The sequence below is a fragment of the Alsobacter soli genome (assembly GCF_003004785.1).
Taxonomy (GTDB): domain Bacteria; phylum Pseudomonadota; class Alphaproteobacteria; order Rhizobiales; family Beijerinckiaceae; genus Alsobacter; species Alsobacter soli.
In genome coordinates this window covers 1-40,709 of the sequence record NZ_PVZS01000038.1, presented here as the reverse complement: position 1 = coordinate 40,709, position 40,709 = coordinate 1, and the positions used below count along the sequence as shown (strand labels likewise).

The following is a 40,709-nucleotide window of genomic DNA, read 5'->3' as shown; positions in this document are numbered from 1 at the left end:
TGCTTCGTCGCTGCGCTCCTCGCAAGGACAGAGGGGAGGCGCCCTGCCCGCATAAGGAGGAGGCGCACCTCGCCCCCTCGCCTCACACGGACATCTGTGAGCCGACCTCGATCGTCCGGCCGCTCGGGATGCAGAAGTGCTCGCTGGCGTCGCTGGCGTTGAGGGCCAGGCGCAGGAAAAGCTTCTCCTGCCAGCGAGGCATGCGGGAGTGGCTGGCGGGGCGCAGCGCCCGGCGGGAGATGAAGAAGGAGGTGCTCATGACGTCGAACTTCCAGGGCAGCCCCTTGCAGGCGGGCAGCGCCTTGGGCACGTCCGGGCTCTCCATGAAGCCGAAGCGCAGGGTGATGCGCCAGAAGTCGGGCGAGAGCGCCTCGCAGGTGGCGCGGTCGGCCGGATCCCAGCGGGGCGCGTCCATCGTGACCACGCGCAGGATGACGTTCTTCTCGTGAAGGACCTTGTTGTGCTTGAGGTTGTGCAGCAGCGCGGCCGGCGCGTGCTCCGGGTCGCCGGTGAGGAACACGGCGACGCCGCGGGCCCGCTCCAGGCTCTTCTGGCGCGCCAGCGTCTCGATGAAGCTGACGAGCGGCACCTCCTGCCGGCGGGCCTTCTCGGCCAGCAGCCCCGCGCCGCGCCGCCAAGTGAGCATCACCGCCATCAGGGCGAAGCCCACCGTCACCGGCAGCCAGCCGCCCTCCGCGAGCTTGAGCAGGTTGGCGCCCAGGAACACGCAGTCGATGAGGAGGAAGGGCAGAATCACGGCCGCCGCGCGGGCGACCGACCAGCCCCACACCCGGGTCATCACGAAGAAGGCGAGGATAGCGGTCACCACCATGGTGCCGGTGACGGCGATGCCATAGGCGGAGGCCAGCGCGCTGGACGACTTGAAGGCGTAGACGAGGAACAGCACCGCCACCAGCAGCATGCCGTTGATGCGCGGCACGAAGATCTGGCCCTTCTCGGTCGCCGAGGTGCGGCGGATCTCCATGCGGGGCAGCAATCCGAGCTGGATGGCCTGCTGGGTGATGGAGAAGGCGCCCNTCCGAGCTGGATGGCCTGCTGGGTGATGGAGAAGGCGCCCGTGATCACCGCCTGGCTGGCGATGATGGTGGCCGCCGTGGCGAGGATCACCATGGGGAGCAGCGCCCAGGCGGGATAGAGCCGATAGAACGGGTTCTCCAGCGCCTCCGGGCGGGCGATGAGCAGAGCGCCCTGGCCCAGGTAGTTGATGAACAGGGCCGGAAGGACGAGCCCCAGCCAGGCGGCCCGGATCGGGTTGCGGCCAAAATGGCCCATGTCGGCGTAGAGCGCCTCCGCGCCGGTGACGGCGAGGAACACCGCGCCCAGCGCGAACAGGCCGGCGACGCCGTGGTGGAGCAGGAAATCCACCCCATGCACCGGGCTCAGGGCCAGCAGGATGCGCGGCTCCGCCAGGATGTGCGGCAGCCCGCCCAGCGCGATGGCGACGAACCAGATGGCCGTGATCGGCCCGAACACGAAGGCCACCGAGGCGGTGCCCCGGCTCTGGACGGCGAACAGCAGCACCAGAATCGTCAGGCTCGCCGGCACGATCCAGCCGCCCATGTTCGGCGCGACCAGGTCGAGCCCTTCCACGGCCGAGAGCACGGAAATCGCCGGAGTGATGACCGCGTCGCCGTAGAACAGCGCCGCGCCGGCCATGCCGAGCAGGGTGACGGCGACCGCCTTGTGGCCCATCACGCGCTGCACCAGCGCCATCAGGGTCAGGGTGCCACCCTCCCCGTCGTTGTCCATGCTCATGATGAGCACGACGTATTTCAGGGTGACGATGACGATCAGGGTCCACAGGATCAGGGATACGACCCCCATGATCATGGGGGCCGTGAGCTCGCCGCCGGCGGAGGCGGCCGTGAGGCTCTCCTTGAGGGCGTAGAGAGGGCTCGTGCCGATGTCCCCGTAGACCACGCCGACGCTGCCGAGCGCGAGGGTCCAGAACCCAGCGCCAGGGGCGTGCGTCGGCTCGGCGGAGGCCGGGCGGAGGGATCCGGCGGAAACGGTGGGGGCGCTCATGGGCGTCAGAGGGGCTCGCCGCGGCACGGTCAGCCGCCCCCTCGAGATAAAGGCCGGCGCGAGGCCCGCCAGTGACACCGCTCATCTTCGCGGCTTTCATATATGACATTCCTATGCGGGGCCCCTCCGGGCCGCCCCAGGAGGAGCCGCGGACGCGAGGAGCGCGCATGGCCCAGGCATCGCGGGACGAGGACATCAGCGCGGGAGGGTACGGGGTCGCAGTGCTGGGGACCGTGCTGGCGCTCGGCCTCGCGCTGCTCGCCCAGCCCTTCGTGGGGCTGGAGAACGTCGACCTGATCTTCCTTGTCGCGGTGATCGCGGTGGCGGCCCGCGCCGGGACGGGGCCAGCGGTGCTGGCGAGCGTAGCGAGCCTGCTGGCCTACAACTTCTTCTTCCTGCCCCCGCTCTACACCCTCGTCATCGCCGATCCGAAGCACGTCACCGCGCTCGTGCTGTTTCTCGTGGCGGCGCTCATCACCGGCAACCTGGCCGGGCTCGTGCGGGCCCGCTCGCTCCAGGCGCGCCGGCGGGCCGAGACCACGGAGAAGCTCTACGCCTTCAGCAACAGGCTCGCCCGGCTGATGACGCGCGGCGAGGTGGCCCAGGCGGCAGCGGACACGGCGGCCGCCCTCACCGCCGGCGCGGGCTCGGTGCTGCTGCCGGATGCGGCTGGCGTCTTGCGGACGGAGGAGCCCTCCGTGGCGCATCGCGCCTTCGAACCCTTCGAGCTGGGCACGCTGCGCACGGCGTGGTCCGGCCCGGGCGCCGCGGCGGGAGGGGTCATGCGGCTCGGAGACTGCTGGTTCGCCCCCATGCTGACGCCGGCGGGCTTCCAGGGCGCGCTCGGCGTCGCTCCTGCCCGCCCGGTCAGCGCCCTCGCGCCTTCCGAGGAGCGGATGTTGCGGGCGCTGGCCGACCAGGCCGCCGTGGCGCTGGAGCGCATCCGCGTGACCGAAGAGCGGGACTCCGCCCAGCTCGCCGCCGAGTCGGAGCGGCTGCGGTCGGCCCTTCTCAACTCGCTTTCGCATGACCTGAAGACGCCGCTCGCTGCGATCATGGGCGCGGTGACGGCCCTGCGGGACTACGGCCCGCTGTATGACGCCGCGGGCCGGGACGCGCTGGTCGAGACCATCCAGGACGAGACCGAGCGTATGAGCCGCTTCGTCACCAACCTGCTCGACATGGCCCGGCTGGAGGCCGGCGCGCTCGCGCCCCGCCGGGAGCCGACGGATGTCGGCGAGATCGTCGGGGCGGCGCTGAGGCGCACCGCCTCGCTGACGCGCGACCACGAGGTGGAGGTCGCCTTCGAGCCTGGGGTCCCCCTGCTCGCCCTGGATCCGGTCCTGCTGGAGCAGTGCCTGGTGAACCTCCTCGACAACGCAGCCAAGTTCTCCCCGGCGGGCTCCCTGATCCGGGTCGAGACCCGCCGGGCAGGCGACACGGTCGCGATCTTCGTGCGGGACCAGGGGCCCGGCGTTCCGCCCGAGGACCGCGAGCGCGTGTTCGACCTCTTCCATCAGGTGCGCCGGGAGGACCACCAGCCGGCAGGCTCCGGCGTGGGGCTCTCCATCTCGCGCGGCTTCGTCGGCGCCATGGGCGGGACCATCCGGGTGGAAGACAATCCGGAAGGGCGCGGCGCCGCCTTCGTGATCGCCTTCCCAATCTCGCTCACGACCCGCGAACCGGAGGCGGCGGAATGAGCGGCGTCCCCGTGCTGGTGGTCGAGGATGACGGGCCGCTGCGGCGGCTGCTGCGCGCCAGCCTGGCGACGCAGGACTACAGCGTCTCGGAAGCCGCGTCCGGCAAGGCGGCGCTGGCCGCCCAGGCGGAGAACCCGGCCGACATCGTGCTGCTGGATCTCGGCCTCCCCGACATGGACGGCACGGCCCTGATCCGCCGCTGGCGCGAGAACGGCGGCAAGGTCCCCATCATCGTGCTGTCCAGCCGCGGCGACGAGCGCGGCAAGGTGGAGGCGCTCGAGCTCGGGGCGGATGACTACGTCACCAAGCCGTTCGGCATGTCCGAGCTCGTCGCCCGCATCCGCACGGCCCTGCGCCATCGCGTCCAGCAGCAGGGCGCCGAGCCGGTCTACCGGCATGGCCCGCTGGGCGTCGACCTCGTGAAGCGGATCGTGACCCGGGACGGCGCCGAGGTGAAGCTGTCCAACAAGGAGTGGGAGATCCTGCGGCAGCTTGCGCTGCACGCCGGCATGGTGATGACCCACCGGGCGCTGATGCAGGAGGTCTGGGGTCCCAACGTGGATGTCCAGTACCTCCGGATCTACGTCCGCCAGCTGCGCCAGAAGCTCGAGGCGGATCCGGAGCGGCCGGAGCACATCCTGACCGAAACCGGCATCGGCTACCGGCTCGCGCAGCCGGATTAGTTCTGCCCCACTCGGCCCCACCGTCCTTGCGAGGAGCGCGGCGACGAAGCAATCCAGGGGCGATGCGCGCCCCTTTTCCGTCATGGCCGGGCTCGTCCCGGCCATCCACGCGTCGCGCAGGGGCGTGGATCCCCGGGACAGGCCCGGGGATGACGGCCGGGAGCCCCCCGCTTGACGTCCAGTGCAGCCTGAGGGCTTCGGCCCGCGTACTTGCTCCATGGCTTGGCCTCGGCTCGCACGGCTGCAACCAAGCCCCGTCATGGCCGGGCTCGTCCCGGCCATCCACGCTCGCGCAGGGGCGTGGATCCCCGGGACAAGCCCGGGGATGACGGCCGGGAGAAGCGGCCGGCTTGAGTTCCCGATCAGTTTTTTGCCCCTGCCCTTCTGGATTGCTTCGCCTTCGGCTCGCAATGACGGCTGCGTCGGCGAGGCGGGCTCGCTTAGGCCCGCGCCCTCGTCCCGGCGCGGCGGGCCAGGAAGTCGGAGACGCGGGCGAGGCCTGCCTTCAGCACGTCGGGGGCGTTGGCGTAGCCGATGCGAACGTAGCCCTCCATGTCCATTGCGGAGCCCGGGGTGAACATCACGCCCGTCTCCTGTAGCAGGGCCAGGCAGAGGTCACGGGAGGGCATGTCGAGGGCGATCTTCAGCAGAGCGGTCGTGCCGGAGCGCGGGCGCACCCAGGAGACCAGGGGCTCGCCGTCCACCCAGTCGGCAAGGATCGCGAGGTTGCCGCGGGTGATCGACTGGCTGCGGGCCAGGATCTTGTCGCGGCTCTCCAGCGCCAGGGCGGCGAAGTGGTCGTCGATCATCCCCACCGAGATGGTGTTGTAGTCGCGGTGGCGGACCACCTCCTCGATGACCTCCCGCGGTCCAGCCACCCAGCCGAGCCGCAAGCCCGCGAGGGAAAAGGCCTTGGACATGCCGGCGGTGCTGACGCCCTTCTCGTAGATATCGGCCATGGAGGCCGTCATGCCCGAACCCTGCTGGTCCGTGCCGCGGTAAACCTCGTCGCAGAGCACCCAGGCGCCAGCGGCGCGGGCGATCGCGGCGATCTCCTCCAGCATGGGCCGGTCCATCAGGGCGCCCGTCGGATTGTTGGGGTTGTTGATGGCGATCAGCCGCACGCCGCCGGCGGCGAGGTCGCGCAGCTCCTTCAGGTCCGGGAGGAAGCCGTCCTCCTCGCGCAGGCGCAGCGGCAGGACCTCGGCCCCGATGCTGGCCGGGATGGAGTAGTGCTGCTGGTAGGTGGGAACGACGGCGATGACCCGGTCGCCGCGCGACACCAGGGCCTGGTGCACGAGCGAGTTCGCCCCGATCGTGCCGTGGGTGACCACGACGTTGTCGCGCGCCTGCTTCTCGTAAAGGGACGCGATGGCGTCGCGCAGGCGGTCCGAGCCCTCGATGGCCCCATAGGTCATCTTCATGGACAGCAGCTCGGAAAGGTCCGTGTCGTTGCGGCCGGCCATCGCGAGGAGCTGGGCGATGGTGATGCTCTCGACGCAGGTCTCGGCGAGGTTGAGTTCGCACTTCGTCTCGAACTCGTTCATCCAGATTTCGACGCCGAAGGGTTCGATGTGCATGGGCGGTCCTGCAAAGCGCGACCGCCGGCGTGTAGCCGGCGGTCTGAAGAGTTGAGAAGGAAGGTAGCAGCCCGGTTCGTCAGAAGGCGAGTTGAACCTTCATGGCGCGGGAGCGGTCGTTGGCCAGCTCGAAAGCCTGGACGGCTTCGGCGAACGGCACGGTGGCGGTGATCAGGGGCTTCACGTCGATGAGGCCCTGCCCCATCAGCCGGACCGCGAGTTCAAATTCGGCGTCGAACCGGAAGGTCCCGCGCAGCTGCAGCTCCTTGGCGACGATCGTGTTGATCGGCAGGGTCGCCTCGCCGCCGAGCCCGACCTGGACGATCACGCCGCCCGGGCGGAGCACGTCGAGGGCGGACACGAGCGCGGCCTGGTTGCCGGAGCACTCGAACAGGACGTCGAAGGTCCCCTTCCCGGCCTTGTACGCGTCCAGGGCCGAGGCCTCGCGCGCCACGTTGACGGTGCGGGTCGCGCCGACGGAGCGGGAGGCCGCGAGAGGCTGGTCGGAGACGTCCGTCACCACGATCTCGGCCGCGCCGCCCAGCCGGGCGGCCACCACGCACAGCGCGCCGATCGGGCCGGAGCCCGTGACCAGCACGCGCCGGCCCAGCAGCGGGCCGGCCTGGTTGGCCGCGTGAAGGCACACGGCCATGGGCTCGGCCATGGCGGCCTCGCCGAGGGTCACGTTGTCGGCGACCGGAACGGCCTGGAAGGCGTCAACGGTCATCAGTTCGCGGAAACCGCCCTGGACGTGGGGGAAGCGCATGGCGCTGCCCAGGAAACGCATGTCCAGGCAATGGTTGCGCATGCCGCGCAGGCAGTATTCGCACTGGTTGCAGGGCCGGCTCGGGTTCACCGCGACGCGGGCGCCCACGGCGAGGTGGGACACCTCGCTCCCCACGGCCGAGACCACGCCGGCGATCTCGTGGCCCAGCGCCATGGGCTCCTTGACGCGCACGACGCCGAAGCCGCCATGGTTGTAGTAGTGCAGGTCCGACCCGCAGATGCCGCCGGCCTTGATGGCGACCTGGACCTCGTTCGGCCCCGGCGCGGGCGCGTCCGCGAGCGTATCGATCCGCAGGTCCTTGGGCGCATGGATGACGACGGCGCGCATGGCGGCTTCTCCCCCTGATCTGTGGCCGCATCTGTCGACCGGCGGGGGGCTGCCGTCAACCGCTCCGCGTACGGTTCTGGCCTACTCGGATTGCGCGCCGCAGTCCTGCACCTTGCCCTGGTCGCTCGTCTTCTGTTTCGCAAGCGTGTCCTTGCAGTCCGCCGGGAGGCCGGACTTGGGCGAGGCCGGGTCGTTCTTGAGGGCGCCGGTGGTCTCGCCGGACATCTTCTCGCTGTGCTGAACCTCCCCCTGCGCCGCCTGGGGCGACTGGGTCGAGGGTTGTGGCATTTGCCTGTCCTGCGCCAAGGCGGACCCGCCGGCGAGGGCCAGCAGCGCGGCTGAGGCGAGGGTTGAACGGAACGCGAGCGTGGTCATGGCGGCTCTCCCAACCTGACTGCTCCCCAGCGCCCCCTCAACGCGGACCCGGGCGAAACGCTCCCGGGAATCCGCGAGCCCCGCTCAGCGCCGCTTCGCGAGCTCGGCGCGCAGCCGGGCGTTCTCGCGGCGCAGGGCGTCCACGCGGGCGACGAGCTGGCGCTCGCGCCGGCGGTCCTGCTCGTAGCGCTCGGCGGCGGCCTTGGCCTCGCCATAGGCGGCGGCGATCAGGGTCTCGTCGACGGCGTAGAGTTCGTCGATCGTGACGGGAGCGGGCTGGCGGGGGAACCGGACGAGCTCACCCATCAGGCGCGCCCTCCGCAAACAACAACGAAGCGATCCATCTCAGCCTTCCCGTACGCGATACGCGAACCGCCGCGCCTTGCTCGAATCACGACGCGTCCGGGACCGACCTTCGGGGGCGGCGGGTTACGGCGCGGTCAACGCCAAGCCCGCGCCGGGCGCCTCAAAATGGGACCGCCGCAGAGCTGACGTTTGCACCCGGGAGGCCCGGCCCCCATCTGGGGGCGCGAGGAGGCCCTCAGCCCATGACAACCACCACGTTCTCGACCGGACGGACCGCTTCTGCGGCCGCCCGCCTCGCCCGCCTGCGCCGTCTCGCCTGGACGGTGGACGCCGCGTTCCGGGTGCCCGGCACGCGCTTCCGGTTCGGGCTCAACGGCCTGATCGGCCTGACGCCCGCCGCAGGCGACGCCCTGCTGGCGCTCGTCTCCCTCTACATCGTGTACGAGGGCTATCGCCTGGGCGCGTCGCGCCAGGACGTCGGACGCATGCTGGCCAATGTGGCGGTCGAGGCCGCCGCCGGCTCAGTGCCCGTGCTCGGCGACCTGTTCGACATGGGCTTCAAGGCCAACCTGCGCAATCTCGCCATCATCGAGCAGTCGATCGGGGCGACGCCGTTCTGAGCGCCGCAGCGCTCACCGCATGGCCTGGACGTGCATGGCCTTGATGTCCTGCCGGTCCAGCCAGGCGATGTTCGGGGCCGTGGTGGCGATCATCTTCGCCACCACGAGCGGCGGGACGCCATATCGCAGGGCGTAGGACGCCATGACGGAGGTCCCCCGGTCGCTGGAGCCGGCGCCCGTATAGGCGGTGTGGACCCCGATGCGGGCGCTCTTGGCGGCCAGGCGCTTCGTGCCCGCCGCGAAGATCATGAAGCAGCCGCTGGCGCAGGTGCCGGACGCGTAGGTCGCGATCCCGCGCCGACGGACGGTTTCGGCGATAGCCAGGCTTTCGCCAAGATAGCCGCCCGGCGAATCCAGGGCCACCATGGCTGGCCGCAGCTTGGCCTCGTCCAGGGCGAGGAGCAGCTGGGCGAAGCGGATGCTGTCGCCGGTGTCGATCTTGCCCTGGATGACCAGGGCGACCGGGCCGCGCTTGGGCTTGAGGACGGCCAAAGTGGCCGCCTGGGACGGGCTCGAGGCAGCCAGGACAGCCCCGGCGAGGGCGACAGCGACTGCGGCGCGGGCGCGCATGGCGTGATCCTCCCAACCTTGGGAGGCAAGAGTCGCCCCGCCGGCAGCCGGCGTCAATGTTCCGCCTCTGCGGCGGATCGGCCTGAGCGCGACCGCCCTCAGAACCAGCCACGCCGCTTGAACCAGACCAGCGGAACGACCGCGCTCAGGACGATCACTGCGAGGGCGACCGGGTAGGCCCAGGTCCAGTCGAGCTCGGGCATGTGCTTGAAGTTCATGCCCCACACGCCAACCATGACCGTGGGCGGAATGCCGACCACCGAGGCGATGGTCAGCACCTTGAACACCTCGTTCTGCTCGATGGTGATGTAGCCGAGCACGGCGTCCAGCAGGAACTGCGCCTTGTTGGCGAGGTGGGCCTCGTAGTCGTTGAGAGAGGCGATGTCGCGGGACACCGCGACCAGGCGGGCGCGGATCTCCGGCGTCACCCAGGACTGGCCGACCTCCTGCGCGAAGGCGGCGATGCGACCCACGCCGAGCAGCACGTCGCGCGCCATGGACACCCGGTCGCCGATGCCTCCCACCCGGCTGAGCGCCACGCGCAGCCGGCGGGTCGAGCGCACCGCGTGGCGCGGGTTGGAGGGGTCGCCTCGGAAGGCCTGGCGCGAGAGCTTGTCGAGGTCGGAGCCGAGCTTCTCCAGCACGTCCGCGCCGCGATCCACGATGCCTTCCAGCAGGGCCACGAAGACGCCGACGCCGCTCGCCAGGGTGCGGTCGCGCTTCACCGTCTCGACCACGGCGTTGAAGGCGTCGAGCTCCGCATACCGGATGGTGACGAGCAGCCTTGGGGAGAGCACGAAGCCCGCGGGCGTCAGGGCCGGGCCGAGCCCGTCGCCGCCCTTCCCCACCACCGGCGTGCTCAGGTAGAGCACGTCCCCGTCCAGGATGAGGCGGCTCGTCGCCTCGATCTCGCTCAGGGCCTCGCGGCTCGGAACGCGGACCTTGGCGCGGCGCTCCACAAACGCCCGCTCTTCCTCGGTTGGATTGAGGAGGTCCAGCCAGATGACCTCGCCCGGGAGGCCAGGCTCCTCGCTGGCCCGGACGGTTCCGGCCTCGTCACGATAGATGGTCAGCACGGGCGGCTCACAACGGCGATTCTGGACGGACAATGCCCCCGGCCCGAAGCGGTTCGGGCGCGGGCATCAGGCGAAGCGGACGGCGGCGCGGCCATGGTCCTCGCGGAGCTTCCGGAGGTCGAGGCCCACGGGCTCTCCGTCCACCACGCGCCACGTCCCGCCCACCATGACGCGGTCAGCCCGGTGCGCGCCGCACAGGACCAGCGCCGCGATGGGGTCATGGGCCCCGGAGAAGCGCAGCTCGTCGAGGGTGAACAGGGCGAGGTCGGCCTGCTTGCCGGGCGCGACCACGCCGATGTCGTCGCGGCCCAGGCAGCGCGCCGAGCCCTCGGTCGCCCAGCGCAAGGCGTCCAGGTGGGTGACGCGGCTCGCCGATTCGTAGCGCCAGCGCCCGGCCATGAGGGCGTGGCGCACGGCCTCCATCATGTTCGACGAGTCGTTGGAGGCGGAGCCGTCCACGCCCAAGCCGACCGGGACGCCGGCGGCCTCCAGGTCCAGGGTGCGGCAGAAGCCGGACGCCAGCACGGCGTTGGACGTGGCGCAATGGCAGACGCCGACGCCGTGCAGGCCCAGACGGCCGATCTCCGCGTCGTTGAAATGGACGCCGTGGGCCAGCCACGCGCGCGAGGTGAGCCAGCCCGTCTCCTCCAGCAGGTCCACAGGGCGGCAGCCGTAGACGGAGAGACAGTAGGCGTCCTCGTCGCGCGTCTCCCCCAGATGCGTGTGCAGGCGGCAATCGAAACGCTCGGCCAGGCGGGCGCTCTCGGCCATGAGGCGCCTGGTGACGGAGAAGGGGGAGCACGGAGCAAGGGCGACCTGGGTCCAGGAGCCGGCGCTGCCGTCGTGGAACAGGGACAGCACGCGCTCGCTGTCGGCGAGGATCTCGTCCTCGTCCTGGACCACCGAATCGGGCGGCAGCCCGCCGTCCTTCTGCGACAGGTTCATGGACCCGCGGGTCACGGTGATGCGGACGCCAAGCGCCCGCGCTTCCTCCACCTCGATGTCGATGGCGCGCTCGAGGCCGCGCGGGAAGAGGTAATGATGGTCCGCCGCGGTGGTGCAGCCCGAGAGCAGCAGTTCCGTGAGCGCGAGGCGGACCGCCACCCGGAAGCTGTCCGGATCCAGGCGCGCCCAGATGGGATAGAGCGCCTGCAGCCAGGGAAAGAGCTCCCGGTTGATGGCGGCCGGCTGGGCGCGGGTCAGGGTCTGGTAGAAATGGTGGTGCGTGTTGACGAGGCCCGGCAGCACGACATGCCGGCTGGCGTCGAATGTCTCGTCGACGTCCTGCGGAGCCGGCGCGCCGGCCGGCACCAGTTCGGCGATGCGCCCATCCTGGACGATTACGCCGCGCTCCGCGCCTTCAGCCAGGATGGCCAGCGGATCCTTGATCCACAGCCGCATGGGCGGCTCCCGCTTGGCGGCGGCGCGCTCCTGCGAACGCGCCGCGTCGCGCATCAGGGGCAGACGAAGCCCTGGACGCCGTCGGAGGCGCAATGGGCGCCGTTCGGCAGCACGACGCCGCCCTTGCCGTCCGGCGCGACCTTGGCGCCGTTGGGCAGGGTGAAGCCGCCGCCAGCGTCGCCCGGGACGCGCGTGCCGTCCGGCAGGATGTAGCCGCCGGCGCCGTCATAGGCGATCTTCTTGGGACCGGCGATGGGGCCTGTGGCCGGTGGCGGCGCGGGCGCCACGGGCGGGGCGGCCGGAGGCGCGACGGCCACACGCGTGCTCGAGGGAACGCAGGCGGCGAGGCTCGCCGCGACCAGACCCAACATCACAATCCGCATGGAAACCTCTTCCTCTTGGCCCCGAGGCGGGCCCACCAGCCGTCGAGGAACTTCGCCCTCGTTCTTCCCTTTTTGTCCTTGCCCGAGTCGTGGCGCGGATCAACATGATTTCACATAGCGGACAAAACTTGGACAGACATCATCGAAGCGCGCACTCGGCGCGAAGAAGCGGCCGGGCGCGGCGCGAAAACCACAGGAGGCCCGCTTGGGGCGAACCGTGCGCATCATCGTGAGAGGCCGCGTCCAGGGCGTGGGCTACCGCGCCTGGACGGAGCGGGAGGCGCTCGCGCGCGGCCTTCAGGGCTGGGTGCGCAATCGCCTGGACGGCAGCGTCGAGGCGCTGATCAGCGGGGACGAGCGCCAGGTGGAGGACATGCTGCGCGCCTGCCGCCATGGACCGCGGCTGGCCGCCGTCGACGACGTCACCGTGCAGGAGAGCGCCGAGCCAGCCGGCGACGCCTTCCGGACCGCGCCAACGATCTGAATCGCTTATCCGCGTTCCTTGAGGATCAGCATCATGTTGCGGACGTAGATGAACACCGAGAGCGCCTGGCCCATGATGATCACGGGCTCTCTCCGGACCAGGCCGTAGACGAGCGTCATCACGCCGCCGGCCACGGAAAAGAACCAGAAGGCCATCGGCATCACGCTCTTGCCGGCCCGCTCGCTGGCGATCCACTGGACCAGGAAGCGGGCCGTGAACAGCAGCTGCGCCATGACTCCGAAAGCCAGCCAGAAGTCGAAGCGGGCGATGAAGACGTCCCAGAGATAATCGGCGAGGCCGTGGGAGAAGGCGACGAGCATCAGGCGGTCTCCCGGGCGGCTTGAGTCCCGGCGACCTCGGCGGCCTGGGGTACGCGCCGGCGGCGACGGATCAGCCACCAGACTCCGGCGAGGTCGAGAATCCCCACCCATAGGCGGTCGAAGAAGCCGTAATTGGAGACGCCCGTCAGGCGGGGCCGATCCACCACATCCACGAGCACGACCGCATAGCCCTCCCGCCGCACCAGCGCCGGCATGAAGCGATGCAGGGCGTCGAAATAGGGCAGCGCCAGGTAGACGTCCCGGCGCAGGGCCTTGAGGCCGCAGCCGGTGTCGCGCGTCCCGTCGTTGAGAACGCGCGAACGCACGCCGTTGGCGATGCGGGACTGGATCTTCTTGAATCCCGTGTCCTTCCGGCCGAGGCGCTGGCCGGCGGCAAGGCCCGCCAGGGCCCCGGCGCCTTCCAGAGCGGCCACGAGACGCGGGATATAGGCCGGATCGTTCTGGCCGTCGCCGTCGATGGTGACCACGATGGGGGCGCGAGCGGCGCGCACCCCGGTGCGCACCGCCGCGCTCTGGCCGCAGCTCTCCGCATGTCGGACCTGGCGCAGCCACGGACGCGTGGCCATGAGGTCAAGCAGGGCCTGCTCCGTCCCGTCGGTCGAGCCGTCGTTGACGTAGACCACCTCGAACGGCGCGAGCGTGGCGCAGGCGGCCTCGATCTCGGCGACGAGCGGGCCGACATTGCCGGCCTCGTTGCGCACGGGAACGATGACGCTGACGCGAGGCGATGCGGTTTCGGTCATGGGCATCCGGCTGCGCGGAGCGCCTCCTCAGGGATTGGGGGCAGACGGCGCCGGCGCCGCCGGCTCGGCCGCGTCCGGCTTGGGGGGCTCCGGCGCAGGCGCGGCGGCCTTCGGAGCAGGCGCTTCTTGGCGCCAATAGACTCCAATGTCGAGCTTGCGGCCGCCGTTCAGGTTCAGGCCCTGGACGCGGGAGGAGAGCCGGGGCGATATGCCCGCCGCGCGGGCCGCCTCGATGAACTGCGGCTCCATGGCGCCGACCACGAAGGCGGCGCGGCAGCCGGCCTCGGCCAGGAACTGCGCCGCCCCTGCCCCATCGGTCATGACGAGGTTCGTGCCGGCCAGGAAGACGAGGCTCGGCTCGCGGTAACCCGCGGTGGCGAGCGCAGGAGACGCGCAGCCGCCCGGAGCCGCCTCCCCGGCGCGAACCGCCTCCATCAGGCGCGGGCTGATCGCAACGGTGCGAAACCGCGGAACCGCGAAGGCGTAGGCGCCCCAGGCGACCACGGCCGAGGTCAGGACGGCATAGATCGCCCCGGTCCCGAAGAGCCCGTCCACGGTCGCCCGCCATGCGTAGACCGCGAGAATCAGGCCCAGGACCAGGAGGACCAGCGCGACGACCGGAACCGTGTGCTCGTAGATGGCGAACCCGACCGCGACCGCGGCGATGAGGGCCACCACCAGGATTGGCAGGAGCGCGGCGACGATCTTCGGCCCCCAGCCCCGGAACGCCAGGGCGCCCTCCTCCGCCGCGAGCCCTGCCAGGATGGCCAGCGCCGGGTAGAGCGGCAGAACGTAATGAGGCAGCTTGGTGGGCACCAGCTCGAACACGATCCACATGGGCACGGCCCATGCCAGCGCGAACAGCACCGTGGGCGTGCGACGCGAGCGCCACACGAAGGGCAGCGCCAGCAGAACGAAGGGGGCGAGCGGCCAGCCGGTGGCGAAGAAAGCGGCCAGGTAGGTTCCGGGCGGCGCACCGTGGGACTCCTTGCCGGACCCCACCTTGGCGAGCATGTCCTGGCCCACGGATTCCTGGAAAAAGGCCCCGTGCGTCTTCAGCGTGATCGCGACCAGCCAGGGGGCCACGATGAGCAGGAACAGGACGAGGCCAAGCGCGGGCCGCAGCCGCTTCAGCCAATCGACCCGGCGGTCGGCGAAGGAGAGGACAAGCGCAGCCAGGCCCACCACGGCGGGCGTGATCGGGCCCTTCACGAGGGTCCCTACGCCGAGCGCGATCCAAAAGGCGCCGAACCAGGCCCAGGAGAGCCGCCAACCGCGGTCATCCTGGTTCATGTAGACGCGGGCGAGCGCGGCCATGCAGATCGTGACGGTGGCGGCGATCACCGCATCGGTCTTGGCGAGGCGCGCCTCGACGCCGAGGAGAATCACGCCGGCGAACAGCAGGGCGGCCACGAAGGCCGCGCGCCGGGTGGTCAGCGACACGGCTGCAGCGTAGGTGAACAGCACCGCGAGGATCGCCCCGAGCGTGGACGGAAGCCGGTAGAGCCAGATCGTCGTGCGGGCCGCCGGCACGCCGAGCGCCTCGCCGGCGGACACGGCGGCGGCCTGCATCCAGTAGATCCCGACGGGCTTCTTGTGCCGGGCCTCGCCCTGGAAGCGGATGTCGACGGGATCGCGCGTCTCCAGCATCTGCTTGGACGCCTGGGCGAAGCGGGGCTCGTCCCGATCCATCGGGGGGAGCCCGCGCAGGCCGGGCGCGAAGAGCACCAGGCAGGCGAGCAGCAAGGCGAGAACCGCCCGCGCGTGGCTGGCCTCGACGAAACCGAACAGACGCTCGACGAGCGGCTTGGACATGGCGACCCCGGCAGAGCCTCGCGAGTGGGAGCCTGCTCCCGCCGAGGCGGCGAGCGAGCCATAGATGCTTTCTCGCCGTTTTCCAACCCGGCCCAGCCGGTTGCGCACTCCTTGCCTGCAGCCGCCGAGAATTTGCGAAATCGCGAAACCGTGACCGCCTCAAGTGCGTTGACGCACAACACGAGCAGACAGCTGGTCCGACACTGGGATTAGTCCGTTCTAACCATGAACGGGAGGGCAGCATGTCTAAGATCGAGAGCCTCGCTCGAGAGATCGCTCGCCAGCTCCGTAACTGCGACGAAGCGCTCGCGGTGGGCGACCGCGAGGTCATGGCCATCATCCGGGCCGTCAGGCTGGCCCTCAGCGAACCAAGCCATCAGATGTTGCGAGCCGGCTGGGGCTGCCATCTGAATGTGGACAGTGATCTGGGCCAGGATTTCGCCCGGGATGACTACTGCCGGTTGATCGAAGCGGCCTTTGATCGCAACGAAAACGACAAATCGGGGCTTGAGGATCCGGACAAGCCGAGCCTTCACGAGACGGCGGAAACGAATTGATCAAATCAATTCCGGGTTGTGGCCTTTTTGATACTCGCCGAACAGTGGATCGGTGGTAGTCTTCTCTTCGTGACGACTTCCTCCCTGAGAACTCAGCCCCGCTTCGGCGGGGCTCCTCTTGTAGGGGGCCTGGGTTTCGCCTGGTTTTGACCGAGGTCAAGGAAGCTTCAGCCGAGCAGGAGTGAACTTCCGAGTGTGAACTCGGAGGCCTCCATGACCGACACGCTCGAAGAGAAAGCCCCCCAGCCCGGCGCGGAGGTCAAGGTCGCCACCGTTGCGCCTGAACCGGCTTCCCCGACCGCCGTGAGCGGCGACGCTCCGGCCGCAAAGCCTCGCCGCGCGCCGCTGTCCCGCGACCCGGACGCCATCCGCCGCAGCTTCGAAACGGGCGAATACCCGTACACCACGCGCATGAGCAACGGCTCCTACATGGAGCACGTGATGCCGCTCCAGGTGGAGCTGCTCAAGATGCAGAACTGGGTGAAGGAGAGCGGCGAGAAGATCGTCGTGCTCTTTGAGGGCCGGGACGCCGCCGGCAAGGGCGGCACCATCAAGCGTTTCATGGAGCACCTGAACCCGCGCGGCGCCAGGGTGGTGGCGCTGGAGAAGCCCAACGAGCGCGAGCGGACCCAGTGGTACTTCCAGCGCTACGTCGAGCAGCTGCCTGCGGCGGGCGAGATCGTGTTCTTCGACCGCTCCTGGTACAATCGCGCGGGCGTCGAGCGGGTGATGGGCTTCTGCACCCCGCAGGAGTACCTGGAGTTCATGCGCCAGACGCCCGAGCTCGAGCGCATGCTGGTGCGCTCCGGCATCCGGCTTTTCAAGTTCTGGTTCTCCGTTACCCGCGACGAGCAGCTGCGCCGCTTCAAGGCGCGCGAGACGGATCCGCTCAAGCAGTGGAAGCTGTCGCCCATCGACCGCGCCTCGCTCGACAAGTGGGACGAGTACACGGAGGCCAAGGAGGCGATGTTCTTCTACACGGACACCGCCGATGCGCCCTGGACGATCATCAAGTCGGACGACAAGAAGCGGGCGCGGCTCAACGCCATGCAGCACTTCCTGGCCCAGGTTCCCTACCCCGACAGGGACGGGCATGTGGTGAAGGGCCCGGACCCGCTGATCGTGGGCAGCACCGCCTGGGTCCTGGCCCAGCACACGACGCTGCTGGACCGGGCGCAGCATCCCAACCTGAAGCGGGGCGCCTGACGGCCTCAGGCGCGATCGATGCGGCCCGAATAGCATCCGCGCCGGGCGTTGTGGGCGTGGATGTAGGATGCGTCGGGATTGGCGAACAGCCGCTCGATGAGGCCTTCGACGCTCGCTCCCTCGACGACGTCGGCATCCACCATCATGCCCCGGGCGTCAAAAGCCCGCAGCGACAGAAGGCGGGTGCGCATCACGGGGGGCACCTCGTCCACGCGGTCGAAGCGGAGTTCGGCGCCTTCGCGCACGAAGATGGCGTGCGCCGTGCGATACGGGGTCGCGGCGGGCTGGCACACGTGATTGAGCAGCAGCACGGTTTCGCCGGGCCGGGCCTCGCGCATTTCGACGCGGTCTGGGAAGTGCGAAGCGGCGTCGGCGCGATAGCGGAGGACGCCTTGGGCGGCGAGTTCCTCGTCCGAGCGGCCGAAGAGCGGGCGGAACGGCGCCGGGTCGAGGCCGGTGATGCGGAAATTCATGGCGGGTCTCCTGTCTGCGGAGCCCCATCAGAGCGGGACCGGATGGCGCCAGCCACCCGCTTGCTGCACCCGTTTCCTGCGATGCCACCCACATGAAAAAGCGGGCGGCGCCCGACGCGCCGCCCGCCTACGACCGACCAGACCTCGTGTCTCGCGGGCGCTGGTCGACTTTCCGGAATCCCGTGCCGGGATCAGTTGGACGCGAGGTGCGGCATCGGGTCGACCGGGGTCGAGCCCTTGCGCAGCTCGAAGTGGAGCTGGGGCGAGGAGACGTTGCCGCTCTGGCCCGACAGCGCCAGCACCTGGCCGCGGGAGATCTTGTCGCCGCGCTTCACCTTCAGCTCGCCGTTATGGGCGTAGGCCGAGACCCAGCCGTCCGGATGGCGGATGAGCACCAGGTTGCCGTAGCCCTTCAGCTCGTTGCCCGCATAGGCGACCTCACCGGCCTCGGCCGCCTTCACGGGCGTGCCCTCCGGGAGCGCGATGTTGATGCCGTCATTGCCGCCCTGCTTGTTGAAGCCGGTGATGACGCGGCCGCGGGCCGGCCAGCGGAACTCGGAGCCGCCGGAGCGGCCAGCCGGCTGGATGCTCGCCGTTTCGGCCGGCTCGGCGGCCGGAGCGGGCGTGGCCGCCGGGGCGTAGGCGGTCGCCTTGACGGGGGCGGCGGCCGGCGGCGGCTCGACCGCCTTGGCGGGCTTCGCGGTCTCGACCGGCTTCACGGCGGCGACCTTCACGGGCGCGGGCGCCGGGGCGGCGACGACGGGCTTCGCGGGAGCCGCGGCCACCTTGGCCTGGGCGACCGGCGCGGGCGCGACTTTCGGCATGCCGCGGGCGGCGACCTGGTGGGCCGGCGCGGCCATCGCTTGCTGATGGGGCTGAGGCTTCGCCGCGGCCACGACCGGCGCCGCGGCGCGGACCGGCTCGGCGCGGGCCTGGACGGCGGGCGCCGCTTCCGCGGCAGGGCGCGCGCCCTGGACGAGCTGCATGCGGGCCTTGCCGACCTGACGGCTGGCCTGCTGCGGCGCGTGGGAGATCGGCGCCGACGCCGCGGGAGCGGCGGCCATCGCGGCATGGGCGGCAGGAGCCGACGCCCCCGCGGCGTTGTAGACCGGGATGATCAGCTGGGCCCCGGGGCCGGGACGCGCGCCGGGCGCCAGCCCGTTCACGGACCGGATGGCCTGCTCCGGCACGCCGTAGCGGTTCGACAGGGCGGCGACGGTCTCGCCCTGGCCGAGCGTCACGGTGGAGCCGCCCTGGGCGGTCCAGCCCTTCATGACGGGGCTCGCGGGCATGTTCGGAGAGAGCGGCGCAGGCGCGACCGGCGCCACGGCGGCGACGCGCGGCTGGTGGTAGACGGGGCCGGACGGCGGGGGCAGCGGGGCGGAGGCGACAGGAGCGGGCGCGGCGAGCGGCGCGGAGGTCACCGCGCCTGCGGGGGCAGCCCCATAGGATTGCGCCTGGCGCTGCGGCGCCGGCTGCACGCTGCCCGTGCTCCCAGGCTCGAAGCGGGCGGAATTCTGGAACGGATTCTGGAAGGGATTGTCCCCGAAGCGCATTGCGTCGGAGCTGCAGGCCGCCGCGGAGCCGCCCACGAGCGCGACAACCAGGAGGCGAGGAACCGACCGCACAACGGCGGAGCCAGGACGCACACGCATGACACTACCCACTCGAACCACGACGCTGAACCGTGAGTGGGATTAAAGCCGCGTTGGGGTTAAGGAATGGTTGGCGCCGCGCGCTTTGGGCGAATTCGATTCACTATACGGGCGTGAGCTGCCCTTCCCGCGAACAGTTGGGCCGCACGCGCCGGAAAACCCGTCAGAGGCTCTCCGCCACGCCCTCCATCAGGAGCGGCAGGCTCAGCGGCGCGAGGGTGACGCGCACCATGTCGCTGAGGCCGGTCCCGTGGGTGAAGCGGGACAGCGACGACCGCCCCCCTCCCCGCTCCACGGCGATGATCCGGCCCGTGGGCGCCAGCTGCGAGACGAGCGCCGGCGGCAGCTTCTCAACGGCGGCGTGGATCAGGATGCGGTCATAGGGCGCGCCTTCCGGCCAGCCCAGGCGGCCGTCCGCGAGATGCACGACGGCGTTCTCGACGCCCTGGGCCCTGAGCCGCGCCTGCGCCTCGATGGCCAGCGAGCGATAGCGCTCGAGGGAGACGACCTCCTTCGCCAGCCTGGCCAGGATGGCGGCGCCGTAGCCCGAGCCGGCCCCGATCTCCAGGACGCGGTGCTCGGGCTTGAGCTCGAGGGCCGTGATCATCTCGGCCATCACGGAGGGCGCGAGGGTCGTCTGGCCGCAGGCGAGCGGCAGCGAGACATCGGTCAGCGCGAGATCGACATAGCGCTGCGGCACGAAGCGGGCCCGCGGCACCGTCTCGAAGGCGCCCAGCACGCGCGTGTCGCGCAGGCCCTTGGACCGGAGCGTCAGCAGGAAGGCGATGCGCGCCTCGGCCGCTCCCGGATCGAGGCCGACGCTCACGGCCCCCTCAGCCGCCGAACAGCTGCGCGTAGCGCGTCAGCGTCGGCTCGTCGGTGAGGTCGATGCGCAGGGGCGTCACGGAGATGCGGCCATTGGCCAGCGCGTGCAGGTCGGAGCCCTGCTCCAGGTCGTAGCGCCCGCGCACGAAGCCGATCCAGTAATAGGGCAGCCCGCGCCCGTCGGCGCGCTCCTCGATGCGCAGCAGCTCCTGGGAGCGCCAGCCCTGCGTTCCCACGACGGCCTTGAGCTCCGCGCCGGGGGCGCAGTTCGGGAAGTTGACGTTGACCAGCACGCCGGCGGGGACGCCCGCCTCCAGCACCTTGCGGATGATGTCAGGCGCGTGGCGCTCGGCCGCTTCCCAGTTGATGTGATCGCGCCCCTGCGGCCCGTAGGCCTGGGACAGGGCGACCGCCGGGATGCCCAGGATCGTCGCCTCGATGGCGCCGGCGACGGTGCCCGAATAGGTGACGTCCTCGGCGACGTTCTGGCCCTTGTTGACGCCGGAGAGCACGAGGTCCGGCTTCTTGTCCTTGAGGATGTGCCGCACGCCCATGATGACGCAATCGGTGGGCGTGCCCTTCACGGCGAAGCGGCGCTCGTCCACCTGGCGCAGGCGCAGCGGATCGCTCAACGAGAGCGAATGGGCCACGCCCGACTGGTCCGTTTCGGGCGCGACCGTCCAGACGTCGTCGGACAGGGCGCGGGCGATCGCCTCGCACACCGCGAGGCCTGGGCCGTGGATGCCGTCGTCGTTGGTGACCAGGATGCGCATGGGTCAGGCCGCCTTCTCGATGCGGGTGAGGCCGCCCATGTAGGGCTGCAGCGCCGACGGGACCGTGACGGAGCCGTCGGCATTCTGATAGGTCTCGAGCACGGCCACCAGCGCGCGGCCAACCGCCACGCCGGAGCCGTTCAGGGTGTGGACGAAGCGGGTATTCTTGCCCTCCGCCGGGCGGAAGCGGGCGTTCATGCGCCGGGCCTGGAACTCGCCGCAGACGGAGCAGGACGAGATCTCGCGGTAGGCGTCCTGGCCGGGCAGCCAGACCTCGATGTCGTAGGTCTTCTGGGCGCCGAAGCCCATGTCGCCGGTGCAGAGCGTGACGACGCGATAGGCCAGGTCGAGGCGCTTCAGCACCTCCTCGGCGCAGGCGGTCATGCGCTCATGCTCGTCCCTGGAGGTCTCGGGCGTGGTGACGGAGACCAACTCGACCTTGGTGAACTGGTGCTGGCGGATCATGCCGCGCGTGTCGCGCCCGGCCGCGCCCGCCTCCGCGCGGAAGCAGGGCGTGCAGGCGGTGAAGCGCAGCGGCAGCTCGCGCTCGTCCAGGATGGACTCGCGGACGAGGTTGGTGAGCGGGACCTCGGCGGTGGGGATGAGGCCGAGACGAGATTCACCGAGAGTCCGTTCTAGCTTGGCCCGAATGAGCTCAACTTCAAGCCTTCGGGCCTCCGCACGAGCAGCGGGATTCCACTCCTCATCCTTTCGAACTTCAGCAAGCTTTTCGGCCAACTCATAGATTTTGGGGAGCCCGAATTTATTCGCTAGCGCGATATCTGCATCAGCACCTTGTTTCCCCAATAACTCCGCGAGATGATACAATTGTGCATCATTAATACGGGGAACGAAGAACAAGTCGTCTTCAAACTTTGGCAACTGGTTTGTTCCGAAAAATGCTTCGTCTTTCACTAGCAGCGGCGGGTTCACCTCCGTGTAGCCATGCTCCTGGGTGTGCAGGTCGAGCATGAACTGGCCGAGGGCGCGCTCCAGCCGGGCGAGGCCGCCCTTGTTGACGACGAAGCGGGCGCCCGAGAGCTTGGCGGCGGCTTCGAAGTCCATGAGGCCGAGCCCTTCGCCCACCTCGAAGTGCTGCCTGGGGGCGAAGCCCAGCGCGGCCGCCGTGCGCGGGGCGCCGACCTTGCGCATCTCGACATTGTCGTGCTCGTCGCGCCCCAGGGGCACCTCGGGCAGCGGCGTGTTCGGGATCGCGGCCAGGGCCTTGTCGAGTTCGGCGACGGTGGCCTTCTCCTCGGCCTCGGCGGCCGCGAGCGCGTCCTTGAGGCCGGCGACCTCGGCCTTCAGGGCATCCGCCCGGGCCTGGTCCTTGGCGGCCATGGCCTGGCCGATCTCCTTGGAGAGCGCGTTGCGGCGCTCCTGGGACGCCTGGGCGCGGGCGATGGCGGCGCGGCGACGATCATCAATGGCCAGCAGCTGCGCGGACAGGGGCGCCGCGCCACGGCTTTCCAGCCCAGCGTCGAAGGCGCTCGCGTTCTCGCGGATCCACTTGATGTCGTACATGGCGCGCTGCCCAATCCCAGTCCGCACGGCAAGAGTCGCCGCGCATGCTGTTTGGCGCACCGTGGCCGCGGTGGCAACAGGGCAAAGCGGCTGGCGCCCTCTGGCCTCGTCATTGCGAGCGCAGCGAAGCAATCCAGGGGCGCGGGCCGTCCCGACGGAGAGGCACGCGCCGAGCCCTCCTGGATTGCTTCGCTGCGCTCCTCGCAAGGACGGACGTCCCTCTCCGTCATCGCGAGCGCAGCGAAGCAATCCAGGGGCGCGGGCCGTCCCGACGGAGAGGCACGCGCCGAGCCCTCTGGATTGCTTCGTCGCTGCGCTCCTCGCAAGGACGGACGTCCCTCTCCGTCATTGCGAGCGCAGCGAAGCAAACCAGGGGCGCGGGCCGTCCCGACGAAGAGGCACGCGCCCAGCCCTCTGGATTGCTTCGTCGCTGCGCTCCTCGCAAGGACGGACGTGCCTCTCCGTCATCGCGAGCGAAGCGAAGCAATCCAGGGGCGCGGGCCGTCCCGACGGAGAGGAACGCGCCGAGCCCTCCTGGATTGCTTCGTCGCTGCGCTCCTCGCAAGGACGGACGTCCCTCTCCGTCATCGCGAGCGAAGCGAAGCAAACCAGGGGTGCGGGCCGTCCCGACGAAGAGGCACGCGCCCAGCCCTCTGGATTGCTTCGTCGCTGCGCTCCTCGCAAGGACGGACGTGCCTCTCCGTCATCGCGAGCGAAGCGAAGCAATCCAGGGGCGCGGGCCGTCCCGACGGAGAGGAACGCGCCGAGCCCTCCTGGATTGCTTCGTCGCTGCGCTCCTCGCAAGGACGGACGTCCCTCTCCGTCATCGCGAGCGAAGCGAAGCAAACCAGGGGTGCGGGCCGTCCCGACGAAGAGGCACGCGCCCAGCCCTCTGGATTGCTTCGTCGCTACGCTCCTCGCAAGGACGGACGTGCCTCTCCGTCATTGCGAGCGCAGGGAAACAATCCAGGCGTCTGGGCGCAACCTCAGGTTCGTTTCCGACCAGCCGAAAACAGGCCACCCTTGTCAAGCATGCGAGAGCCCGCCGTCTACATCATGGCCAACAAACGCAATGGCACGCTGTATACCGGCGTGACGTCCAATCTCTCCATGCGAGTGCACCAGCACCGGGAAGGCCTTCTTCCCGGTTTCACGCTTCGATACGGCTGCAAGCTTCTCGTTTGGTACGAGCGCCTCCCAACCATGCCGGACGCGATCTTCCGTGAAAAGCAGATCAAGGGAGGATCACGCACGGACAAACTGCGCCTGATCGAAGGCTTCAACCCGAATTGGCGGAACCTTTATCCCGATCTGGCCTGAACTCAGGCGGCGCGAGGCCCAGCCTCCTGGATTGCTTCGTCGCTGCGCTCCTCGCAAGGACGGACGTCCCTCTCCGTCATTGCGAGCGCAGCGGAGCAATCCAGAGGCCCTTAGCCTCGACGGGGAGAGAGGCGGCAACCCCTCCTGGATTGCTTCGTCGCTACGCTCCTCGCAAGGACGGACGTCCCTCTCCGCCATTGCGAGCGAAGCGAAGCAATCCAGAGGCCCTTAGCCTCGACGGGGAGAGAGGCGGCAACCCCTCCTGGATTGCTTCGTCGCTACGCTCCTCGCAAGGACGGACGTCCCTCTCCGCCATTGCGAGCGAAGCGAAGCAATCCAGAGGCCCTTAGCCTCGACGGGGAGAGAGGCGGCAACCCCTCCTGGATTGCTTCGTCGCTACGCTCCTCGCAAGGACGGACGTCCCTCTCCGCCATTGCGAGCGAAGCGAAGCAATCCAGAGGCCCTTAGCCTCGACGGGGAGAGAGGCGGCAACCCCTCCTGGATTGCTTCGTCGCTACGCTCCTCGCAAGGACGGACGTCCCTCTCCGCCATTGCGAGCGAAGCGAAGCAATCCAGAGGCCCTTAGCCTCGACGGGGAGAGAGGCGGCAACCCCTCCTGGATTGCTTCGTCGCTACGCTCCTCGCAAGGACGGACGTCCCTCTCCGCCATTGCGAGCGAAGCGAAGCAATCCAGAGGCCCTTAGCCTCGACGGGGAGAGAGGCGGCAACCCTTCTTGGATTGCTTCGTCGCTACGCTCCTCGCAAGGACGGGACCTATCCGCCGGCGTCAGCCGCGGCCTGGTCGCGCTTCTTTTCGGCCATGCGGACGGCGATCACGGAGGCCTCGTAGAGGAGCAGGGTCGGGATCGCGAGCGAGAGCTGGCTGATGACGTCCGGGGGCGTCAGGATCGCGGCGGCGACGAAGACCAGCACGATGGCGTAGCGGCGCTTGTCCTTGAGGAACTGGGAGTCGATGAAGCCGGCCTTGGCGAGCAGGGTCAGGATCACCGGCAGCTGGAAGCTGATGCCGAAGGCGAAGATCAGGGTCATGATCAGCGACAGGTATTCGCTGACCTTCGGAAGCAGCTGGATGGAGGCCTCGCCTTCGATCAGCTGCTGCTGGCCGATGGAGAAGCGCATCACCAGCGGCATGGCGATGAAGAACACCACGGCCGCGCCGACCAGGAACAGGATGGGCGTGGCCACCAGGAAGGGGCGGAACGCGTCCTTCTCGTTCTTGTAGAGGCCGGGCGCCACGAATTTGTAAATCTGCGTCGCCACCACCGGAAAGGAGAAGAAGGCCGCCCCGAACGCCGCGAGCTTGATGTGGGTGAACAGGATCTCGAGCGGCGCCGTGTAGATCAGCTTCACCTGGTTGATGTCGCCGGCAGCCAGCCGATAAGGCACCAGCAGCACGTTGTAGATCTGCTGGGAAAAGCCATAGCAGACCAGGAACATGACGACGAAAGCGGCGAGCGCCTTGATGAGGCGGGCGCGCAGCTCGATCAGGTGCTCGATCAGCGGCGCCTTCGTGGCCTCGATGTCCTCGTGGGTCATCCGGCGCTACCTTCGTCCTCGGTGGTCGTCTTCTTGCGGGCGGTCCGGCGCTTGGGCTTGGCCGCGGGCGCCTCGGCGGCCTCGACAGCCTCGGGCGCCACGGGGGCGGTCGCGACGGCCGCTACGGGCGCGAACAGGTCGCGGTCGGCGGCCGACGGCTCCTCGGGAGGCGGCTCGGCGGCGGCGGCCTTCTTGCGAACCCGCTTGGGCTTCGGCTTGACCTCAGCCTCGGGCGCCGCTTCCGGCGCCGCGGCTTCAATGGGCTCGGCCGTTCCGGAGGGCTCCGGATCGGGAACCACGGGGGCGAAGGCCGCCTGGATCTGCTCCGGCGTGAGGTCCGGGACAGGCGGCGGCTCAGGGATGTCGATCTTGGTCTCGGGCAGCGGCTCGGCGGCGGTGGCCGGGGTCTCGGTCGCGCTCTTGATCTCGTCCCGGATGGTCTGGATCGGGTTGAAACCGGTGTTCAGCGTGGAGGAGACCTCGTTGTTGAGGCCTTCGACCGTCTTGCGGGCCTCCTCCAGCTCCATCTCGCGCATGGCGTCCTGGAACTGGCCCTGGAACTCGCCCGCGAGCCGCTTCACCTTGCCGACCGTCCGACCCACCGTGCGCAGGACGCCGGGGAGTTCCTTGGGCCCGATGACGACAAGCGCCACCACGCCTATGACGACGAACTCTCCCCACCCGATATCCAACATGGCGGTCTGGTCATCCGGACGAAACGAAGCGCCACCTCGGCGGAGGCGGCGCCATGCTCATAAAGCAGGGAAGCCGGGATTTCGAGCCTGAAGCGGGGCTGATCGTGCCCTCTCGCCCTCGTGCCCGAGTTCGGCCGGGACGCCCAGGCGGGCGCCCGCGTTCAGCCGTGGATGGCCGGGCCGGGCCCGGCCACGACGCCGAAAGGCCTCAGCTCGCCTTGCGCTCGCCAAGCGGCGCCTGGGCGGCGACGGGACGCTGGTCCTCGATGGGACGCACCGGCTCGGCCGGGCGGGACGCCGCCTGGGCCTCGACCTCATCGTCCTGCATGCCCTTCTTGAACGACTTGATGCCCTTGGCCACGTCGCCCATCAGATCAGACACCTTGCCGCGACCGAACAGCAGCATCACGACGATGCCAACCACGATCCAGTGCCAAATGCTCACGCCACCCATGGTGAACTCCCTCTCGGGTTCATCCGGCTGGCCGGATCCCGAATTTATGACCTCGCCCGGAACCTAGGCGCTCGGTGCGGCGAAAACAAGAACCTCGTCCGGATCGATGTCCACGCCGACCTCCGCGCCCTCAACGGCCTGTGGGTTGCCGCGCAGCCTGGCGCGGACCGGGGCGTCGAGGCCCTGCACGGCGATCTCGAGCAGATCGAGCTCGCCCAGGAAGCGACGGGCCAGCACGCGGCCCGGCAGGCAGAAGCCGGCGGCGCGCAGCCGGATGGCCTGCGGGCGGATGCAGACCACGGCGGGGCCGTCCGGCGCGCCGGGGGCGGGGAACAGGCCGAGCGGGGTGTCCGCCCTGCCCGCCTTCACGGTCCCGTCCACCTCGTTGAAGTCGCAGAAGAAGCGCGCGGCCGCGAGATCGACGGGGCGCTCGTAGAGCTCGCGGGCCGGCCCGGCCTGGACGATGGCCCCCTTGCGCATCAGCACCACCCGGTCGGCGATGCGCATGGCCTCCTCGGGGTCATGGGTCACCACCACCGCGGTGGCGCCCATCTCGCGCAAGAGCGCCAGGGTCTCCTCGCGCACGAGGTCGCGCATGCGCCTGTCCAGGTTGGAGAAGGGCTCGTCCATGAGGAGGACGCCCGGGCGGGGGGCGACGGCGCGCGCGAGCGCGACGCGCTGCTGCTCGCCCCCGGACAGGCGGTCCGGGTACACGCGGGCGTAGGCCTCCATGCCCACGCGCGCGAGCGCGCGACGCGCGGCCGTCTGCGCGTCCGCGGCCGCCAGGGCGCGCAGGCCGAAGAGCACGTTCTCCATCACGGTGAGGTGGGGGAAGAGGGCGTAGTCCTGGAACATGAGGCCGACGCCGCGGTCCTCGGGTTCGACGAAGACGCCGGGGCCGGCGACCTCGCGGTCGTCCAGGCGGATGCGGCCCCGGGTGGGGCGCTCCACGCCAGCGGCGAGCCGCAGCAGCGTCGTCTTGCCGCAGCCGGACGGGCCGAGCAGGCAGACGACCTCCCCCGCCTCGATCGCCAGGTCCACGTCCTTCAGGACGGGCGCGCCCCCGAAGGCGTGGGTCAGGCCCTCGAAGGACAGGCCCGCCGGAATGGCGGCGCCGGCCGTGCCGCGCGGGCCCCAGCGCCGGGCCCGGGCGCCCGTGTCGATCGCTTCGCTCACCGGTCGTCTTCACTCTTAAGGGGCTCGGGCGCCTCGTTGATGCGCTCCTCCTCCAGGGCGGTGAACAGATCCTCGCCGAGCGGCTCCTCGTCGTCGCGCAACGCCGGATCGTCGGAAGGCGTGGGTACGCCGAAGCCCGGCGGCAGCCGGCCATCGAGGAAGCCGGAGCCCTTGAGTTCGTCCAAGCCCGGCAGATCGTCGATCCTGTTCAGGCCGAAATGCACCAGGAACGCCTCGCTCGTGCCGTAGGTGACCGGGCGTCCGGGCGCCTTGCGACGGCCACGGATGCGGACCCATCCGGTCTCGAGCAGCACGTCGAGGGTGCCCTTGCTGGTGGAGACGCCACGGATGTCCTCGATCTCGGAGCGGGTCACCGGCTGGTGATAGGCGATAATGGAGAGGGTCTCCAGCGCCGCCCGCGAGAGCTTTCGCGGCTCGATCGCCTCGCGCGAGAGCAGGTAGCCGAGGTCGTCGGCGGTGCGGAAGGCCCACTTGCCGGCCAGTTGCACCAGATTGACGCCCCGCGCGGCGTATTCCTGCTCCAGGCTGCGCAGCACCGCCGCGACGGGCACGGTTCCAGGAAGGCGGCTGGCGATGGCGTCGGCCGCCAGCGGCTCGGACGAGGCGAACAGCAGCGCCTCGGCGATGCGGCACGCCTCGGCGAAGCTGCGCGCCTCCTCGACCGCGTCGAAGGCGGTCTCGATCGCCGCATCCAGGGCGTCCGTGGCGGCGCCGCCGCGCTGTTCGGCCAGGTTCAGCTTTCGCATATGCTTCCGTCGCCTCGGTTCTCGGCCGTGAGGCCCAGGCTTGTCCCGCGCGCCCGTGACCCGGCCCGCCGCCGTGGATGGCCGTGACGAGCCCGGCCATGACGGTGGGGAGCTTTGCGTCAGGCCCCCACCGCCTCCGCCGCGGCGGAGCGCGCCTTGAGCCAGATGGGCGCGAAGGCGCGGTCCTGCTGCAGGTCCAGGAGGCCTTCACGCACCATCTCCAGGGCCGCCACGAAGGTGGAGGCCCGGACCGTGGCCCGCATGGAGGGCTCGACCATATAGGCGGAGAGGTACTCGTCCAGCACCGTCCAGTCCAGCGCCACGCCGACGAGCCGCTGCAGCGTCTCGCGCGCCTCGGCCAGGGACCAGACCTGCCGCCGCACCACGGTGTGGTGCGACAGCGCGTGCTTCTGGCGTTCGCGGGCGTAGGCCGAGAGCAGGTCGAACAGGCTCGCCTCCCACTCGGGCGTGGTGGTGACCACCACCGGCTCCGGCATGCCGCGGGCGAAGACGTCGCGCCCCAGGCGGTTGCGCTCGACGAGCTTCTGGGCGGCCGCGCGGATCGCCTCCAGGCGGACCAGCCGCTTGGCGAGATCCTCGGCCAGTTCCTCGGCCGTGGGCTCGTCCGGCTTCGGCGGCGCGGGAAGCAGGAGGCGCGACTTGAGGTAGGCCAGCCAGGCGGCCATCACGAGGTAGTCGGCGGCGAGCTCCAGGCGGAAGGTGCGGGCCTGCTCGACGAAGACGAGATACTGCTCGGCCAGCGCCAGCACGGAGATCTTCTGCAGGTCCACCTTCTGGCGGCGGGCAAGCTCCAGCAGCAGGTCGAGCGGGCCGGCGAAGCCGTCCACGTCCACCATCATCGCAGGCTCCGCCTCGCCGCGATCCACGCGGACGGCGTCCTCGAATTCGAGCTGCTGGTCGATCTTGCCCACTGAATCCCGGTGATTCGCGCCCTGAATGTGCGCGCGAATCGTGGGCCCGTCAGGCCACCGCCGCAAGCGCGGCCTCGAGCCGCGCCCAACCTTCCACAGGATCCAGCGGCTCAGGCCGGTGCCGGATGCGCGCCAGTGCGGCCTCGGCGCGCCGGAGGGCGTCGCCCGAGAGGTCGTGCACCGCGGCGGCGACCTCCTCCATCTCGGCCATGACGCCGTGGCAGTAGAGCGCGACGTCGCAGCCGGCGCGCAGCGCCGCTGTGGCGCGTTCGCCGAGCGAGCCCGTGAGGGCCTTCATGGAGATGTCGTCGCTCATGACCAGGCCGTCGAAGCCGATCACCCCGCGGATGACCTCGGCGAAAACCTTGGGCGAGGTCGTGGCGGGGGCCGACGGGTCGATGGCCGCGTAGACGACGTGGGCCGTCATGGCCATGGGCATGTCGGCCAGGGTCTCAAAGGGGGCGAAGTCCCGGGCCGCGAGTTCGGCGAGGGGCGTCTCGACGGTCGGCAGGGCCTCGTGGCTGTCCGCCCTGGCGCGGCCGTGGCCGGGCATGTGCTTGATCACCGGCAGAACGCCGCCGGCCATGAGGCCTTCGCCGGCGGCGCGACCCAGGACGGCGATGGTTTCGGGATCGTCCGCGTAGGCGCGGTCGCCGATGATGGTGTGGGCGCCGGGGACGGGCACGTCGAGCACCGGCAGGCAATCCACCGTGATCCCCACCGTGAGCAGGTCGTGGGCGATGAGGCGGGCCCCGAGCCGGGTCAACTCGCGGCGGACGAGCGGGTCGTTGGCGGCGAGTTCGCCGAGGCGGCGCGCGGGCGGATAGGCGCGCCAGTGGGGCGCGGCCATGCGCTGGACCCTGCCCCCTTCCTGGTCGATCAGGACTGGCGCGTCGGCGCGGCCGACGGCGTGGCGGAACTCCGACGTCAGCTTCAAGAGCTGCTCGGGGCTCTCCACGTTGCGGCGGAACAGGATGAGGCCCCAGGGGTTCGCGTCACGAAAGAACGCGATCTCATCCGGAGTGAGCACCGGGCCGGAGCAGCCGGCGATGAAGGCGCGAATGGGCATGTCTGAGGCATCCTCCCTCTCCCGGATCGCGGGACAGGGGACGGGGCTAAGGGCCAGCGCCATCGAGCGCGGTTTTCGGGAAGGCGACTTCAGGAGGCGAGAAGGCCGCGTGTCGAGCACCACGCCCGGCGGCCCTCGCCCCTGCCCCTCTCCCGCCGGGCGGGAGAGGGAGGAGCGGAGGTCAGTTCTTGGCCACGAAGCACTGGCCGCCGGCGCCCTGCAGCTTGGTGCAGAGGGCCGTGGCGTCCTCGCGGGAGAGGCCGCCGACGCGGACGCGGTAGATCGTCTTGCCGTTGACGTCGGCCTTGCGCACGCCAGGGGTGTGACCGTCGAGCTGGCTGGCGAAGCGCTTCTGCAGCTTGCCGATCACGTCGCGCGCCTCGGACTCGCTCTGGGGCGCTGCGAGCTGCACGGCGAATCCGCCGGACGCGGCCTCGGCCACAGGCGCGCTCGGCTGGGTCGAGGCAACCTGCTGCCTGGCCGGCGCGGGCTTCGGCGCAGCCGCTGCGGCCGGCGTGGCCGGAGCAGCCTCGGGCTTCGGCTTCGGCGCGATCGCGGCGGTCGTGGGCGGCGCCGAGGGGGTCGGCTTGGGCCGGGCCACTGGAGCCGGCGTCGCGCCGGTCGAAGACGGGGTCGCGGAAGCGGACGGCGCCGGCCCGGAAGGCGCGACGGCGGCGAGCGAGGCCACGCGGGTCGGAGCGGGCTCGTTGTCGATCACCGTGCCATCCGGGCGGACCGACACGGTCTTCACCCGGCGAGGCTCGCCCAGTTGCGGCAGCCCGGACGGGGGCGCGGCAGGCCGCGCAGCCGCGGGCCCGCCCGTGGACGTGGCGTCGCCCGGATTGGGAGCGGCGTCAGCCGGCAGGTCGCGGCGCGTCAGCTGCTCCACGTCCACCGGCTGCTCGGTGCGGCCGGACAGCTTCACGTTCTTCAGGTCCTCGGACGCGCCGGGACGATTGTAGATGGCGCTATCCTGGTTCGGGACCTCGGCGCCGCCCGGGTTCTGGGGCTGGACCTTCGAGGGACCGGTGTCGGCCTTGATCAGCGGCGGCGCGCCTGCGACGCGCACCACGTTGCTGGAACCCCGGAAGGCGTAAGCGCCGGCGCCGACGAGAGCGACGCAAGCCGCGACGCCCGCCAGCAGGGCCCACTTGCGGCTGCGACGCGGAGGCTCGTCGAATGATTCGTCGTGGGGCGGCAGCTGGCCCTGCGGCTCGTAGACGGGCTCGGCCTCGGCCTGGGCGTAGCGATCGTCGTAGCCACGGGGGTCGTCCTGAGCCTCGCCGCGGAGGGCCCAATTCTGCTGCTCGAAATCGGGAGCGGACGGCTGGCGAAGCTGGTAGGGCAACGCGCCGTGTTGCGCATCGCCCTCGTAGGCCGCGAGTTGATCCTCGAAGGACGAAGCCGACGGGTAGGCGGCCTGCTGGCCGCCTTCATGCGTCATGCGGGGCTCGACGCGGCCGCCGGCCGCCTCGTCCCGCCACATGACCTTGAAAGGGTCGTCCTGGCCCACGATTCGGGCCAGCTCGGCGAGCGGGTCGTTGTGATGATCACGCGTGGGCGCGGGCCTCGCAGACGCGCGAGGTCCGGCGGCCTCCCGCAGCTGGCGCTCGAGCTCATCGAGATCGATCTCCGGCCGCTGCCTGTTCAACTCGTTCATGAAACACCCGCTGTCACAGCCCGACGACAACCCGACCGGGCTCCCCGCGCGTGCGCAGGGGGCAGCGAATGGTGTGACCCATTCTGGCACAAAGCAAGTCCGTCCGTGAACGGATGCCCAGCTGCGACAACCCCGCGCCGTTAGCGCATTTCGTCCGGCGCGGTCACCCCGAGGATGCCCAGCCCGGCTGCAAGGACGGACATCACGGCGTCAACCAGCGCCAACCTTGCATAGGACGAATTTCGATCAGTCTCGATAACAAACCGTAAATGCGGCGCTTCTTTGCCCCTGTTCCACAATCCGTGAAAGTCGCTAGCCAAATCGTAGAGATAAAAGGCTACGCGATGCGGCTCGTGCGCTGAAGCTGAAGCTTCCACGATGCGCGGAAACTGCGAAAGACGGCGAATGACGTCCAATTCGGCCGAATCGGAAAGAAGCTTGAGGTCGGCCGCAAGCAACGCCGCGCGATCGTTCGCCGCGCCGGCGAAGGCCTGCTCGGCCTGGCGAAACACCGACTTGCAGCGCGCATGGGCGTATTGGACGTAGAAGACCGGGTTCTCCTTGGACTGCTCGATGACCTTGGCGAGGTCGAAATCAAGCGTCGCGTCGTTTTTGCGGAACAGCATCATGAAGCGGACCGGATCGCGGCCCACCTCGTCGACCACGTCGCGGAGCGTGACGAAGTCGCCGGCGCGCTTCGACATCTTCACCGGCTCGCCGTTGCGCAGCAGGCGCACGAGCTGGCAGAGCTTCACGTCGAGTTCGCCCTGCCCGGCCGTGACCGCCTTCACGGCGGCGGCCATGCGCTTCACGTAGCCGCCGTGGTCGGCGCCCCAGACGTCGATCATGGTCTTGAAGCCGCGCCGGAACTTGGAAGCGTGGTAGGCGATGTCCGACGCGAAGTAGGTGTAGGAGCCGTCCGACTTCAGCAGCGGACGGTCCACGTCGTCGCCGAAGGCCGTGGCGCGGAACAGCGTCTGCTCGCGGTCCTCCCAGTCCTCCACGGGCTGCCCCTTGGGCGGCGGCAGGCGGCCTTCGTAGACGAGGTCGCGGGAGCGCAGCTCGTCGATGGTCGCCTTGATCTCGTCGACCGCGCCCTTGGACAGGGAGCGCTCGGAGAAGAACACCTCGTGGCTGATGTTCAGCAGCGCGAGGTCGGCCCGGATCATGTCCATCATCATATCGATGGCGACCTGGCGGACGAGCGGCAGCCACTCGGCCTCGGGCTTGTCGAGAAGGCTGCGGCCGTGCTCGGCGGCGAGCTTCTGGCCGACTGGGACGAGATAGTCGCCCGGGTAGAGCCCTTCCGGGATTGACCCCACGTTCTCGCCCAGCGCCTCGCGATAGCGGAGGAAGGCCGACCGAGCCAGAACGTCGACCTGAGCCCCGGCGTCATTGATGTAGTACTCGCGCGTGACGTCCTGGCCGGCGAAGGCCAGGAGGTTGGCGAGCGCATCGCCGAACACCGCGCCGCGCCCGTGGCCCACATGCATGGGCCCGGTCGGGTTGGCGGAGACGTACTCCACGTTCACCTTCTCAAGCGACGTGCGAGCGATGCGGCCGAAGTCCTTGCTGGAACTCACGATCGCGCGCACGACATCCTGGAACATGGAGACGTCGAGACGGATGTTGATGAAGCCCGGTCCGGCGATCTCGGCGGAGACGACGCCCGGCTCCCTGGCGAGCTCGGCCTGGATGAGGCCGGCCAGGGCGCGCGGGTTGGACTTGGCCTCCTTGGCCAGCACCATGGCGGCGTTGGTGGCGAGATCGCCATGGGACGGATCGCGCGGGGGCTCGACGACTACCTTCGAGGCATCGAGGCCGGCGGGGAGCGCCCCCTCGGATCCGAGCCGCGCGATGATCGCGGCGAGCCGGCGCTGGAAGTCGTCGAAGATGTTCATGGCGGGTCCGAAGGGCTGCGGGCCGCCTTCGCGGCCGTGAAACGCGTTGGCGCGCCTCCTATCACAGGCGGGCGCGGATTGACCACAGGACGCCTGCAACCGGGCTCGATGCGGCCATCCGCACGGCCTCGCTTCGCGCCGTCATCCCGGCGGCCTGCGCATGCAGGCCGGGAAGGGGATCCAGGGGATCGGACGCTTATTCCGCGACGGTCAGCCGGCGCAGCGTGGCGCGGACTGCGCCTGGATCCCCTTCCCCTCCGCCGCTGCGCGGCTCCGGCCGGGGATGACGGCGGGTCTGTTCCGGCAGCAAGCATTTCACCGCAGCTCGGGCGTGGCGTCGAACAGGCGCCTGTGCTCGGTCAGCGCGTAGCCGTCCGTCATGCCGGCGATGTAGTCGGCCACCCGGCGGGCGCGGCGGGCCTCGTCGGCGGCGTCCAGGCCCTCGTGCCACTCGCCGGGCATGAGGGCGGGATCCGCGAAGAAGCGGCCGAAGAGGTCGCGCACGACCTGGTCGGCCTGTGTGCGCACGGCCACCACGCTGGGGGCGCGGTACATGTTGGGGAACAGAAAGCCCTTGATGGCGCGGTCAGCGTCGGCCATCGCCGGCGTGAAGCACACGGTGGCCTCCGGGGCCCGGCGGATCGCGTCGGCGTCGGCCGGCGCCAGGGCGGCGAGCCGGCGCTCGCCCTCGCGGATGCCGTCCTCGACGAAGCGGGTGATGATGCGGCGGCCGAGCTCGTGGATCACGCGGCTGCGCTCCAGGCCCGGCCAGCGGGCGTCGATCTCGTCCAGCAGCTCGGCCAGGAAGGGCACGGCGCGCAGGGCCTCCAGCTCGAACAGACCGGCGCGCAGGCCGTCGTCGATGTCATGGGCGTCATACGCGATGTCGTCCGCGATGGCGGCGCACTGGGCCTCGCCGCCGGCGTGGGTGTCGAGCCCGAGATCCTGGCGGGCGTTGTATTCCAGGATGGGGCCGGGCACTCCCCGCTTGCGGTAGCGTTCCGTCGGCTGGCCTGCGGCGTCCACAAGGGGGCCGTTGTGCTTCACCAGGCCTTCCAGCGTCTCCCAGGTCAGGTTCAGGCCGTCGAAGTCGGCGTAGCGCTTCTCCAGGCGGGTGACCACGCGCAGCGCCTGGGCGTTGTGGTCGAAGCCGCCATAGGGCGCCATGCACTCATCGAGCGCGTCCTCGCCCGTGTGGCCGAAGGGCGTGTGGCCGAGGTCGTGCGAGAGCGCGAGCGCTTCGGCGAGGTCCTCGTCGAGCCCCAGCGCCCGGGCCAGGGCGCGGGCGATCTGGGACACCTCGATCGTGTGCGTCAGCCGGGTGCGGTAGTGGTCGCCCTCGTGGAACACGAAGACCTGGGTCTTGTGCTTCAGGCGCCGAAAGGCGGTGGCGTGGATGATGCGGTCGCGGTCGCGCTGGAACTCGCTGCGCGTCGGCGAGGTCGGCTCCGGATAGAGGCGGCCGCGGCTGGCGGCGGGATCGGCCGCGTAGGGAGCGCGCCAGCGGTCGAAGCGGCCTTGCGTCACGGGACGGTCCCTCCCCTGCGGGGCCGGGGCCCCGCGCCGTTGAATTGCGGGCTCCCCGCCCTTACCTTCGCAGATGCGATATACAGCAGCGCGGAGTTTCCGCCAGACGTCCCCCGGAGGCCTTTCATGAGCATGGTCGATGCGGAGGCCCAGCCTCTCTCGGTCACCGAGCGCGCGGCGCGGCGCATCCAGAAGGTGCTCGCCACCGAGCCGCCGGGCTCCATGCTGCGCCTGGCCGTGAACGGCGGCGGGTGCTCGGGATTCCAGTACGACTTCTCCTTCGACACGGCCCGGGCGCCGGACGACCTCGCGGTCGAGCGGGACGGGGTGACGGTGCTGGTCGATTCGGTGTCGCTGCCCTTCCTCCAGGGCGCCACGCTGGACTTCGTGGACGACCTCATGGGCCAGTCGTTCCGGGTGGAAAACCCGAACGCCACGGCCGCCTGCGGGTGCGGGACGAGCTTTTCGATCTGAACGGGTGGACGGGCCCCCAAGCATGGGGGCTAGCCCGAACTTGCTCGACGAAGGTCGAATGCAGATGATGCGCGCTCTTGGAGGAGATGCCCCATGGAAGCGCTGTTCATCGGCCAGACCTATATTGACGTCACCTTCCTGGCGGACCACATCCCCACGGGCGACGACAAGACGGTGGCGCAGGACTACGCGGTCTCCTTCGGCGGGAACGCGGTCACGGCGGCGTTCTGCTGCGCCAAGCTGGGCGTCGTCCCGGACTTGCTGACGTCCCTGGCGGACGACTGGCTCGGCCGCATGTTCCTCGACATGGCGGCCAAGTACGCCATTCCGGTGCACGGCCGGAAGGTGCGGGAGAGCTCCCTCTCCTTCGTGCTGCCCAACGACGGCAAGCGCGCCATCATCCGCTGCCGCGACGACCACTATCTCCACCCCTTCCCGACCCTGAACATCGCGGGCTGCCGGGCGCTGCACCTCGACGGGCACCAGGCGGACGCGGCCATCCACTACGCCCGCACCTGCCGGGAACGCGGCATCCTCACGTCGCTCGACGGCGGCGGCCTGCGCGAGAACACGCACGAGCTGCTGGAATTCATCGACGTCGCCATCTGCGCCGAGCGGCTGGCCGAACAGCTGGAGGTCTCGCCCGCGGCGCTGCTCGATGTCCTGAAGCGCAAGGGGGTCAAGATCGGCGGGGTCACCATGGGCGACCGCGGCATGATCTGGTACGACGAGACGGGCGAGGTGCGGCGCCAGCCGGTGCTGAACGTGCCGACAGCGGCCATCATCGACACCAGCGGCGCCGGCGACGTGTTCCACGGCTCCTATATCGCGTCCTACCTGCAGCGGCCCGGCCAGACCTGGGCCGAGCACTTCGCCTTTGCGCGCGCGGCGTCCAGCTACAAGATCCAGCACCTGGGCAACGAGGCGGGCCTGCCCTCCCTCGGCGACATCGCGGCCATCCGGGACACCTACGTCGAAGCGGCTTGAGCTGAGCGTCTCCTCGAATAGGTTTGGCCTTTCGCAAGAGATGGCGTGATATGCGCCGCTGCGGATGACGACCCGAGGAGAGACGGACATGAGGCGAGCGACGCGGTGGATGGCTCTGGCTGGCGGCGTTTCGCTCGCGGCCGTGGCGGCGCATGGCGGGGCCGAACACGCCCTGCGCGCCCAGGTTCAGGCCGCGCTCGGATCAGCAGCGTCGCAGGCGACGGTTTCCGTCGATCCCTGGAGCGGGCGCATCGCCCTGCGCGACCTCGCCTGGACAGGCGCGGGCGGCGCTCGGGTGACGATCGGGGCCGTGCGGCTCAACGCGGGCTCCGCGCTTCTGGCGACCGCGCAGGCGGCGGACGCCGTCAGCCTGGACAATGTGGTGATCGAGAGCGGCGCGACCCGCTACGCCCTGAAGCGCGTTGACGTGACCGGCACGTCCATGAGCCGCGAGGATGTCGCCGCCCTCCTCGACAAGTCGTCGAGCACGCCCATGGCGGAACGCCTGGCGCGGCTGAGCGCCTCGCAGATCGCCATTCCGGAGCTCGTGGTGTCGCAAAAGTCGGCCAATGCGAGCGTGGAGGCGACCTACCGGGACATCCGCCTCGTGGACGTGGACAAGGGCCGCGTGAAAAGCTTCGCGGCCTCCGGCGGCGTCTTTGAAACCCACGCCGACAAGGACGGCGTGAAGGGGACCGTCGGCCCGGTCTCCGGCTCCGACGTGGACACCGTGCTGGTGGCGCGCATCTACACGGACAAGGCCGGCCCGGGCGACACGGAGCCGAAGACCGCGTACGGCGCCTTCACCATCGACACGATCACCGGCACGGCCGACAAGGGCGGCGGCTTCGCGATCGACCATGTGGTCGTCAAGAACTTCAAGGCCCGGCCAACCAGCGAGCCGATGCTGCCCTTCTTCGAGGAGTTCGCCGGCAAGCAGGACGTGGCCAAGATGCCCGGGCCGGAGCGCGCCCGCTTCGTCAACGGGCTGGTCGACATCCTCGAGGCCTTCTCGGTCGACCTGGTGGAAGCCAGCGGGATCACCCTCACGGCGCCGCCGTCCGACAAGGAGAAGGCGGCCGTGAAGGTCGCGCGCATGAGCTACGCCGGCGCCGGCATGGGCAAGCCCAACGACATGCGGCTCGAGGGCCTCGATGTGACGGCCCCGAACGGCTATGGCCGCATCGGCTCGATCTCGCAGACCGGCTGGTCGTTCAAGGCGACCCTCGACGCCCTGCGGGCCACCCTGGGCGACCCGGGCAACGACCTGAGCGACCTGGATCCCCGGATGTTCATCCCGGATCTCGGGACCTTTGCGATCCGCGACATCGACCTGAACGTGCCCGACGACAAGGCGAAGGCGAAGGATCCGTCCGCGCCCAACATCCGGGTCGGGCTGAAGACCTTCGAGGTCTCGACCGGCTCGCCCGTGAAGGGCGTCCCGACGGCGCTTCGGGTCGGCATGGACCGGCTGACCATGGCGATCCCGCCGGGCTCGAAGGAGGAGGGCCTGAAGGACCTCCTGTCCATGGGCTACAAGGACGTGGACTTCAGCTTCGGCCTCGACGGGCGCTGGAACGAGAACGCGGCCGAGTTCACCATCGGCCAGATCGCCCTGCAGGGCGTGAACATGGGCAACCTCACGGTGAAGGGCCTGCTCGGCAACGTCACCAAGGACGTCTTCGCCGGCGACAGCGCCACCGCGCAGGTCGCCCTGCTGGGCGCGACGGTGAAGCAGCTCGGCTTCACGCTGGAGAACAAGGGCCTGGCCGAGAAGCTGCTGGAGCGCACGGCCCGGGAGCAGAAGAAATCGCCCGACCAGCTGCGCAAGGAGCTCGGCGGCGCGGCCCAGGTCGGAATCCCGGCCATGCTGGGCGGCTCCGCCAACGCCAAGGCGCTCGGCGCGGCGGTCGCGAAGTTCATCGTGAAGCCCGGCCGGCTGAGCGTCACGGCCTCGGCGCGCGACCCCGGCGGGCTGGGCATGGCCGATTTCGCCATGGCCCAGGGCGACCCCGCGTCCCTGCTGGAACAGGTGAACATCACCGCCACGGCGGAGTGAGGAGCCGAGCCTGGGCTCCCGGTTGCGGGGGCGCAGGCTGTTTCCGCAGTGCGGCGTCATCCCCGGCGCGCCGAAGGCGCGGGAAGGGGATCCAGGGGGCTTGGGGCAACATACCCGTCCGCGAACCGGGCGAGCCCGCGCACCGGCGGCCCCGGCGCGCGCGGCCCCCTGGATCCCCTTCCCCTCCGCCGCTGTGCGGCTCCGGCCGGGGATGACGGCGGATGGGCGAGGGTTCCTCTTCCGTCCAGCCGAGATAGCTCCTCGTCATGGCCGGGCTCGTCCAGGCCATCCACGCCTGGCCGCCCCGCGTGGATCCCCGGGATAAGCCCGGCGGTGACGGCGGAATCACCGAGTTGTCCTCCGTCGGTCCTGGTGAGGTGAGCGCGATCCGGCGCGCGGGGGCCCGACCACGGGCACGCCCCCTCAGTGTGTCCCAACCTCCACTTTGTTGCAGCTTGGACACAGCCACAATCCATTCGCATGACTCCCCAAGGCTGGCGCGAACGCGCCCAGAAGCCGCCATAAACCGCGCCGAGAGTTCGCACGCTGCAATGAACTGAATTTGCTTCCCTTTTCGGATGCGGACCAGTCGTTAACCGGCGGTCCGTAAGATCACGGCTCGTGACACGCTGAAGTTGCTGCCCGCCAGGAGGCGTGGCACACAGCCGAGGCTTCACCGGCGATCGGGGCAGGCAGGCGAAGTGATGGACGAGCGCGTGAACGTGACGACGATTTTGACGACAGGGCGCCAAGAAAGGCGCTGTTCGTCGCAGGCGTGGCTGGGACGGAACGGTTGAAGCCATGCGCACGCGCGACACCCTGCTTTGCTCCCTCTCGGCCCTTTGCGTCGCCTTCGCGGCGGCGCCGGCTTTCGCCCTCGACGCGAAGGTTCAAGGCCAGGTCACGGCGGCCATCCCGCTCGAGGTCTTCAAGTCGACCCGGGACGCCTTGCGCTCCGGCGTGAAGGACTACAACGCCGGCGACAAGGTCGGCGCCGTGAAGGCCCTGGAATACGCCGCCGAGCAGGGCCATGCCCTGGCGCGGTGGAAGCTCGGGCGCATGTACGCCGACGGCGACGGCGTGCCGCAGAATGACCTCAAAGCCTTCCAGTACTTCTCCCGCATCGCGGACGAGAACGCCGACGAAAGCCCGGATTCGGCCAACGCCCGGGTCGTGGCGACCGCCTTCGTGGCGCTGGGCTCCTATTTCCTGGACGGCATCCCGAACACCGAGGTGAAAGCCAACCCGGTGCGCGCCCGCGACATGTTCCAGTACGCGGCGACCTATTTCGGCGACCCCGACGCCCAGTACAACCTCGCCCGCATGGCGATCGAGGGCCAGGGCGGCCCGAAGGACCCGCGCCAGGCCATCCGGTGGCTGAACCTCGCGGCCGAGAAGGGGCACGTCCAGTCCCAGGCCCTGCTGGGGCACCTGCTGTTCTCCGGCGAAGCCGGCGCCCGCCAGAAGGCCCGCGGCCTGATGTGGCTGACGTTGGCCCGCGACTCGGCCAATCCCGAGCGCGACGCGTGGATCCTCGAACTCCACGACAAGGACTTCGCCGAAGCCGCCGACACGGACCGCCAGGCCGCCATGGCCTATGTGGACCAGCAGACGCGCCGCCGGCCCTGAGGCTCCTCTCNTTCGTCGCTGCGCTCCTCGCAAGGACGGCGCAGGGAGTTGCGCGCAACCGTTCCGCCCGCGCTTCGTCATTGCGAGCGCAGCGAAGCAATCCAGGGCTTCTGGCCTTGCGCGTCCCGCCTCGTTCGTCATCCCCGGACTTGTCCGGGATCCACCCACCCGCCCGGGCCCGTGGGTGGCCGGGTCAAGCCCGGCCATGACGTGAGAGAATAAACCTCAAGGCCGGGCTCCGACGGCGACCTC

At 70.0% G+C, this 40,709-nt stretch carries 37 protein-coding genes and 1 pseudogene; 11 read left to right on the top strand and 27 right to left on the bottom strand.

All coding sequences use genetic code 11. The annotated features are described in order from the left end of the window. Nucleotides 1–82 precede the first annotated feature (82 nt). Nucleotides 83–2,046, bottom strand: a pseudogene (locus SLNSH_RS22385) (potassium transporter Kup). Nucleotides 2,047–2,213: 167 nt separating this feature from the next. On the opposite strand from SLNSH_RS22385, the gene SLNSH_RS22380 reads away from it, so the two are divergent. Both SLNSH_RS22380 and SLNSH_RS22375 read left to right on the top strand, forming a co-directional pair. Then, nucleotides 2,214–3,746, top strand: coding sequence for a sensor histidine kinase (locus SLNSH_RS22380; protein ID WP_158266855.1), 1,533 nt, complete (start codon nucleotides 2,214–2,216; stop codon nucleotides 3,744–3,746). Next, the gene (locus tag SLNSH_RS22375) at nucleotides 3,743–4,429 is read left to right on the top strand and encodes a response regulator (RefSeq protein ID WP_106340159.1); all 687 of its coding nucleotides are present in this window, start codon (nucleotides 3,743–3,745) and stop codon (nucleotides 4,427–4,429) included. The genes SLNSH_RS22380 and SLNSH_RS22375 overlap by 4 nt, the downstream gene beginning before the upstream one ends. A 440-nt stretch (nucleotides 4,430–4,869) precedes the next feature. On the opposite strand, the gene SLNSH_RS22370 is transcribed toward SLNSH_RS22375, so the two are convergent. The 4 genes from SLNSH_RS22370 to SLNSH_RS22355 form a co-directional block, all read right to left on the bottom strand. Next, on the bottom strand, nucleotides 4,870–6,009 hold the full coding sequence (locus SLNSH_RS22370; RefSeq protein ID WP_106340157.1) for an aminotransferase: 1,140 nt from the start codon (nucleotides 6,007–6,009) through the stop codon (nucleotides 4,870–4,872). A 79-nt stretch (nucleotides 6,010–6,088) separates the two neighbouring features. Beyond that, entirely contained in the window at nucleotides 6,089–7,123 is a 1,035-nt protein-coding gene (locus SLNSH_RS22365) for an L-idonate 5-dehydrogenase (protein WP_106340155.1), read from the bottom strand. Nucleotides 7,124–7,204: 81 nt separating this feature from the next. After that, entirely contained in the window at nucleotides 7,205–7,498 is a 294-nt protein-coding gene (locus SLNSH_RS22360; RefSeq protein WP_106340153.1) for a hypothetical protein, read from the bottom strand. An 84-nt stretch (nucleotides 7,499–7,582) separates the two neighbouring features. Then, a complete protein-coding gene (locus SLNSH_RS22355) occupies nucleotides 7,583–7,804 on the bottom strand; it encodes a hypothetical protein (RefSeq protein WP_106340151.1) in 222 nt (73 codons plus the stop codon). Between the two features lie 242 nt (nucleotides 7,805–8,046). Between SLNSH_RS22355 and SLNSH_RS22350 the strand changes: the two genes are divergently transcribed. Continuing rightward, nucleotides 8,047–8,424, top strand: coding sequence for a DUF4112 domain-containing protein (locus SLNSH_RS22350; RefSeq protein WP_106340149.1), 378 nt, complete (start codon nucleotides 8,047–8,049; stop codon nucleotides 8,422–8,424). Between the two features lie 12 nt (nucleotides 8,425–8,436). Here the strand turns inward: SLNSH_RS22350 and SLNSH_RS22345 are convergent, their stop codons facing one another. The 4 genes from SLNSH_RS22345 to SLNSH_RS22330 all read right to left on the bottom strand — a co-directional run bounded on the left by SLNSH_RS22345 (nucleotide 8,437) and on the right by SLNSH_RS22330 (nucleotide 11,854). Next, nucleotides 8,437–8,994: an ATP-dependent Clp protease proteolytic subunit gene (locus SLNSH_RS22345; protein ID WP_106340147.1), complete on the bottom strand. Its 558-nt coding sequence runs from the start codon at nucleotides 8,992–8,994 to the stop codon at nucleotides 8,437–8,439. Nucleotides 8,995–9,092: 98 nt separating this feature from the next. Continuing rightward, entirely contained in the window at nucleotides 9,093–10,070 is a 978-nt protein-coding gene (locus tag SLNSH_RS22340) for a magnesium transporter CorA family protein (protein WP_106340145.1), read from the bottom strand. A 66-nt stretch (nucleotides 10,071–10,136) separates the two neighbouring features. Beyond that, nucleotides 10,137–11,471: an 8-oxoguanine deaminase gene (locus SLNSH_RS22335; protein ID WP_106340173.1), complete on the bottom strand. Its 1,335-nt coding sequence runs from the start codon at nucleotides 11,469–11,471 to the stop codon at nucleotides 10,137–10,139. Between the two features lie 53 nt (nucleotides 11,472–11,524). After that, nucleotides 11,525–11,854, bottom strand: coding sequence for a hypothetical protein (locus tag SLNSH_RS22330; protein ID WP_106340143.1), 330 nt, complete (start codon nucleotides 11,852–11,854; stop codon nucleotides 11,525–11,527). A 205-nt stretch (nucleotides 11,855–12,059) separates the two neighbouring features. Between SLNSH_RS22330 and SLNSH_RS22325 the strand changes: the two genes are divergently transcribed. Next, nucleotides 12,060–12,338, top strand: a complete 279-nt coding sequence (locus tag SLNSH_RS22325; RefSeq protein ID WP_106340141.1) for an acylphosphatase — start codon at nucleotides 12,060–12,062, stop codon at nucleotides 12,336–12,338. A gap of 5 nt (nucleotides 12,339–12,343) precedes the next feature. On the opposite strand, the gene SLNSH_RS22320 is transcribed toward SLNSH_RS22325, so the two are convergent. From SLNSH_RS22320 to SLNSH_RS22310, 3 genes are read right to left on the bottom strand one after another with little or no spacing between them, the layout of a single operon-like run. Next, complete coding sequence (locus SLNSH_RS22320; RefSeq protein ID WP_106340139.1) at nucleotides 12,344–12,658, bottom strand: lipid-A-disaccharide synthase N-terminal domain-containing protein; 315 nt, start codon at nucleotides 12,656–12,658, stop codon at nucleotides 12,344–12,346. Then, nucleotides 12,658–13,428, bottom strand: a complete 771-nt coding sequence (locus tag SLNSH_RS22315; RefSeq protein WP_106340137.1) for a glycosyltransferase family 2 protein — start codon at nucleotides 13,426–13,428, stop codon at nucleotides 12,658–12,660. Before SLNSH_RS22315 ends, SLNSH_RS22320 begins: the two co-directional genes overlap by 1 nt. Before the next feature lie 21 nt (nucleotides 13,429–13,449). Further along, nucleotides 13,450–15,237 carry an ArnT family glycosyltransferase gene (locus SLNSH_RS22310; RefSeq protein ID WP_106340135.1) on the bottom strand — a complete coding sequence of 596 codons (1,788 nt, stop codon included), beginning with the start codon at nucleotides 15,235–15,237 and terminating at the stop codon, nucleotides 13,450–13,452. A gap of 242 nt (nucleotides 15,238–15,479) precedes the next feature. Here SLNSH_RS22310 and SLNSH_RS22305 point away from each other — a divergent pair, with 242 nt between their 5' ends. Both SLNSH_RS22305 and ppk2 read left to right on the top strand, forming a co-directional pair. Next, nucleotides 15,480–15,794, top strand: coding sequence for a hypothetical protein (locus tag SLNSH_RS22305; protein WP_106340133.1), 315 nt, complete (start codon nucleotides 15,480–15,482; stop codon nucleotides 15,792–15,794). A 213-nt stretch (nucleotides 15,795–16,007) separates the two neighbouring features. Next, on the top strand, nucleotides 16,008–17,000 hold the full coding sequence (ppk2, locus tag SLNSH_RS22300) for a polyphosphate kinase 2 (RefSeq protein WP_106340171.1): 993 nt from the start codon (nucleotides 16,008–16,010) through the stop codon (nucleotides 16,998–17,000). Between the two features lie 5 nt (nucleotides 17,001–17,005). Here the strand turns inward: ppk2 and SLNSH_RS22295 are convergent, their stop codons facing one another. The 5 genes from SLNSH_RS22295 to serS form a co-directional block, all read right to left on the bottom strand. Further along, complete coding sequence (locus SLNSH_RS22295; RefSeq protein ID WP_106340131.1) at nucleotides 17,006–17,473, bottom strand: DUF1203 domain-containing protein; 468 nt, start codon at nucleotides 17,471–17,473, stop codon at nucleotides 17,006–17,008. 191 nt (nucleotides 17,474–17,664) lie between these two features. Next, complete coding sequence (locus SLNSH_RS22290; protein WP_245422455.1) at nucleotides 17,665–19,128, bottom strand: LysM peptidoglycan-binding domain-containing M23 family metallopeptidase; 1,464 nt, start codon at nucleotides 19,126–19,128, stop codon at nucleotides 17,665–17,667. Between the two features lie 163 nt (nucleotides 19,129–19,291). Then, nucleotides 19,292–19,954 (bottom strand): protein-L-isoaspartate(D-aspartate) O-methyltransferase, encoded by a 663-nt coding sequence (locus SLNSH_RS22285; protein ID WP_106340129.1) that lies wholly within the window; start codon nucleotides 19,952–19,954, stop codon nucleotides 19,292–19,294. A gap of 7 nt (nucleotides 19,955–19,961) precedes the next feature. Then, a complete protein-coding gene (gene surE, locus SLNSH_RS22280) occupies nucleotides 19,962–20,726 on the bottom strand; it encodes a 5'/3'-nucleotidase SurE (protein ID WP_106340127.1) in 765 nt (254 codons plus the stop codon). 3 nt (nucleotides 20,727–20,729) lie between these two features. After that, nucleotides 20,730–22,250 carry a serine--tRNA ligase gene (gene serS / locus SLNSH_RS22275; RefSeq protein WP_106340125.1) on the bottom strand — a complete coding sequence of 507 codons (1,521 nt, stop codon included), beginning with the start codon at nucleotides 22,248–22,250 and terminating at the stop codon, nucleotides 20,730–20,732. Nucleotides 22,251–23,282: 1,032 nt separating this feature from the next. Here serS and SLNSH_RS22270 point away from each other — a divergent pair. Continuing rightward, a complete protein-coding gene (locus SLNSH_RS22270) occupies nucleotides 23,283–23,570 on the top strand; it encodes a GIY-YIG nuclease family protein (protein ID WP_106340123.1) in 288 nt (95 codons plus the stop codon). A gap of 774 nt (nucleotides 23,571–24,344) precedes the next feature. Here the strand turns inward: SLNSH_RS22270 and tatC are convergent. From tatC to SLNSH_RS22220, 10 genes are all read right to left on the bottom strand, one after another. Further along, a complete protein-coding gene (tatC, locus tag SLNSH_RS22265) occupies nucleotides 24,345–25,127 on the bottom strand; it encodes a twin-arginine translocase subunit TatC (protein WP_106340121.1) in 783 nt (260 codons plus the stop codon). Further along, on the bottom strand, nucleotides 25,124–25,822 hold the full coding sequence (gene tatB / locus SLNSH_RS25250) for a Sec-independent protein translocase protein TatB (protein WP_210202563.1): 699 nt from the start codon (nucleotides 25,820–25,822) through the stop codon (nucleotides 25,124–25,126). The genes tatC and tatB overlap by 4 nt, the downstream gene beginning before the upstream one ends. A 208-nt stretch (nucleotides 25,823–26,030) precedes the next feature. After that, on the bottom strand, nucleotides 26,031–26,276 hold the full coding sequence (locus SLNSH_RS22255; RefSeq protein WP_106340119.1) for a twin-arginine translocase TatA/TatE family subunit: 246 nt from the start codon (nucleotides 26,274–26,276) through the stop codon (nucleotides 26,031–26,033). 63 nt (nucleotides 26,277–26,339) lie between these two features. Further along, nucleotides 26,340–27,452 carry an ABC transporter ATP-binding protein gene (locus SLNSH_RS22250; RefSeq protein ID WP_245422454.1) on the bottom strand — a complete coding sequence of 371 codons (1,113 nt, stop codon included), beginning with the start codon at nucleotides 27,450–27,452 and terminating at the stop codon, nucleotides 26,340–26,342. Then, the gene (gene scpB / locus SLNSH_RS22245) at nucleotides 27,449–28,219 is read right to left on the bottom strand and encodes an SMC-Scp complex subunit ScpB (RefSeq protein WP_106340117.1); all 771 of its coding nucleotides are present in this window, start codon (nucleotides 28,217–28,219) and stop codon (nucleotides 27,449–27,451) included. The genes SLNSH_RS22250 and scpB overlap by 4 nt, the downstream gene beginning before the upstream one ends. A gap of 119 nt (nucleotides 28,220–28,338) precedes the next feature. Next, complete coding sequence (locus SLNSH_RS22240) at nucleotides 28,339–29,142, bottom strand: segregation and condensation protein A (RefSeq protein ID WP_106340165.1); 804 nt, start codon at nucleotides 29,140–29,142, stop codon at nucleotides 28,339–28,341. Between the two features lie 58 nt (nucleotides 29,143–29,200). Continuing rightward, on the bottom strand, nucleotides 29,201–30,220 hold the full coding sequence (gene nagZ / locus SLNSH_RS22235; protein WP_106340115.1) for a beta-N-acetylhexosaminidase: 1,020 nt from the start codon (nucleotides 30,218–30,220) through the stop codon (nucleotides 29,201–29,203). Nucleotides 30,221–30,401: 181 nt separating this feature from the next. After that, on the bottom strand, nucleotides 30,402–31,880 hold the full coding sequence (locus tag SLNSH_RS22230) for an SPOR domain-containing protein (protein ID WP_106340113.1): 1,479 nt from the start codon (nucleotides 31,878–31,880) through the stop codon (nucleotides 30,402–30,404). Between the two features lie 140 nt (nucleotides 31,881–32,020). Continuing rightward, the gene (gene argS, locus SLNSH_RS22225) at nucleotides 32,021–33,781 is read right to left on the bottom strand and encodes an arginine--tRNA ligase (RefSeq protein ID WP_106340111.1); all 1,761 of its coding nucleotides are present in this window, start codon (nucleotides 33,779–33,781) and stop codon (nucleotides 32,021–32,023) included. A gap of 315 nt (nucleotides 33,782–34,096) precedes the next feature. Continuing rightward, nucleotides 34,097–35,308 (bottom strand): deoxyguanosinetriphosphate triphosphohydrolase, encoded by a 1,212-nt coding sequence (locus tag SLNSH_RS22220; protein WP_106340109.1) that lies wholly within the window; start codon nucleotides 35,306–35,308, stop codon nucleotides 34,097–34,099. Between the two features lie 132 nt (nucleotides 35,309–35,440). On the opposite strand from SLNSH_RS22220, the gene erpA reads away from it, so the two are divergent. The 4 genes from erpA (at nucleotide 35,441) to SLNSH_RS22200 (ending at nucleotide 40,457) form a co-directional block, all read left to right on the top strand. Further along, complete coding sequence (gene erpA, locus SLNSH_RS22215) at nucleotides 35,441–35,782, top strand: iron-sulfur cluster insertion protein ErpA (protein WP_106340163.1); 342 nt, start codon at nucleotides 35,441–35,443, stop codon at nucleotides 35,780–35,782. A gap of 93 nt (nucleotides 35,783–35,875) precedes the next feature. Further along, on the top strand, nucleotides 35,876–36,769 hold the full coding sequence (locus tag SLNSH_RS22210; protein WP_106340107.1) for a sugar kinase: 894 nt from the start codon (nucleotides 35,876–35,878) through the stop codon (nucleotides 36,767–36,769). Nucleotides 36,770–36,857: 88 nt separating this feature from the next. Beyond that, a complete protein-coding gene (locus tag SLNSH_RS22205) occupies nucleotides 36,858–38,828 on the top strand; it encodes a hypothetical protein (RefSeq protein WP_146140351.1) in 1,971 nt (656 codons plus the stop codon). Nucleotides 38,829–39,629: 801 nt separating this feature from the next. Next, nucleotides 39,630–40,457, top strand: a complete 828-nt coding sequence (locus tag SLNSH_RS22200; protein WP_106340103.1) for a tetratricopeptide repeat protein — start codon at nucleotides 39,630–39,632, stop codon at nucleotides 40,455–40,457. Nucleotides 40,458–40,709 lie beyond the last annotated feature (252 nt).

What these genes read in the sequence shown, in the direction of transcription:
- SLNSH_RS22380 (WP_158266855.1), top strand. Translation starts at nt 2,214, where the DNA reads ATGGCCCAGGCATCGCGGGACGAGGACATCAGCGCGGGAGGGTACGGG.
- SLNSH_RS22375 (WP_106340159.1), top strand. Translation starts at nt 3,743, where the DNA reads ATGAGCGGCGTCCCCGTGCTGGTGGTCGAGGATGACGGGCCGCTGCGG.
- SLNSH_RS22370 (WP_106340157.1), bottom strand. Translation starts at nt 6,009, where the DNA reads ATGCACATCGAACCCTTCGGCGTCGAAATCTGGATGAACGAGTTCGAG.
- SLNSH_RS22365 (WP_106340155.1), bottom strand. Translation starts at nt 7,123, where the DNA reads ATGCGCGCCGTCGTCATCCATGCGCCCAAGGACCTGCGGATCGATACG.
- SLNSH_RS22360 (WP_106340153.1), bottom strand. Translation starts at nt 7,498, where the DNA reads ATGACCACGCTCGCGTTCCGTTCAACCCTCGCCTCAGCCGCGCTGCTG.
- SLNSH_RS22355 (WP_106340151.1), bottom strand. Translation starts at nt 7,804, where the DNA reads ATGGGTGAGCTCGTCCGGTTCCCCCGCCAGCCCGCTCCCGTCACGATC.
- SLNSH_RS22350 (WP_106340149.1), top strand. Translation starts at nt 8,047, where the DNA reads ATGACAACCACCACGTTCTCGACCGGACGGACCGCTTCTGCGGCCGCC.
- SLNSH_RS22345 (WP_106340147.1), bottom strand. Translation starts at nt 8,994, where the DNA reads ATGCGCGCCCGCGCCGCAGTCGCTGTCGCCCTCGCCGGGGCTGTCCTG.
- SLNSH_RS22335 (WP_106340173.1), bottom strand. Translation starts at nt 11,471, where the DNA reads ATGCGGCTGTGGATCAAGGATCCGCTGGCCATCCTGGCTGAAGGCGCG.
- SLNSH_RS22330 (WP_106340143.1), bottom strand. Translation starts at nt 11,854, where the DNA reads ATGCGGATTGTGATGTTGGGTCTGGTCGCGGCGAGCCTCGCCGCCTGC.
- SLNSH_RS22320 (WP_106340139.1), bottom strand. Translation starts at nt 12,658, where the DNA reads ATGCTCGTCGCCTTCTCCCACGGCCTCGCCGATTATCTCTGGGACGTC.
- SLNSH_RS22315 (WP_106340137.1), bottom strand. Translation starts at nt 13,428, where the DNA reads ATGCCCATGACCGAAACCGCATCGCCTCGCGTCAGCGTCATCGTTCCC.
- SLNSH_RS22310 (WP_106340135.1), bottom strand. Translation starts at nt 15,237, where the DNA reads ATGTCCAAGCCGCTCGTCGAGCGTCTGTTCGGTTTCGTCGAGGCCAGC.
- SLNSH_RS22305 (WP_106340133.1), top strand. Translation starts at nt 15,480, where the DNA reads ATGTCTAAGATCGAGAGCCTCGCTCGAGAGATCGCTCGCCAGCTCCGT.
- ppk2 (WP_106340171.1), top strand. Translation starts at nt 16,008, where the DNA reads ATGACCGACACGCTCGAAGAGAAAGCCCCCCAGCCCGGCGCGGAGGTC.
- SLNSH_RS22295 (WP_106340131.1), bottom strand. Translation starts at nt 17,473, where the DNA reads ATGAATTTCCGCATCACCGGCCTCGACCCGGCGCCGTTCCGCCCGCTC.
- SLNSH_RS22290 (WP_245422455.1), bottom strand. Translation starts at nt 19,128, where the DNA reads ATGCGTGTGCGTCCTGGCTCCGCCGTTGTGCGGTCGGTTCCTCGCCTC.
- surE (WP_106340127.1), bottom strand. Translation starts at nt 20,726, where the DNA reads ATGCGCATCCTGGTCACCAACGACGACGGCATCCACGGCCCAGGCCTC.
- serS (WP_106340125.1), bottom strand. Translation starts at nt 22,250, where the DNA reads ATGTACGACATCAAGTGGATCCGCGAGAACGCGAGCGCCTTCGACGCT.
- SLNSH_RS22270 (WP_106340123.1), top strand. Translation starts at nt 23,283, where the DNA reads ATGCGAGAGCCCGCCGTCTACATCATGGCCAACAAACGCAATGGCACG.
- tatC (WP_106340121.1), bottom strand. Translation starts at nt 25,127, where the DNA reads ATGACCCACGAGGACATCGAGGCCACGAAGGCGCCGCTGATCGAGCAC.
- tatB (WP_210202563.1), bottom strand. Translation starts at nt 25,822, where the DNA reads ATGTTGGATATCGGGTGGGGAGAGTTCGTCGTCATAGGCGTGGTGGCG.
- SLNSH_RS22255 (WP_106340119.1), bottom strand. Translation starts at nt 26,276, where the DNA reads ATGGGTGGCGTGAGCATTTGGCACTGGATCGTGGTTGGCATCGTCGTG.
- scpB (WP_106340117.1), bottom strand. Translation starts at nt 28,219, where the DNA reads ATGCGAAAGCTGAACCTGGCCGAACAGCGCGGCGGCGCCGCCACGGAC.
- nagZ (WP_106340115.1), bottom strand. Translation starts at nt 30,220, where the DNA reads ATGCCCATTCGCGCCTTCATCGCCGGCTGCTCCGGCCCGGTGCTCACT.
- SLNSH_RS22230 (WP_106340113.1), bottom strand. Translation starts at nt 31,880, where the DNA reads ATGAACGAGTTGAACAGGCAGCGGCCGGAGATCGATCTCGATGAGCTC.
- argS (WP_106340111.1), bottom strand. Translation starts at nt 33,781, where the DNA reads ATGAACATCTTCGACGACTTCCAGCGCCGGCTCGCCGCGATCATCGCG.
- erpA (WP_106340163.1), top strand. Translation starts at nt 35,441, where the DNA reads ATGGTCGATGCGGAGGCCCAGCCTCTCTCGGTCACCGAGCGCGCGGCG.
- SLNSH_RS22210 (WP_106340107.1), top strand. Translation starts at nt 35,876, where the DNA reads ATGGAAGCGCTGTTCATCGGCCAGACCTATATTGACGTCACCTTCCTG.
- SLNSH_RS22205 (WP_146140351.1), top strand. Translation starts at nt 36,858, where the DNA reads ATGAGGCGAGCGACGCGGTGGATGGCTCTGGCTGGCGGCGTTTCGCTC.
- SLNSH_RS22200 (WP_106340103.1), top strand. Translation starts at nt 39,630, where the DNA reads ATGCGCACGCGCGACACCCTGCTTTGCTCCCTCTCGGCCCTTTGCGTC.